Origin of the sequence: Acidovorax sp. 22279, from assembly GCF_052045435.1 — a bacterium.
GTDB classification, from domain to species: Bacteria; Pseudomonadota; Gammaproteobacteria; order Burkholderiales; family Burkholderiaceae_C; genus Acidovorax; species Acidovorax delafieldii.
Genome location: NZ_JBQEOV010000022.1, coordinates 1 through 57,671, shown reverse-complemented (window position 1 = coordinate 57,671; position 57,671 = coordinate 1). Strand labels below are relative to the sequence as shown.

The following is a 57,671-nucleotide window of genomic DNA, read 5'->3' as shown; positions in this document are numbered from 1 at the left end:
GGCGCAGTTGCCCAGGCAACGTGGCCACTGTTCGCTTGAGCGCATTGGCCATAGTAACGGCGCCATATCCTGCAAGCGGGGGACCGTTCTTTGTCCGGGGAGTCAGTCCGTAACCTGCCTCACGAGGCAGATGCACGAGCATGGTGAATCGGGTTGATCGCTCTACCAGCGTGCCAATGGCAGACCTGTCCAGGCCGATGATCAGATCGCCCTCCCAGTGACCAGGAACGGCACGGTCATCCGCCTCTGCAGGCCGGCTGGAGATCATCACGTCTTCGCTGACATGCGCCCATGCCTGGGCCTGGGCTCTGGCCCGTGGCATGCGCAGTGCACGGCCTCTGCGCAGATAGCTCACCAGCTCGCGCTTGAGGGCACCTCGGCCCTGGATGTAGAGCGCCTGGTAGATGGCTTCGTGGGAGATGCGCATGGACAGATCATCAGGGAAGTCGACTCGCAAGCGCTGAGCAATCTGCTCTGGTGACCAGCCCTGCACCCACTTGCGGTCTCCACGGTGGGGCTTGTTGCGCCCGATAAATGGTGCCTGCTGCGGACCGGCAACTTCACGACCTTGGGCGTCAAGAATCTTGCCCTCCAGGTGATCCTGGACATACTGCCGCAGCTGCGGGTTCATGACCAGCTTCACGGGCTTGGGCCTCTTGGCTACGAGCTCAGCCTTCCACTGCGCAACGGATGCCCGGTAGTCGAGCTTGCCGCCGCGCGTGGCAGCGTTGCGGGTCAGCTCCCGCGAAACGGTTGATGGGCTGCGCCCCAAGCGGCGGGCTATCTCCCGCACACCAACATCTTGTGCCCGCAGGAGGGCGATCTCTTCTCGTTCGCCAAATGACAGATATCTTGCTGACACCGGCTTCGACATGAACAATGGCATGCCGCCACGATGACGGAACCAGCGCGTACCCACTGGCTGGGAGACGCCAACGGCCTCTGCTGCCTTCTCGCTTGTTATTCCAGTGGCAATCTGCTTCCAGAACTGTCGCTCCACTTCTCGCCGAAGCGACGGCGCGCCTGGCGAACGCATCGCTCCTCGTCCTGTCAACTTCAGCATCCACCCTGCGGGTCGTCCCATAAACACCTCCATGATTAGGGTGTTGCGACGACCGGTTGAATCCACCTAGTTAACGACCATTTCGGTTAGCGGCCTCATGTATGGTGCGACCAACGCAATGCGCTTTGCGCCCATCACCTTCAACGCATCCACCAGTGCGCCAGCGCTGGTGATCACTGGCGCGGTGGCACCGTTGTCTGCAGTTCGTGATTGCAAACGGCTCTGCGAGATTCGGTGATAACCGGGTCCCATCGCCATGATGGCCACCAGGCAGGCATAGCCGAGCACGTCCACCTGCGCATCGCTCAACTCGACTGCGCAGCGGTCCGACTCTGCGTCCATGGCCGCCAGCTCCTCTTTCTTCACCGTCTTCATGCGCATCCGGCTGCTATGGAAGGTAAAGCGATCGTTGGGAAACTGCGCCTGGTGGGCCTGCAGCATCGCTGGAACCTCGGTCTCCATCGTGGTATTGGAACTCGGCACGATCTGGCCGATGCGGAAGTGACGTGTCATTGCTGGGACTCCAGTAGGTTGATTCAAATGGTCTGGTCCAACCAGTGAACGATCACATCGGCGATAGCGTCGCTGTTCAGCTCCGACATCATCATGTGTCCGTTGCCCGTGATGCCGAGCGCTGGAAGATCCAGATTTGTGAGCCGTGCGCCGCGTGAACGCAGATACTCGGCGGCTTGGAAGTTCATCTCTCGCATCCAACTCGACTCGGACGTAAGGAGCGCGATCGGCGGGGCGAAAGGATCGTGCAGGCCGGAGCAGGGGGCCGCACACAGGCCGTTGTCGAAGCGGCCGAAAGCATGTTCGAGGCCAGGCGCGCCCAACGGTTCCACTGCGACGATGCCCTTCACCTGTTGACCGCCCCAGGCGCTGAGGGCCCAGCCGCAAGGCCCCCCAGCGGAATGCGTGAGGAGCACAGTGTCGCCCACCAGATCGAACAGGGCCGAGGCGATAGCTTCAACGTGAGCTTGGCTGGCGGCCAACTGCGTGGCCATAGGGCCCTGGCTGGCCATAAATCGGTCGCTGGCACCCGGGCTTTCGCTCGGCCATTGCCGATGCAATGCAGCCTCCGGCCAGAGCATATGCAGTGCAGGCTCTACAAAGCGGGGCACTAGGGCTTCATAGCTGGCCGCAGGCACCGCCGGACCGAGTGCGGCGCCATTCCAGTGGTTGCGCCCATGGCCCGGACGATCCAGTAGATACACTGGATAGCCTGCCCTTAGAAAGGCATGCACCCAACCCGGTCGGTTGTCGGGCGTTCTGAGAAACTCAGATCCTTGGCCGCCCCCCCCGTGCACCAGCGTCAGTGACGTGCCTCTGGGCCGAACCGGCTTGAACCACTCGACGTAGGCAGACACCCCGGGCACAGTGAGTTCGCCCACCGTGCAGGAGCCGGTGCTCAGGAAGACGCCACCAAAGTCGTCCAATTCGTACGCAGCCATCGTGGCTCAGAAGACGGTGCGCATCTTTTCGGGGAACAGCATTGCCTCTCGCATCTCGTCGCGGTCGGCCGCTATGGCACGGGCCTGCGCGATCCACTCGTCGCGCTGCTGGCCGGGCAGCATGTGATAAAGCGTGCGCAAGTTGTTCGTTGCACGGGGCGACACGAGTTCAATAAATTTCTGACGGCGATCGCGGTCGTAGAACTCAAGAACATCGTCGCCCGCGCCGTCTTGGATCACCCGACCCAACGCCTCGATCAACGCGAAGCAGTCGAACATGCCACCCGTCAAGCCCAACCCGCCGGTCGGGTTCGTCACATGGCCGGCATCTCCGACGAGCGCGATGCGGCCCTGACGCATCCTGTCTGCCACTCGTTGGTGCATACGGTATGGGGCACAGGCCTCCATCTTGTACTGAACGCCCTTGGGAAGGAGCTTGGACAAAACCTCTCCCGCGCGCTGTTCCAGCCCTTCGATTGGCAGCGCGTAATCTTCCACGAAGGTGACGCGCCAGAAGTGGTCCGGATCGATTTTGCAAATAACTGAGCCATAGACAGGATCGACCTGCATGGTGGTATTGCTGTAGCCTAAGTCGGTGAGATTAATACGCAGGTTGGTCGCGACATAGCGCTCTGGCCAGGTCACACCGAAGAACGGCATCTTCAACACTTGGCGCCGCACGAAGCTGCTCGCACCGTCCGCACCAATCAGCCAGTCGCCTTCCAACTCCTCGTGCTCACCGCGCGACAGCATCTGTACTGTCACCCCGCTGCCATGGTCAGTGCACCCCGTCAGCGACGTCCCATATCGGATCTCGACCTTCGGCTGCTGTTTCAGGTGTTCAAGTACCACCCGGGCCAGTTTGTCCTGGCCTAGATTCAGGGCAAAGGGAAACTCGACAAGCCCGTCGAGGCAGCTCAGATTCCAGCGGATCATCTCGCCGGTCTCGTGAATGTGCCAAGCGTGATCCTGCCTCAGAAAACCAGCCTTCACGCAGTCGTCGAGGATGCCCAAGTCGCGCAGATGTGGCAGGACAGAGCAATGGTAAACAAGCGCTCGCGGGCTTTCGCTCGGCTTCTCTTCAGCCTCTAGCACGGTCACGCGGTTGCCTTGTCGAGCCAGGCCCAACGCGGTGAGAAGTCCGGTCGGGCCGCCGCCGGCGATGATGATATGTTTGGTCAAGTTCAGTTCCTCGGGGTCCGATCCAGAAGCGCGATGCCGCCTAGGATCCAAGTGATGGGCCTGATGCACGGAGCGTCGAGATCAGGCTGAACTGGCAATGCTAGAAATTGCCACCTCCTCAGAGGAGGTGCTTACTGGCCAAACGGCGGCGCATTCTTTGCGGCGGCCCTTACTGGCACAAAAGGCTTCGCGGTCGGCAGTCGAATCCTTTGAACCATTCCCGAGCGGCACGCTCGCGCAGCTTGCAAGGCGTCGCCCTACAACCGCCCGGGCTGCGGCAGCCTCACCGAGGATGCGAGCACTGCGTCTGCTCGCTACGTCAAATTGGCCATCTGCAACCTCTCGCGATGTAGAGCCGCTACGTAAAGTTGATTCATCAGGTCCGCTGCTTCGGACCTTCTGCATTCGAGCTGTATTTGCGGCTAGGGCTGCAAGTAGATCGTCGGCAGCTGCGGCACCCGTTTGTGAGAACGCTAGCCCGAAATCTTGCGTTTGTTATCCATTTACCGCAGAACTTTTAAGGCTCATGCTCATGTCACAACAACTATTGGCCGATCTCGGTGCCGCCTGGGACCGTCAAGATGTCGAGGGAGTTCTCGCCTGTTTTACCCAAGACGGCATCTACCATGACACAACAGGTGACCAGCCGTTGGGCACCACCTACCAAGGACACGCCGCGATCCGCGAGGCGCTTGTGGCCTTTTTCTCCGCCTTTCCCGGCGCTCGTTTGCAGTCGGTGGGCCAGCCATTGATCGGCCCTGATGGCCGTGCCGCGTCCGAGTGGGTCTTCGAGTACACCGACGTCCACGGCCAACTGGCGCATCTACACGGCTCCGACTTTTTCCTCATCGAAGGCGGCAAAGTGAAGGTGAAGAACGCGTACATGAAGTCGTACTCGGCAAGCTGACACTCGCGTGTGGCCGCGGTCTATCTGCGGCGATTTGTCGTGTCTTTATTCACCGCGATTAGGGCTGAGCTCAGTTTAGGACAACGATGGTAGACACAGTCAGCCCCCTGCTCAGTGTCCGCGGTGTGATGGTGCGCTTCGGCGGCATTGTCGCTCTCGATGGCGTGAGTTTCGATGTAGAGCGTGGTCATGTGTGTGGGCTGATCGGCCCCAACGGCGCGGGAAAGACCACTCTTTTCAACTGCCTGTCGCGGCTGTACGGCTACCAGGCCGGCGACATCCAGTTCGAGGGCCGGTCCATCACATCTACGCCCACTCACGAGATATCGCAGTTGGGCATAGGCCGCACTTTCCAGAACCTGGCGATGTTCCGTACCCTGCCGGTGCGCGACAACATCATGATCGGCGCGCACTGCCGCTCGTCGGCCGGTTTCCTGGCCAGCGCGCTCCGGCTGCCCGGTGTCAGCGCCGAGGAGCGCCGCTTGCGCGAGCGGGCCGACAAGATCATGGAATACCTCGAGCTGACCAATGTCGCCCACCGCGCCGCCGGCGACCTACCGTTCGGCACTCAGAAGCGGGTAGAGATGGGACGGGCCCTGGCGGCCGACCCCAAGCTGCTTCTGCTGGACGAACCTGCTGCGGGTTTGAACCACGAAGAGTTGGTGGACCTGGGACGGCTGATCCTGGATGTACAGAGTCGCCTGGGCGTGACCGTGCTGCTGGTGGAGCATCACATGAGTTTGGTGATGAGCGTGTCCGATCACATCGTGGCACTGAACTTCGGCAAGAAGATCGCCGAAGGCATCCCCGAGCACATCCAACAGCACCCAGACGTAATCGCCGCCTACTTGGGCTCGGACGAGCAGCAGGCCGCTCATGGCTAGCAAGCTATTCGAGGCCAAGAAGCTCTGTGCCTTCTACGGCTCCACCCAAGTGTTGTTCGACGTCGATTTTTCAATCCACACCGGCAAGATCACCACCATCCTGGGCGCCAACGGCGCAGGCAAGACCACCACACTGCGGGCCCTGTGCCAAACCGTGCGCACCACCGGCAGCATTACGCTGAACGCCGGTGCGCGAGACGTGCAACTGGTGGGCGAGAGCACCGATGCCATCGTGCGCATGGGCGTGGCCCATGTGCCAGACGGGCGGGGCACCTTCACCGCGCTGTCGGTTGAAGACAACCTGAAGCTCGGTGCCTATGTGCGCAGCGACAAGGCTGAGGTGGCGCGCGACATGGACAAGGCCTACAGCCGCTTTCCGCGCCTGGCCGAGCGTCGCCACCAGCAGGCTGGCACGCTGTCGGGTGGCGAGCAGCAGATGCTGGCCATCAGCCGGGCGCTGATGCTACGCCCCAAGCTGCTGCTGTTGGACGAGCCCAGCTTTGGATTGGCGCCGCTAATCGTCGCTGAAATCTTCCGCATCATGCGGCAGATCAACGCTGAGGACGGCGTGAGCATGCTGCTGGTCGAACAGAACGCGAGCCTCGCTCTGGGCTTGGCCCACCATGCTTATCTACTGGAGACTGGCTACGTTGCGTTGTCTGGTCCAGCAGAGCAAATCAAGAGCGACGAGTCGGTGCGCCGCGCCTACTTGGGCTATTAATTCGGCCAGGACGCACCCATGGAAACTCTGCTACTTCAAATTTCCTCCGGCTTGACCAACGGCATCATCTACGGCTCGGTCGCACTGGCTTTGGTGATGATTTACCAAGCCACGCATCACATCAATTTCGCCCAGGGGGAGATGGCTACTTTTAGCACCTTCATCGCTTGGGCGCTAATCCATGAAGCCGGCTGGCCGTACTGGTCCGCATTCTTCTTCACCGTGGCGGTGTCGTTCGCCGGCGGGCTCCTGTTGCAGCGCATCGTGCTCAAGCCGATTGAGAGGGCGCCTGTGCTCACCAACGTGATCGTGTTTATTGGCCTGCTGCTAATTTTTAATGCGCTATCGGGCATGCTTTTTGACCACACTATCAAGGCCTTCGAGAGCCCGTTCCCCAAGGATTCGGCCCTTGCCACGCGCTTTCTTTCGGCGCACCAGCTCGGCTCGGCCGGCGTGCTGCTGGTGGTGCTGTTTACGCTGTTCATATTTTTCAGATACACCTCTGTGGGTCTGGCAATGCGGGCGGCGGCGCAGAACCCCGAGTCGGCCAAGCTGGTTGGCATCCGCGTGAGCTGGATGCTGGGCTTGGGCTGGGGCTTGGCTGCCGCCGTCGGCGCGGTAGCCGGCATGATGGTCGCTCCCATCGTCTTTCTCGACCCCAACATGATGGCCGGCATTCTGCTGTACGGCTTTGCCGGCGCGCTGCTGGGCGGCATAGACAACCCGCTAGGCGCGGTGATCGGCGGCCTGTTGGTGGGCGTACTCGAGAACCTGCTGGGCGCATACGTGATCGGCACAGAGCTAAAGCTCACCGTCGCGTTGGTGCTGATCGTGGGCATCCTCACGCTACGCCCCAACGGCCTGTTCGGCAAGAAAATGGTGACCCGCGTATGAACAATGCGATCGATCGCAAGTGTGTCTGGATCGCCAGCCTGCTGCTGCTGGCCTTGCTGCTGGTGTTGCCCTTCCTAGTCAAGAACTACCGGGTTTTCCAGTTCAACCTCGTGATTGTCTATGCCATCGCCATTCTGGGACTGAACATCCTCACCGGCTTCAATGGCCAGATCTCGCTTGGCCATGGCGCGTTCTACGCCTTCGGCGCCTACACCGCCGCCATCCTGATGGACAAGGTGGGTGTGCCCTACTGGGCCACGCTGCCGGTAGCCTTCGTGTTCTGCTTCGTGTTCGGCTTCCTAGTGGGCTTTCCGGCCTTACGGCTTGCAGGGCATTACCTTGCGCTTGCCACTTTTGCGCTGGCCCTGGCGATGCCACCATTGCTGAAGTACAAGAAGGTCGAAGGGCTCACCGGCGGCGTGCAGGGCATCGTACTCAACAAGCCCGAGCCGCCGTTCAACTTCCGCTTCCTGGACCAGTCCTTCGGTGCCGACCGGTGGTTGTACTTCTTCAGTTTGGCGGTGGGAGCGCTGATGTTCCTGGTCGCCTGGAATCTGGTGCGCGGGCGTGTGGGTCGAGCCATGATCGCGGTGCGTGACCATCCCATCGCAGCCACTGCCATGGGCATCAATCTGCCGATGTTAAAGAGCATGACCTTCGGTGTATCGGCCGGCATTACCGGCGTGTCCGGGGCGCTTGGTGCCATTGTGGTTGCGTTTGTGTCGCCTGACAGTTTTACTGTCTTCCTTAGCATCTTCTTACTCGTGGGGGTGGTAGTTGCCGGGCTCGGGTCGATCCCGGGTGCCATCTTCGGCGGCATCTTCATCCAGTTCGTACCCAACATTGCCGACGAGATCTCCAAGGCCGCGCCCGCTGCGATCTATGGCCTGTTCCTAATCGCTTTTATGTACCTGATGCCAACGGGCGTGATGGGCGGCGTAAATGCTCTTTGGGAACGCCTGCGATCACGCCGAGCGGATTGATTCTCACGACGTCGCTGCGCAGCGCCGCGTCTTTTTGCAGTCTCACTGAACTACGAGGTTTCGAACCATGTACCTAAAGCGCACGTCGATCACACTTGCTGGCCTGGCCGCCTTGTGTTTCAGCCAAGCCACGCTTGCCCAGAAGAAGTACGACCCTGGGGCTGATGACAAGGAAATAAAAATCGGCAACATCGTGCCGTACTCAGGCCCCGCCTCGGCCTATGGCACTATTGGCAAGGTTATCGGTGCCTACTTCGACAAAGTCAATGCCGAAGGCGGCATCAACGGCCGCAAGATCAAGTACATCACGCTGGACGACGGCTACAACCCCGCGAAGACAGTGGAACAGGCGCGCAAGCTGGTGGAACAAGAAGAGGTGCTGCTGCTGTTCACCACGGTGGGCACGCCGCCGAACAGCGCCATCCACAAGTACATGAACCAGAAGAAGGTGCCGCAGTTGTTTGTGGCATCGGGCGCCAGCAAATGGGGCGATCCGAAAGGCTTCCCCTGGACCATGGGGTGGCAGCCTCCTTACACCGTGGAGGGTAAGACCTACGCCACCCACCTGCTGGAAACCATGCCCAAGGCCAGGGTCGCCATTCTTTACCAGAACGACGACTACGGCAAAGATTACCTGAAAGGTTTTCTAGAAGGCCTAGGTGATAGAGCGAAGGCCATCGTCGTCGCGCAGGCCAGCTACGAGGTCACGGATCCAACGGTCGATAGCCAGATCCTGACTCTGAAGGACAGCGGCGCCAACGTGTTCTTCAACATCACTACTCCCAAGTTCGCCGCACAGGCGATCAAGAAGATCGCCGAGGTGGGCTGGAAGCCCGAAGCCCACTATTTGAACACCGTGTCGTCTTCGGTAGGCTCGGTGCTCAAGCCCGCGGGCCTAGAGAACGCGGTCGGATTGATTTCGGTGCAATACCTGAAGGAGCCCTCTGACCCAGCGTGGACCAACGATCCCGACTACAAGGCGTGGCTCGCTTTCATGCATCAGTACTACCCCGCTGGGGAATTGACCAATTTGTTCAACGTGACGGGCTACACCCATGCCCAGACTCTGGTACAGGTTCTAAAGCAGGCTGGTGACAACCTAACGCGTGAAAACGTTATGAAGCAGGCGGCCAACCTGAACATGCCCAGCATGCCGATGCTGCTGCCCGGCGTGGACGTGAAGACCAGCGCCGACGACTTCTATCCAGTCGAACGCATGCAGTTGGCGAGGTTCGACGGCAAGACCTGGGTCCGTTTCGGCAAGCTCTACGGCCGCTGACGCTGCCCTAGCCCTCGCGACCCATTGACCAGTCACCCTACAGGAAGATTCCAGGGGGGCCGTACTCTGGGTTGACATTCAAATGGGCTCCCCCTCTCTCTTGCAGAGACCGCTCGGGATCCACCGGCTACTACGGCAGCGCTATCGGAAGGTGCTCGCCGACGGCTGCCCTCCATGGCAACATCCGCTCAAGAGCACTGTCCTCCCCTCATGAACCCTTCAGAGCCGCTGGCCACTCACGTACTAGACGAAGGTCGCGTCATGCCGCCGAACCAGTTAACCATGGGAGCTGTCACGCTGATCTATGCGCTGTCGGTAGTCCTGCTCGGCCTCTCGCCGATCATGGCCGGGCTCTATGCCGACGAACTGAAGCTCAGCATCAGCGAGGTCGGTTGGATCCTCTCCATTGAGCAAGCCGGCAGCGTAGTCGGTGCACTGTTCGCCTTCTGGGCAACGCCCCGTGTTCGGTGGAAGTCCCTGCTCATCGGGGCCAGCGTTGCCGCCTTGCTGGCCAACGCGCTCACTGGTTTCATGACGGGCTTCGCTTCACTCGCCGCCATGCGATTGATCTCGGGCTTCGCGTCCAACACCATCACGCTGGTTGCTTCTTGCCTGTTGGCACGCGCCAGCCAACCGGACCGTGCTTTCGGGGCCGGCCTGTTGGCGGCGTGCGTCATCACCGGCCTAGGCGTCTGGCTGCTCAACACATCCCGTGCAATCTGGGGCTACCAAATCACAATCGGGTCGGGCGCGCTCTTGTTCGTCGCATCGCTTTTGCTGACGCTAGCGTTGTCCCGACGGCTGGGCGGACCGGGCGACGCGGGGCCCGGGCTCGACGCGCAGACCGGTGTCCGGGGGGCTGCCAACGCCACATCGGCCCTTGCCGGACTGGCCGGGCTGGTGCTGTTCGGCATCAGTCTGAACATCGTCTGGGGCTTCCTCGAACGTCTGGGCTTGGAGCACGGTCTGTCCAATGACGAGGTCGCCTGGGCCTTGGGCATCGGGTTGCTAGGCAGTGGGCTGGGCGCCCTGGCGCCCGCTCTCATCGGGGATGCCGGCAACCGGGTGCGGATGCTCTCGATCACTACGCTGCTACTCTTCGTCTCCCTCGGTCTGACTTGGTGGTCGAGCGGCGTCATGATGTTCACGCTGGCTGTGTCTATCCTCGCCGGTGCCTGGAACATGGGACTGGCCTACTACATGGCTCAAACGTCGACCAACGACGTCAGCGGTCGTTACACACGGGCCATCTACATTGCCATTGCAGCTTCACAGTCGATCGGCCCGGGCCTGGCCGCAGTCATCCTCGACCATGCAAGCCTGACGAGCGTGCTAGCGGTGTCGCCGCTGCCGGCGCTGCTTGCACTGGCGCTCGTCGTCGCAGTGGGGTGGCGGCAGGGGAAAACCGGTCGCGCGTAGGCTGCGGAACGCTGCGGAAGGACCGGACGGAAGGCGTTAACGGGCGCTTACGGTTCGACCGTTTGGATGCTGCCAGACGGATCATCGTCGAACGTTCGGAAGTGCACTGCCAATGGGCCTTTCCATCGGCGCGAGAAGCGACTTGGCCGCATAGCACCTATGCGGCGGCGGACGCACTTCCTACAGTTGCGCTATGAACGCCAGAGATCCTCGCTACGACATCCTTTTCGAGCCGGTACGCATCGGCCCAGTGACCTCGAAGAACCGCTTCTATCAGACCCCTCATGCGCTGGGAATAGGGCCGCATCGGTACGAGGACATGGTGGCCTTCCGTCGCACGCGTGCCGAAGGCGGCTGGGGCGTGGTCTGCGTTGAGGAGACCATGATCCACCCCACCTCGGGCCACGACCCGTTTCCCGGGCCACACCTTTGGTCAGACGCGGACATCGCCCGTGTTGCGCCCATGGCCGACGCGGTTCACGAATTTGGCGCACTGGCCGGTGTGGAACTAGCGCATGTTGGCAGTTCCGGCCCCTGCTGGGAGCATCGTGGTTATCCCCTGTCGCCCACCGCCGGTCCGGTTCGCCTCCACCACAACCCGATCAGCACTCGGCAGATGGACAAGCGCGACATCGTGGAGTTTCGCCGTTGGTACGTCGATGCCGCGTTAAGGGCGAAGCAGGCCGACTTCGACGTCGTCTATGTCTACTGCGCGCACGACCTATCCTTGCTGCAGGACTTCCTGGTCAACCGCACGAACAAGCGCACCGACGATTACGGCGGCTCTTTCGAGAACCGGCTGCGGTTGCTGCGCGAGGTACTGTCCGACGTGAAGGACGCAGTCGGCGACCGTTGTGCGGTGGCAGTTCGCCTGGCAGTGGAAGAGCGGCGCTGGCAATCCAGCCTGAATACCCGAGAGGACGGCCGCCGAGCGATCGAGGCGCTGGCAGAGGTGCCCGACTTGTGGGACGTGAACGTCAGCGACTGGGCCTGGGACAGCGGCAGCTCGCGTTTCTTCGAGGAGGGCGGGCAGGAGCCCTTCGTGACCTTCGTCAAGCAGGTCACGAGCAAGCCGGTGGTGGGCGTGGGGCGCTTTACGTCACCTGATGCGATGGTCAGCCAGATCAAGCGCGGCATCCTCGACTTCATCGGTGCGGCGCGCCCGTCGATTGCCGATCCTTTCCTTCCCAACAAAATCGACACTGGCCAGCACGATGACATCCGAGAGTGCATTGGCTGCAACGTGTGCGCCGCCGAGGTGATGAACAAGACCACCATCCGCTGCACGCAGAACCCGACAGCCGGCGAAGAGCTCCGCATGCGATGGCATCCGGAGCGCGTGCCAGCCGCGGCGCACCCCGACCGCAACGTCCTGGTGGTGGGCGGCGGCCCGGCCGGCCTACAAGCTGCGCTCACCCTAGGCAAACGCGGCTACCAAGTTTCGATCGCCGAAGCCGGCGATAGCTGGGGCGGTCGTCTGGCACGCGAGCGCAAGCTGCCTCGCCTTGCCACCTGGGGCCGAGTCGTGGATCATCGGCTGAGCCTGCTGCAGCGCATGCCCAACGTGGAGATGTACCTCGCCAGCCGCCTGTCGGCCGACGACGTCGTGGGCATGGCGCCCGACCACGTCATTGTGGCCACTGGCTCACATTGGCGGCGCGACGGCACCGGCCGCAGTCATCACGAGCCAATCCCCGGTGCTGATGCGGCACATGTCCTGACGCCCGATGATGTCACGGCCGGTCGACCGGTGAGTGGCAAGGTTGTGGTCTACGACGACGACTACTACTACATGGCTTCGGTGCTGGCCGAGAAGCTGGCGCGCGAAGGTTGTCAGGTCACCTACGTCACCACCGCCAGCGACCCAGCGCCGTGGACGTTCAACACGCTCGAGCTTGGCCACGTGGTGCAGGCATTGCTGGCCGCGGGAGTCGAAATCGTCACCGGCACCGCCATCACTGCCGTGGAGGCTGGCCTCGTAAAGGCGCAACGGATTCTGACCAGCCAGGTGGTGACGTTGGAGGCTGACGCCGTGCTGCTCGTGACCTGCCAATCTGCGGACGAGACGCTGTACCGCGAGTTGTTGGAACGGCAGGAACGCGGCGAACTGGCGTCCTTGGATCGTAGCGGCGACTGCATCGCGCCTGCGTTCATCGCGCAGGCGGTGCGCGATGGGCACCGCGCTGCGCTGGTCTACGACTCGCTGGCGGCATGAGGCGCGGGTTACGTCAGATGACCCTCTTCAGCCAAGAAGATCGTCGAGGCGCTGGAACTGGAGCTGTCTCGAACACCCACCACATCCCATTGACCAGGCGGCTCCTCTCGCATGTCGCCTAGCCGCATAAAGTTGATTTCACCAATACCGCAGACTTCAGTTCTTCGAATCGACCAATGAACACTTCAGCTTCACTCCGCACCCTTTCGTCGAGCGCCTCCGCTGATGATGTGGCGGAATGCATTGACCGCGATGGCGGTGTAATCGTCGCCAACCTCATCGATGAGCGCGTCATGGACGAGTTCATCGCCGACCTGAGGCCGCACTTCGACCGCCAGACGTTCGGCACCGGATTCAATGGGGTTCGAACCCGTCGCTGCAACGCACTTCTCCAGCATTCGGACCGCACTGTCGACCTAATGCTCGCACCGTCCTTCCTCAATGTGGCGGAACGCCTGCTGGTGCACGACGGCGTGTGGTCCGGCTCCATGGCTGACGGCAGCACCGTCCACAAACAACGCGTTCGGCCGACAATTCAGTTGTCGGTAACTCAGGCCATCGAGCTGTGGCCTGGCCAGAAGGCACAGGAGATTCATCGAGACGACAGCATGTACTACACCCGCCACCCCGGCAGGCCGACGCTGGTACAGGCGCTGTTTGCAGGCACTCGCTACACCCGAGACAACGGCGGAACACTGGTGATCCCCGGTAGCCATCACTGGGATGATGAGCGCATTCCGAAGCTGCAGGAAACGGTGGCGGTCGAGATGCCGCGCGGCTCAGCATTGATTTACGTCGGGGGCCTGTACCACGCCGGTGGCGCCAATGTCACCGAGGACGAGCGCCGAATCGCAGTCGCCGTTTCTTACACCCTCGGCTATCTTCGGCAAGAGGAGAATCAGTACCTATCCGTCACCCCGGAGCGCGCGCTGCAACTGCCCCAACGCGTGCGCGAGTTGATGGGCTATCGCCTGTGCGCCCCATTCTGTGGCTGGGTCGATATGCGCGATCCAATGGACTGGCTCGAGGCACAGGGCAACAACGCGAACAGCTCCGCATCCTATCGACCGGTGACTGGCGGCGTCTGAGCGACCAAACTGCCGAGTCGTGCAGGTCGCGGTGCACTAACAGTCATAGGTCCCGAGCGAACGATAGGACAGGCCGCGATAGCCGGGCCTTCACAAGCAAGGCTGAGGGTGAAGATAAACCGGCTCTCGCCGAGCAGGATGCGCTGCACTTCGTTTTATCGTTGGTAATTCAGCTTCCGCTCGATCGGAACTCGGACAAAGGCAAGCGCATTTCGGACATTGAGTCCTTTATGCCTTCATGCAACCAAGGGCAACCTTTGGACGGGGCTCTTGTTGCCCGCTCTGTCAGAAGCCAACAACCTGTCTAGCGCAGCGAGCGTTGCTCGCGACAGCTCCTACCTTCCGCGCCTCCTCGGAGCACCCACGTCAACGAATCGGCAGCAGGCCACTTCCGCAAACTCGCGGTGGACGGCGGAGAGCGCTGATTGTCGCAGCATGACGGTAGGTAGTACGGAAGATGGATGGTTGACGAAGCCACTGATCGACGTCCTCAGAGCAAGGATCCGATAGATCACGAGTTCACTGAACCGCAGGCAACCGAGGGCGGCAATAGCTGATATGGCGGCGGGCCGTGGGAACTGTTTCGCCGGGGCAATCAGAAGGCTCGCCACAACGCGTCGATGCCGTCGCCAGCAGCATCGATGCTGTCTTGCCTGGTTTTCAGGTCCGTGTCAGCTGTGAGGAGATTGGGAGTCTCCTCAGGCGCGGGCCGCCGGCGGCGCGGATGGCATTGAGTAGTGATCCGATGAGCAGCGGCACCGAGTACTCGCCGGTGCCGTGCGGCGCGCCTTCGCTGCGCATGAAGTGCACCTCCACCTGCGGCATCTCACGCAACGGCAGCAATGGGTAGTCGTGGAAGTTGGATTGCACCACACGGCCTTTGGATAGCGTGATCTCGCTGTACAGCGCATCTGTCAGCGCATACGCGATGCCGCCTTCGATCTGGGCCCTTGCCGCATCTGGATTCACAACGCGGCCGCAATCCAGCACAACCGTGACGCGGTCGACGCGGAGGCTATCGCGGCCCAGGGTCACTTCGACCACGGCGGCCCCGGCGCTTGACAGGAACTCGGGCCAGTAGCTCATGTCGTGCACCGAAAGGCCCTTGCCCTGGCCCGGCTTGCGGGGCGCGGCCCAATCGGCGCGACGCGCCACTTCTTCCAGTACCGCACGCTGCTTGGTCACGCGAGCCACTTGCAACTCACGCTTTTCCATGCCGGCAGGCACATCTTCAGGACGCAGCAACTCAAGCTGAAACGCAAGTGGATCGCGCTTCGCGGCCTCTGCCAGTTCGTCGAGGAAACACTGGTTCATCCAGGTTTGCTGGGCGAAGGCGACGCCGCGCTTCCACCCAAAGGGCGGTGGTGTCTCGACGGTTCGATAGTCCGCGCGAATGGCGGGAATGTTGTGCGCAAGCCTCGAGGTGCCGTAACTCTGGTCCTGCGCACGGCCGACGATCGAGTTCGCGCTCCAGCCCACCAGCCTCCCGCGCGCATCCAGCCCGGCCTTCAGCCGCGTCAGCGTCAGCGGCGGGTAGTAGCTATGGCGCGTGGTCTCCTCTCGAGTCCACAGCAGCTTGATGGGCGTACCTCGCAGGGCCTTGGCGATTTGCACCGCCTGGCAGACGAAATCGCTGTTGCACCGGCGCCCGAAGCCGCCGCCCGAGAGCACTAGATGCAGCTTGGCCTTGCTCACCGGCACCTCGGCCCAATGCGCCGCCATGCGTAACGCCTCGTCGGCCATTTGTGAGCCGACCCAGACCTCAACGCCTCGATCATCGACCAGCGCGGTGGCGTTCAATGGTTCCATTGCCGCGTGCTCCGAGAACGGAACCCAGTAATCGGCTTGGAACAACTTTGCCGCACCTTTCAGCGCTTTCGCCACATCGCCGTCGTCACGGGATGGCTTGTGGAGCTTCGGCAGCGGTGCGTTCAGCGCGGCGAGGAAGCGCCGTTCCAGCCCGGCGCTGTCGACAGACGCAGCCGCACCGTCATTCCAAACAACTGGCAAAGCATCCAGGGCGATCTTTGCCGTCCACCAGTCATCGGCAACCACAGCCACCGCGTCGTCCATGCCGAAATCCACGCCCCAACCTGGCGTAAGGTCATTGACACCGCTCTTTCCGCCTTTGACCGCCACCACGTCAACGACGCCGGGACGACCCATGATCGCCGTCTTATCGAATGAAACCAGCTTCCCACCGAAAACCGGGCTCTGCCGTATAGCGGCGAACTTCAGACCGGGCAATTTGATGTCGATGCCGAAAACAGCCGAGCCATCGACCTTGCTCGGCAGATCGAGCCGAGGTGTGGACTGGCCGATATAGCGGAACTGCTCTGGCCGCTTGAGCACGACCGTCTCAAGATCTGGATTGGGCAGTTTGGCTGCGTCGGCGGCCACCTCTGCGTAACTAACGGAGCGTTGCGAGGCGGCATGGTGCAACCGACCTTCACGAGCATCGACCGCATTGACAGCAACACCCCAGCGCGTGGCGGCGGCTTGAGTCAAACGCATGCGGATCTGCGCCGCGGCCCGGCGGGCCGGCTCGTAGAGCGTGGACACACCCTGGCTTCCCAGCGTAGCTGTCCAGACGTAGACATTGTTATTCGCCAAGTTATAGCTTGGGTCGTAGAACTCGGGGCGGATATCGGTCCAGACCACATCGAGCTCGTCGGCCAATATCTGTGACAAACCGGTGAAGGTACCTTGACCGAGCTCAGCTTGAGGAATGCGCAGGATGACGGTGTTGTCCGAGCGCACAACAACCCAGGCCCCAGCCAACGTGTTGGTGTGCTCGCCCAGCACGGCAGGCGCCGCAGAGCCATTGACCGCCGATGAGCCCGGACCGGGGTCGCAGCCTGCGAGCGGAAAAGCCACGCCGGCCAAAGCGGCGACACCGGCGCTGAGCAGCCGGCGTCGTTCGGGAGATGCGGGTGCGAGTGGGTCGGAGCTTGGAGTTCGAGAGTGGTGGGTCATGTCGGTCAACCCTTGTCCGCGACAATGCGGATTGCTGCGCGAATGCGCGGGTAGGTGCCACACCGGCAAAGATTGGTGATGCCCGCATCGATCTCTTCGTTCGTGGGCTTCGGCGTTCGCTTCAGCAACGCCGCAGCCGCCATGATCATTCCTGATTGGCAATAGCCGCACTGTGGAACAGCCTTATCCAACCACGCCTCCTGCAGAGGGTGACTGCGATCGGACGACAAACCTTCGATCGTCACGATCACAGCGCCCGCCGCAGCAGAAACCGGTAACGAGCAGGAACGCACCGCGTCTCCATTCAGGTGGACGGTGCAGGCACCGCAAGCGCCGATACCACAACCGTACTTCGTGCCGGTGAACCCGAGGCGATCGCGCAGCACCCACAACAGAGGCATAGCGGGGTCGACCTCGATCTCGAAGGCTTTGCCGTTGACGGTGAAGGAGATACTGTTCTGCATTGCTTCGACGCTCAGAAGGTACGCGTTACGTAGAACCCGATGGTGTCTCGATCCGAGTATGGGTTGGTCGTCGTTGTGCCGCCCCAGTATTTGACGTAATTTATTCCAGCCTGCCAATTGGCTGGGTTCTGAGCGAAGGTAACCCCTATCGTGGTTGCCTTCACACCCTTCATCCAAAGCGGCGCCGTGGCGGAGGGCGTGTAGCCCGAGATCGCCTGTTGGTGGTAGATGCTGGGTGTGACTTGCCAGCCGGGAATGATGGTTCCGTCGTACGTCAAACTAAAGAACACAGCGCCGCCAAAGGAATTTGCAGTGCCCTTTGCTGCGGCGGTGGTGTAAGGAAACGCTGACTGGCTGCGGTCGTACCAGAACAGCCCGCCTGCTGCAGGCGCTTGCATGACGTCCACGCCACCGATGTTGCGCACGTACTGCTTGTTTGCGTTGACGCCAGGATAGTTAATCCACGCGGCTTCTGCCAGAAAATATCCCGAACTGGCACCAAGCCACCCAATGAAGGGCGTCGTCGTCGGCGACAGGTTGTACTGCGCGTTAACGATGAGCTGCCATTTCTTGTTGTCGCGGTAGGCGGGGCAATCCAGCGGCGGTGCAGCATTGGACACCGAGTCAAGCGGACCTCCAGGTTTAAAGCAAGTCGTGAGCCCAATAGCGTCGCGTGGCCGGTACGACAGTTCAGTCCCAATGGCCCAGTCACCGAGCGGGAAATTCGCGCTAAGGCCGAAAAGGTCGCGCTTCTTGAGATAGTTCAAGGTGGCGTCCGCGGCGCGGAAGGTAAATACTGGCGTCTTGTCGGTATAGCGCAAGTAATACAAGCCTAGGTTCACATCGATGCTGCTTGGCTTGTACGCCAAGCGAATACCATACTGATCGCCCTTCTTTTCGGGGTTCACGTCATAGACCGGGAAGCCGAAAGTGTTCGAGAATGCGGGATCGCTCGCACTGAGGTTGTTATATACCTGCTGTTGGTAGTTGCCGTAGATTGCGGGGCTGCGCGGGTTCGCGCCTTGCCCCCTAGCGATCGAGGCGGCATCGCGACCACCTACATTGAAGTTCTGCTGGTCGAAGGTGAATTGACGCAGGTTGTTGGCCTTGCCGACTACATCGGACGCCGACCAATACGATCCCACCGGCGCAAAGCTGTTCTTGTTCCACCTGAATTGGTAATAGGCCTCAGCCGACACGCCGCTTCCCAGTTCGCTCAGCACGCTGATCATTGGTGCAGGCTGAATGATCTGCTTCAACTGCTGGCCAGGGATGGAGTAGCGTTGGAAGTCAAGGGAGTTGGTCGAATTGATGCCATAGGGCAGGAAGTAACTCTCCCCCCAGTTGATCACCTGGTTGCCTACGCGGACCCGACCCGCTCTCCCAGCAACGTCGAAGCTCTTTTCCGCCCACAGGTCGAGCAACTTGATATCTCGCACGATCTGTCCTTCCGCTTGGTCAGAAAGTGGTGTGCGCCGGGTACTGGCGGCCTTGGCGTCGTAGAGTGCCGTGCCGCGCATCATCACCTTTGCGCCGACTTCGGTGAAGTTGAGAAGGAGCTCACTCGTGGCGCTGCTGTAAAGGCTGTAGAACTGCCCCTTGCGATAGTTGAGATTGCCATCGTCGCCATTGGACCAGAGCTGGGTATCGGCTGCGGCTCCGCAGCCCAGCGAGTTCGGGTCACCCGTAAGTGCGCAACTCGGATTCTTCAATCGCAACCCGCCACCAATGGTCAGGTCAGTTGTCCAGCTGCCCTTGACGGCGCCTTCGCTTAGGCTGAACTCGACGGCGTGGGCAGTTCCCCCGCACAGTGCGATGATGGCCGCCGCGACCGCACCGCGCTTGATGTTTTGATTCATAGTTGTCTCCGATAGCCGATGGCTCAGCGGTCGCTGATGCGCTGCAGGTTTTCGCTCGTATAGAAGCTATCTTTGAGTTCCGGCGCATCCGGCGCAAGGAACCATCGATGATCCTTGCCCTCGCTCGCTAGACCGTCGATGACATAGCGCCCGCTGACCAGGTCGTGTACTGTGTAGGAAGGGACCACGCAGGCACCTCCCAGTTCGTCCGCGCTGTACGGCGCCGACTCTTTCCACTTCCAGATCTGCCCCTGCGCGTCATAGTCCTCGCCTCCAACGGCGACCCAACTGTCTTCGTCCAAATACAGCGTGCGCTTCGGGTTTGCGTGGCGCAAGCCGTCCTTTACGGTGCCTTCCAACACCCACACCCGGTGCAGTTCATAGCGTTTGATTTCGGGACTAGGCGATCCGGGCTTGACAACGTCGGCCATCTTTCGGCGAACGTCGGTAACGCCGAAAGAGTTGTACGGGATGTACATCTCCTTCTTGCCTGCGATCTTCCAGTTGAATCGATCAGGGGTACCGTAGAAGAGATTGATCTGGTCAATGGCAAGCTGGTTCTCGTAGCCGATCTGCGGTGCGTCATAGTCAAACGAAGGCAGACGGCGCACTCGGCGCTGACCAGTAAAGTAGTAGTAGTTCTCGCTGGACTTGTCGAAAAAGAAACGCGATACGGAGGCTTGGCCGGAGAACGCGGCCGGCTCGATGAAAGCGTAGTACAGCCCTTGGAACAACGTGCCCGGCTCGACCTTGCGCTCACCCTTGGCACCATTCGGCCAGTACTGCATGAGCCGGTAGCGGATCTGAATGCCGCGATCGCCGCCCGGTTTGGGCGAGATGTAGCTGCTAACGTTGGGGTACTCGCTGCCGGCCCCCTGATAGCGCGCCAAGTGGTTCCAGATTGCCTCGATGCCGCTGCCCGGAATTGGAAACGGCACGCCGGGCAGCACCGCATTTGTCATCGACCAACCGTCGGCACCAATCTTCGAGTCAGTCGCATTCTTTTTCGTGTTGCTCTGCACGAACTCCGGCGCCGTGCAACTGCGCCGTGACGTGTACACCGGCATGGCATAGCCGCGGTTCTGCTTGATCATGGCAATCTGCCCCGGCGCCAGCTTATCTGCGTACTTGTCGACATTCGATCCGTCGATCACAAACAGGGTTTTGTCGTCCTTGTACTTAAAAAAGTCGCCGCGGTACTTTCCATACGACCAGCCCTTAAGCATCGAACTTTCGCCCGTCCAAGCTGGAATGGTGCCATCGCGATTGCCGGCACTTTCAGCACCTGCGGGCGTCAGCTCCTTACCAAGCCTCTCAACATCGGCCGGTGACGCGGCCAGCGACACGGAGGCGCTCATGGCCGCCAACACTGCAAGCAGGGGCAGATTTTTTCGTTTCATCGATTATTTCCTTGGGTGGGTGAATGGCTGGACCGTGTCAACGAACGCTGGCGCGATAGCGCCGGGGGGATTGGCCGGTCCAGCGCTTGAGCGCCTGCCGGAAGTTCGCCGCATCGCTGTAGCCGACTTCCTCGGCAATACGCTCGACGGACCATGACGTATCGATCAAATAGCGACGGGCCATCTCGCAGCGCACTTCAGCCATGACATCACTGAAGCGAGTGTCCAAGGCGTGCAACCTGCGTCGCAATGTCCGCGGCGACAGCAGCAGTGCGTCGGCCACCTCTGCCAGCGACGGCGGGTTGTCGGCACGTTGCAAAAGCAGCGAGCGCAGCCGCTCGATCAACGTCGCATCCGCTTGGCCCGATTCCACGCGCCATCGACGGCGCAGAGCGTCGACTGACTCAACCTGCCGCCGAGATTGGGGCGACGGTCCGAAGGCAACAGAAGCAGAAATCATACTATGGACTTGTAATTACTGGTCAATTGACTTGAACTTTACATCGTCCGAACGCAACTAAGTCATGGGGTTTCCCCTGCTACACGCCACCCACTCCTTGAAGTTTTGGAGATGCTCCGCGGAGCAGCACGGATGTCCAGGTCGAAAACTGAACACCAGCATGGTGACAATCGGTCATCCGTGCGACAAATCTCAAGCCAAAGGGGCGTATCATGGGCAGTTGGCAAGGAGCCTTGACCCGCTCGTCCGACTAGACCGCACCCAACCTGACCTGATGAAGCCTTTGACAATTGATTCGGCAACCTTGATGGGGTCGCACGAACTGGCCACACCACAGCAGCGCAAACGCGAAAGCCGACTGCAGGCCATCCTCGAGACCGCACAACTTGTGTTTCGACGCGACGGCTATGCCGCCTTCACGCTACGTCACGTGGCGGCGGAGGCGGGTGTTCAACTCGGCACGCTCCAGCACTACTTCCCTAGCCGCGAGCTCTTGCTGAGGACCATGATCGTGCAGACCATTCGGAGCTACAACGAGGACTACGACCGAATTGCGCGGTCCGAAGCGCCGGTGGAGCGACGGATGCAAGCGATCATCGAACAGGTGCTTCGCGAGGTGCAGGATGAGTCTGATAGGACCTTCCTTCTCGAGATGTCGGCCCTGGCGTGCCACGAGCATTTCGCCGCCGAAGCGCTCGTGGAAAGCCATCGCCAATACCTCGGCATGTGGGGACGGCTGATTGGCGAGATGAACCCAGGGCTCAACGCCGATGAGCGCCGGATGCGAGCGTTGCTGATCGCCGCTCAACTGGAAGGCTTGATGCCGTTCCTGCAAGTTGGTACGCCGGGCGCCGTGCCAGACTCCAAGGCGCTTGCGCACGCGGTACGCGTCGTCGCAATCTCGCTTAGCTCGGCCTAGGATATTCGCCGTTCCAAATTGGGTCCCACAGGAGATGGCGAGCGGGCGCTGCTTGAGTTCGTAAGCGAAGGCGCGCCGAACTCACGTCTGTCATGCCAGATTGCCATACCGATGTTTTGGACGGCCTAGTGGTGACCATGCCTGGGACACAAGGATAGTTGTCATGTGATTCTGCCGAGGATGGTGTCTGGCGCGAGATGCAGGGGCTCTCTACGCTGAGGCACAACACCTGCCGTATGTCTCGGTGCAGACCGCAAGCCCGAACTTGCAGCTCGCCACGCAGTCCATCCGACTCAGCAAAAGCCCTCGATCTCGTCCAAGTGATTCGCTTGTAGACAGAACAAGCATCGCTGGCTTTTGTTAGTCGTATGCGGTCAATGAACCCCGTCCTTGAGCAGCAGGCTGATACCTGACAGCCTACGTTCCCACGTAGATGAACGCGGGAACGTAAATGACAGACGATTTGGAAGATCTCAAGCGCCGGCTGGTGGTGGGGCACAAGAGCGATGGACGCAGCGTGTACGACGAAGCGGCGAAGTCCGAACTGGTGGCACTGTGTCTGCAGCCAGGCACCTCGGTGTCGCGCCTGGCGCGCGAGTGCGGCGTCAATGCCAACCAGGTGGGACGCTGGCTTCGCGAGCATGGCCACGGTGCTCGTGCGCGCAAGGCCGTTGCCAGCGTGGTGCCGGTGTCCGCGGCGTTCGTGGCGGTCTCGGTGCCGCCAGCGTCGCCGATTGCGGTCCGAAGCGGTGACGACATCGTCGCCATAGTAGATGTGCAGGCACGCTTGCCCAACGGTGTGGCGATCGACCTTCGCGGCGTCGAGCTGCGCAACGTCGGCGAAGTGCTCGAGGCGCTTGGGAGGCTGCGGTGTTCCGCTTCGACGAAGGGCTGAAGGTCTACCTGCATCGCGAGCCGGTGGACTTCCGGCTGAGCATCAACGGCCTGGCCGTGCTGGTGGAGCAGGCCCTGGGCCTGGACCCGTTCGCCTCGTGCGCGTACGTGTTCAGCAACCGCCGGCGCGACCGGGTGAAGATCCTGGGCTGGGAACGCAATGGCTTCTGGCTGTTGCTCAAGCGTCTCGAGAAGGACAGGTTCGTCTGGCCCTCGGCCGAGGCGGTTCCCACGCTGACGGCCGAACAGCTGCACTGGTTGCTCGAGGGCATCGACATCGCCGTGGTGCAACGCCACTCCCGTCTGCGCTATTCCAGCGTGGCCTGAAGGAACAATGATGGCGCATACCGATCCAAGCGGGCGTGTCGCCACCAGCCGCCCCTGCCACCATCACCGCTGAAGAACTCGCCGCGCTCATTGCCGAGCGCGATGCGCTGGCCGGCGCACTTCGGGTGGCGACCACCGAGCGGGACCTCGCACTGGAGCGGTTGAAGGCGCTGCAGCGCCAGCTCTTCGCCGCCAAGAGCGAAGCACGCGGCACGGATCAGAAGGACCTGTTCCTCAACGAGGCCGAGGCACTCGCGCCCACCGATCAGACGCCGCAGGCCGAGGTCGAAGACATCGACGAAGAGGAATCGACGCCGGTCGCCGGGCACCAGCGCAAGAAGCGTGGACGCAAGCCGCTGGACCCTGCGCTGCCGCGCGAGATCGTGCGCCACGAGCTGCCCGAGGCCGAGCGTGTGTGCGCCCATGACGGGCACGCGCTGGTGGAGATTGGCGCCGAGGTCAGCGAGCAGATGGATGTCATCCCCGAGCAGGTGCGTGTGCTGCAGCACCACCGCGTCAAGTACGCCTGTCCCTGCTGCGATCAGAGCCTGAGGATCGCACCCGCGCCGGCGCGCATCATCCCGCGCGGGCTTCTCACCGAGCAGGCCCAGGCCTGGGTTATCACCGGCAAGTACCAGTTCGGCATGCCGCTGTACCGCACGGCCGTAATGCTGCGCCGCTTCGGCGGCGACATCGCGAGCAACACGCTGGCTGCTGGCATCGTGCGCATCGGCCAGGCCGTGCAGCCGGTCATCAACCTGCTGCGCGATCACTTGCTGGACTCGGATCTGATCTACGGCGACGAGACCCACGTCCAGGTACTGAAGGAGCCTGGGCGCAAGGCACAGACGAAGAGTTTTATGTGGGCGCAAATGAACGGCACCGGCCCACCGGTACGGCTGTTCGCCTATGCGCCGGGACGTGGTGCCGTGCACGCGGAGAAGCTTTATGCCGGCATCCGCCCAGGCACCACGCTCATCACCGACGGCTACGAGGTCTACAACGGCATCGCGAAGGCCGGCGGCCTCACGCATCTCGGGTGCTGGGTTCACGCGCGTCGGCCGTTCATCAAGGCCGAGGAGGCCGTGCCGAAGGCAGCCCGCTCGTCCGATCAGCTCGCGACCCGGTTCGTGCGGCTGATTGGCAAGCTGTACCGTGCGGAGGCCTTGGCCAGGGACTGGGCGCCCGCGCGTCGGTTGCGGATGCGCTCGCGCTACAGCGCCGCCGTCGTGCGCGAGATCGAGCGACTGCTGCTGACGCACCTGCACAGTGTTGCGCCGTCGAGCCTGCTGGGCGAGGCACTGCACTACCTGCACGGGCAGTGGCCCAAGCTCGTGCGGTTCCTGGAAAACGGCGCTTGGCCGCTGGACTCCAACCCGGTGGAGAACGCGATCCGGCCCTTCGTGGTCGGAAGACGGTCATGGTTGTTCGCTGACACCGTGGGCGGCGCTAACGCCAGTGCCAATCTTTATTCGCTCATCGAGACCGCCAAGGCCAACAACGTCGAGCCCTACCGCTACCTCGTCGCGCTGTTCAAGAAGCTGCCGCTGGCGCAGACTGCCGACGACTACGAGGCGCTGCTGCCCTGGAACATCGAACTCGGCGGCGCGTAGGCTGCCCTGCGCGTATCGGTTCCAACACCACGCGCAAGGGCGTGGTTTATTGAGCGCTTACTGTTAGTCGACTGAATCAAAAGAGAGATCGGGCTCAGGGGTGGAGACTTCAGGTTTGGCCGGTTCCTTTCGGCTCGGCCGCGCAAGACACCTAACGCGTCTCACGCGCAAACAGCTCACGCACCTGCCGGCCTGCTCGCAGGCCGCTTTCGACTGCACCGTCGATGTACTCGTGCCAGCCTGCAGCCGTGGCTGCGCCGGCGAGGACCACCCGACCCTCGGGTTCGGCCAGATTCTGTGCCAGGCTGAACTGGCCAACCCGATACGATGCCCATGCCTCCATCGAGAATGGATCGCGCGCCCAGTCGTAGCTGCTGATACCGATCAACTGTGCATCGGGAATGATCTTGCGCACCTCCTTCTCTACTGTGTCAGCGTCGTTGATGTCGATCAGAGAGCGGCGGCCCACGGTGAGCGAAAGCACCGAGCCCACCTTGTCGTTGTTGGCGACTGTCTGCAGCACGGTCAACGGGTTGGGCGCGTCGCTGAAGGCAAACACGTTGCCGTGGTTCTTCTTGAGTTGCACGAAGACCTTTGCGCCTTCTGACATTTCGCCCTGATCGATGTAGGCGCGCTTGGGAGCTGACAGCTCGGGCGTGAACTTAATGCGGTTGTACGTGTTCGTCGGCACGGTGACGACCACCGAGCGAGCGGTGACACTCTGGCCTGCGTCGGTGGTCACTCGCACGTGATCCGTTGCTTGGTGAATGGCGGTCACCGGCGTGGCCAGCCGCACTTCAGCACGGCTGTGCTTTAGCATGGACTGCAGCAGTCCCAACGTACCGCCCTTGCCAATGCGGTAGCGCCGGTCCGCATCGTTGAAGGTGTAAAAGTCCCAGGACGCACAAGCGAACAGCTTGACGAAGCTGACGTAGCTGAACTCCTCGGTCGCCCCGGCGGCGTACAGCGTCATCTCGGCATTGAGAATTGCCTTGTGAAGGTCGCTCAGCGGCAGTTTGTCGATGTGTGCACGTGCCGAGATCTTCTCGAGTTGACGCACCTTCGGGTTGAAGAACGGATCGTGTGGCCTCGGGAACAGCTCGCGGGCCCCAGCGCAGAAGGCGTCCATTCCCTCTCGGTCAAGCTCCTCAAGCTTCGCGGGCGGCACCTCCTGCAACCGTCCGTCGGCCATCAGCACGCTGGCCTTGTCCAGGTGGGCGACCAGTTCCTCTTCTACGCCGTGGCCGTAGCGCTGCACCTCGGCCCAGATGTGCGGCTGCACCCAGTGCACCCAAGCGCCGCCGAACTCGACCTGCTCCCCGGCAAACTGGCCGCGGTAGGTGCGACCGCCGAGGCGTGATCGCCCCTCCAGAAGCAGCACGCGGTAACCCTCGGCGCCCAGCTCGCGCGCCGCGGTCACACCGGCGAAACCGGCGCCGACGACAACAGTGTCGTAGTCGAATTTGTGCCGACCCCGCTGGGCATCGGGCATCGCCTTCGCGGTCTGACCAGCCGCCATCGCGGCAGCCGGCACGGCGGCCGCTGCGCCGAGTAGCATGTTGCGTCGACTCAGGGCAGGCCCGGCGGCCGGTAGCGGTTGTTTGAAGTTGTTTTCACTCATTTGGTGCTTTGCAGGTAGCGGACGAGGGCGGCCCTGTCCTCTTCTTTTGAAAGGCCGGCAAAGGCCATGTTGGTCCCGGGCAACTCGGTGGCAGGGGACTTGATAAAGGCGTTCATACGCTCGGGCGTCCAGTTGCCCTTTGCATTGCGCAGCGCCGCGCTGTACGCAAAGCCCTTCGCCTTGCCGATCGGCCGACCGAGCACCCCTTTGAGGTTGGGGCCGGCCATATGCTGCCCGCTGTCGTCATTGGTGTGACAGGCGGCGCAGACCATGTACAGCTTGCGCGCTCGCGCCATGTCATCAGTAGCAGCTGATCCTGTGCTCTGCGCCAGGGCCGAGAAGCCCGAAAGCCCCGCGCAGGCAGCGAATAAGATGCGACCGATAGTCGCCTTTGATTTCCACATACGTCTACTCCTCAAAAAAGCTCGCTCCAATCCCGCCCCGGCAACGCGCGCCGGCGGGCATTCGGCCTGACAATCGTTTCTCGCGGGTAGCGGCCATCAATTGCCGAAAGCGCCGGCCTGCCACATCTCCTGCACAACACGCCAGCCTTGGGAGGTGCGCTTAAGTACAAAGAGCTGACGAATCGTCTCTTGCTTGTTGGTCTTAGGCGGGTTGGGCTTGCAACTCAGCACCGCGAACACCGAAACCATGTTGCCCGACGAAACGATCGGGTCTTGCACAGCGAAGTTGCAGCCTTTGTTGCCGCCCGGGCCGAGATAGGCGAACCATTCGTCCAGGGCGACAATGGCGCCCTTCACCCCGCGCCTGGGCATTGCTTCGCCCTCGCCCGCGATGATTGCGTCCTCGGCGTAGAAACGATTAGCCAGCTCGGTGGTTGTCATGCCATTGCGATTGGCCTGATCCTGATCGGCGAAGAACGTGCGGATTTCCTTTGCAAGGTCAGGCAACACCTTGTTGGTTTCGTTGTCGCGTGCCGCCGCACCGAAGGAAATGGCGCACGTCAACGACAGAAGAGCCAAGCGTGCTTTGAGATGAAGAGTCATGTGGTCTCACAAGTGGTGGAGGAAAATGCAGCGTCTGGGGACGCCCTGAAGCACTTGGCAAGGGGCTCAGGACTAGTTCTTTAGGATGGCCGCGAACAGAGACGGCCGGTATCTGCGAAGCCACACCGCGAACAGGACGCCAACCGTCATCGCGACTGGGATGCCGATCGGCACCCCGTTGACCACCGGGTTCTGGCTACCGCTGAGGTACTCGAAGTTATGGACGGCGACAACGAGCGCACCCACCAGCCCGACAAACGACAGCACTGGAGCAATCACGTGCTGCCACAACTTACGCTGGGGATGACGTCGAAAATAGAAAACAATGGACAGGCTTGTTAGCGCCTGCAAAAACATCACACCGACGGCGGCAAAGCCGAGAGCGATCAGCCCAAGTCCGAGCATTGGGTGCAGGCCAAGGTAAGCGGCGCCCAATACAACGATGAGTGAGATGCCCGAGACGGCGGCGCTGGCCGTAGACGGCGAACCATGGACCGGGTGTGCGCGGCCTAGTACGCGGGGCAGGCAGCCTTGCCGGCCGAGCACGAACATATAGCGAGAAGCCACGTTGTGCAGCGACAGCACGGTGGCGAACATACTGGTGACGATCGCCGCCTGGATGACGTGGGTAAAAGTACCGTTGACGAACTTGTCGCTCAGTTTGAAATAGATAAGGCCGACGTCCGCCTCGGAAATGCCCTTGATGTTGCCCGGCCCCACGGCGCCGACAGTGATCCACGATGTGACGAAATAGAAGATGCCGATGGTGAAAATTGCGAGGTAGGTGGCCCGGGCCACCGCCGTCTGCGGCGACTTCGCTTCTTCCGAATACAGCGCGGCGGACTCGATGCCGAAGTAGCAGGTGAACGCGAGCAGGATCGCGACACCCGGTGCACCCTGCGTCAGGCCGCTGAGATTCAGCGACTGCAGAGGAAAGGCAGTGCTCCCCAACTGCTTAACAATGGTCGCGTCAAAAATCAGCAGCAGGATGAATTCGACGAGGATCACGGCCAGCACCGCACGAGCACTGAAGTCAACCTTCCGCAAGCCAAGAAAGCCGATGAGCGCCCAAGCCCCCAGCGAATACACCAACCAATGCAGGTTGTACCCGAGCAGGTCATTGACCGAGGTCTGCATGACGAAACCCAGATAGCTCAGTCCGCCCGGCACGAACATGGTGTAGGACACCACGGCAACGCAGGCCGCCCCCAGACCGGTGATAGATCCAAGGCCGCGCGCTATGTATGCGTAGAACGCGCCGCCAACCACCACCTCGCGGCTGATCGCAGAATAGCCCACTGCAAACAGCGCCGTCACCACCGTAGCAACAACGAAGGCAAGCGGCAGCGCGGTGCCACTGCCGAAGACCAGCGCGACCGGTAGCACACCGATGACGGCCGCGAGCGGCGCGACGGCCGCGATGACGAACACGGCCAGGCGGAGCGTTCCAAGTGTGCGGGGGAGCGAAGCGGCTTCAACGCTACCGGGTGACGGGACAAGCGTCGCTGCATTGGGGAGGGTTGATTGAGTCATAGGGGTCTCTAGATGACGGGATTCGACGCGTCAGACGCCAGCTGCGCCGAGCACGGCCTTGGTTTCCAGAAACTCATCAAAGCCCCATTCACCCCATTCGCGGCCATTGCCGGACTGCTTGTAACCACCCCAAGGCGCGGCGATGTCGACGTTGGCGCCGTTCAGGTGGACCATCCCGGTGCGCAGCCGTCGGGCGACGACGGCTGCCTCTTCAAGCGTCCCGCCATAGACGTAACCGGAGAGACCATAGGGCGAGTCGTTGGCGATGTCGACCGCCTCGTCAACGCTGGTGTAAGGCAAGATCGTCAGCACAGGGCCGAAGATCTCCTCGCGCGCGATGGTCATTTGGTTGTGCACGCGACTGAAGACCGTTGGCTTGACGAAGTAACCGCGCTCGCAGCCGGCAGGTTTTCCCGTACCGCCTGCAACCAGGTGCGCTCCTTCCGTCACACCAGTTTCGATCATGGCCACCACGCGCAGGTACTGGCGCTCATTGGCGATCGGGCCGATGAAAGTGTCGGGCGCCCGCGGGTCGCCAACGACCAGCGATTCACAGACGCGCTTCGCAAGATCCTCCACCTCGGCCAACTGCGCTTGCGGTACGAGCATGCGCGAGGGCGCAACGCATGTCTGGCCCGTGTTACCCATCATCGCGGTCACGCCGTGGGTAACTGCCTTCTCCAGATCCGCCGTCGGCAGGATGATGTTGGCCGATTTGCCGCCGAGCTCCAGCGAAACGCGTTTGGCTGAATCGGCGGCCGCCTTGGCGATGCTGGCGCCTGCTGCATTGGAGCCGGTCAGAGACACCATGTCGATCTGCGGATGCGAGGCGAGCACCTCACCTAGTCGGGCGCCTTCCCCTTGCACCATGTTGAACACGCCCGCAGGCACGCCGGCGTCATGCAGTATCTCGGCCATTAACGCCGCCGAGTAAGGCGCGCTCTGGCTCGGTTTCAGCACGACACTGCAGCCCACGGCCAGTGCAGGTGCCAGTTTGCAAGCGATCTGATTGACGGGCCAATTCCACGGCGTGATGAGCGCGCACACGCCCACCGGCTCGCGCAGAATTCGTGTCGTGCCCTGCAGCCGGTCAAAGTTAAAGTCGCGAGCTATGGCCAGTGCTGTTTGGAAGTGCCACAACCCTATTGGCGCCTGCACCTGTCGGGACAACGTCTCCAACGGCGCGCCCATCTCGGCGGTGATCGCCTCAGCCATTTCTGCCAGTCGGCGTTGATACTCTGCGCAGATGGCCTGTAGCAACTCATTGCGCTGCGACTGCGGCCAAGCGGAATATTTGTTGAACGCTCGTGCGGCAGCCTGCACTGCTTTGTTGACGTCGGCCGTAGTGCCGAAGGCTAGGCATCCGGAGACGTCGCCGGTGGCCGGGTTGATGATCTCGCGCTGGCTGCCACCCGCTTCGGGTGCCACCCAGTGGCCGTCGATATAAAAATTCAAAAGGTGATCTGCGGGAACCATGTCATGACTTTCAAGGGGTTCGATGGATCGGGGACCAGCTTCAGCGTGTCGCCACGGCTGGCCCCCGCATAGTGAAGAACATGCCATGGCCTTTCGCCGTGGCAACGGCAGCGGTGTAGGCGGTACGGTCTGATCGTTGCTGCACTTCGAATCGCTCGCCGTTTTCGCGACCGGTCAGCAAAACGCCGTCCAGCCCCACCGCCTGCACGGTGCCGTCGGGCAACTGCACGATCCCTGTGATGGAGCTGGTCGTGCCTGTCTTCAGCGCGCGCCAGGTGCTGCCCCTGTCGCTACTGCGGTAGAGCGAGCCGCGCAATCCACCGACCAATAGGTCTCCATCCTTCAGCGCTATGCCGGTCCACAGGCTGCCGGGGTAGCCTGTCTCGATTGCCTCCCAGCTAGCGCCGTTGTCCGTCGAGCGCAGCACCGCGCCACGCTCGGCGGCGATGTACAGATGACCGGGGGCGCCGGCAAATACGCAGTACAGGTTGCGGTCGGCGCGCTTGGCGCCGGGCGGCACGGGCAGCTCAACACGCGTCCACGTCGTCCCACCGTCTTGCGTGCGCAACATCATTGACCACAGGCCCACCGTCACACCCTCAGACGCATTGCTGAAGACCACGGAGAAGAACGGCTGATCCACGCTGGGGTCACTGTGCTGCAACGTCCAGTTTTCACCGCCATCCACAGTCTTGAGAATCGTGCCCCAGTGCCCGACGGCCCAGCCGGTCTTCGAATCTACGAATTTCACGTCGGTCAGCAGCGCGGAGACGGGCACTGCCTTCGCTTGACGCCAGTGCTCGCCGTCGTCGTCCGAAAGGGCGATGGTGCCGCGCTCTCCGACAGCGACGATGCGATCACCGACACGGGCGGCGGCCATGTAGGCAGTGTCGGCAAGAGCGGCCGACGCCGACGCCGGACGCAATAGTGCTGCGGGGTCGATGTTGACTTGGCTCCAAACTACGGAGGGTGCGATGACCCCCGACGCGAGTACCACCGCCGCGATGAAAGTAAACAGCTTCATGACTTAGTCGATCAATGGGTCAGAATCGAGGGCGAGTAGGCTTTGCCCTTGCGCGGCACCAAGCGCTCCAGCACCACTGCCAGCGCTGGCAGCGCAGTGAAGGCCATTACGAGGTTGACAAGAAACATGAATGCCAGGAGCTTGCCCATGTCCGCCTGGAACTTCAGGTCGGAGAAGGCCCAGGTGCACACACCTACCGCCAGCGTCAGCGCTGTGAAGATGGTCGCAATTCCCTCGAACTCCAGCGCCCGCTGCATGGCCACATGGATGGGGTCGCCATCGGCCAGATGCATCTGCAACCGGTTGTAGATGTACAGCGCATAGTCCACGCCGATGCCCACGGCCAGCACCATGACCGGCAGGGTGGCCACGGTCAGGCCGATCTGAGCCTCCTTCATAAACCAGTAGCCGATGAAGGTGCCAACCGTCAGTGGGAAGCAGCAAGCCACCGCCGCGCGCAGATCGCGGTAGACCAGCAGGACCAGGCCGACGATGGCGGCGTAGACGTACAGAAGCATCGGCATCTCGCTGTGCTCGAGTTCGTCGTTGGTGGCGGCCAGCACACCGGCGTTGCCGGCGGCCAACAGCAGCTGCACACCCTCCGGCGGCTGGTTCTGGACGGCGAACAGCTTGATCGCGTGCACCAGACGCTCGATGGTCACCGCCTTGTGATCGCTTAGGTACAACGTGACCGAGGTCATACTGCAATCGGCGTTGTTGTAGCCGCGCACGCGGCCGATCTCGGTAGCCAGCGCGTCGTGATTCACCGAGTCAATCGGCACCACCGACATCTTGGGATAACCCTCGTTGTAGCCCTGGCTGTAGGTCTTGAGCATGCCCACAAATGAATCGGCCGCAGTCACACCGGGACTGCTGGCCATGGTGGCGACAAATCGCTCGACATAGAGGCTGACTTGGGCGTTGGCGCAGGAGTTCGGTGGCGACGCAACGACGACGGTCAGCCAATCCAGCCCCATGTCGAAATTGGAAGCAATTGCCACTGCATCGCGGTTGAAGCGCGAGTCTTCGCGCAGCTCGGGCGCACCGGGCTGAACGGTGCCGACGATGCGATCACGGCTGAACCATACGGCCGCGGCCAGCATGGCGAAGGAGAGAACAGTGATCACCACCGCATTGCGCCACTGCGCCACGCCAGCCAGCACGCGAATGACGCGCACGCGCGACTCTCGCTTGCTCATCGCTCGGCGCGCGTAGTCGTCAGAGAAATTGCAGTACGACGCGGCAACCGGCAGCATCACCAAGTTGGTGAAGACCTTATAGCCCACCCCCAACGAAGCCGTGATGGCCAGCTCACGGATCATGGGTATGGGAATAAGCAGCAGGGTAATGAACGAGATGAGCGCCGTCACTAGAGCCAGCACCCCAGGGACCAACAGGCCAGTGAAGCTGTCGCGCGACGCCTGCATGGTGGTTTTGCCATGAGCCAACCCGCGGACAATGAAGTTGATTTGCTGCACACCATGCGACACGCCAATGGCGAACACAAGGAACGGCACCAGCACTCCCAGCGGGTCGAGGCCGTAACCCATCAGCTTGAGGGTACCGAACTGCCAGATCAGCGAGGTCAGCGAGCAGATCACCGGCAGGATGGTCAGCCGCCATGAGTGGCAGTACCAATAGACTGCACCCAGTGTCAGTACCAGCGCCAAGGCGAAGAACTCGATGACGCTCTTGCCACCTTCGGCAATATCGCCGATCTGCTTGGCAAAGCCAATGATCTGGATCTCGAACCGGTCATCCTCAAATTTTTGGCGCAGCTGCTGTTCGAGCACCCTGTTGTAGGCGACGTAGTCGAGCCTGGTGCCGTCGGCGTTGGCCTCTATCAATTCGGCCACCACCATCGCCGCAGTCTGATCGCGCGAGACCAGCACGCCGACGTAGCCGCCTTGGCTGGTGGAGTTCTGAATGCCGGAGATGACCTCGGGCGTGAGCGCGTCGACCGTCACCGTGCCGGGGATCAGCGGCTCGGCACGAAAGCCCTCTTCGGTGATCTCGTTTACGAAGCTGTTGGGCGTCCACAGCGACTTGACGCTGCCGCGGTCGACGTTCGGCAGGAAGGTGACGGCCTGGGTGAGCTCGTACATCCGGGTCAGCGCCTCGCGGGTCCAAATGCTGCCCGAGCGCGCCTTGAGCACCACAGTGAGGCGATTTGTGCCCGGCAGCTGATTGCGGTACTTGTTGAGCGTTTCGACGTAGGGGTGACCGACAGGGATCTGCTTCTCGAAGCCGGCCTCCATATGCAACTGCAGGGCGAACCATGCCATCACGGCAGTGAACACGGCAAAAGCGACCAGCACCCAGGCGCGCCGGCTGAACAACCAAGCTTCTAGACGGGCGACCAGCGGTTTGAGGTTCATTGAATAAAACAAGTCAGTTGACCGATATAATTGGATCACGTCGCAGGCCTTCACAGACCTAACGTTTTCCCTGATGCAGAACACTTGTACGATCAAAGAGGTTTGGCTTTCCAGTGGAAAGTCGGACACTCGATCCGACGCAAGGCATCGGCGATGCATTTCTCTTTACACACCATCTTGAGTTCTCAAGCCAAAATACAAGTCATATGTATGACAATTATTGTCCGACTGTATTCGTAAATAGCGTTGCGTCCAGTGCGCGTAAGAACCGGGCACCCGATACCGCGCAGAAGTTGTTGAAGCATGCAGAGGCATGGGCGTGATCTCCCCATGACCCGGAACAGACGTCCGGCCCCGCGCTGGGCGTTGCCCGACGCCATCGCCGGAGCGAGGACTGCTTGTTGTCGCAGCGAAATGCAAGCTCATCGAGGCGGTATCGATGCTTGGTCCATGCGCCGACAAGACCAAACGCGCCTACGTCTCGGCAAAATGCCTCTGGCGCCTTCTATGCGGTACCCGGTGCGGTCTTCAGCTTCCGAGTCGGGAGAGGCGCGCGGTTCCCAACGCGTTCCTCGACACAGCGGGCGACGATCGGCGAAGTTGGCGCGGCACGCCGGTGCGCGACGGATAAGGTCTAGGGCAGCGTGCTGAGTGAGTGTCCGATGCATAAGCACCCGCGTGTCTTCTCCCGCGCGATGCAGGTTGGACGAGCTTGTTGCGCGACGGCTGGCACAGCGCGAGCGCGACCGAGCCTCGCAGCACAAGCACATTGGCAGGATCCACAGGGTCGAGAGAGAGCGGATTGCTATGGCACTCGACGGAGGGTTGGCAGAGAGGCTAACCGGTCGGCAGTTCGCGACGCATCGACGAATCGCCACGCCTGCGTCTCGTAGTCAAGGCGAACATCACGTCCTACATCGCCGCGGCTATCGACAATGGCCGCGGCGGTGTTGCGAGGGGGGCTGGCCGAATTTCGCTTTGAACGCGCTGGAGAAGTGCGCAGGCGACGCAAATCCGCATTGGAAGGCAACGTCGCCCACTGTGAGGCGCCGCCGTGCCGGGTCGGCCAACATTTGCTGAGCCGTTTCGAGGCGACATTGCCAGATCCATCCGGTAACGGTGCAGCCTTTGCCTGCAAACAGGCGATTCAGATGGCGCGGCGACAGGCAGACATGTCTGGCGACGGCTGCCGCATCGAGCCCGGCATCGGCAAGATGTTCTGCGATGTAGGTTTCAGCACATAGGCGCGCTACCTCTGATGAAGCGCCACTCCAGCCCACCCCAGAAGACTGTGTCAGAAGCGCCCGACATAGAACGCTGATCCTTTCGGCGGCCTTGGCAGCATCACGGGCAAGTGGCCGGTCAATGAAGTTGCGCAGGGTTCGATCCAATTCAGCGCGAAAGCTCTGGCCACCTTGCCGCGCGAAATCGAACTTGGTGGGCCCCGTCGGCAGAATGGATGCGTCTTCGTCCAGCAGCAACGGCGCCGGCAGATCAACCAAGAACTGTCGAGCCCTGCGAGAAAACCCGCACAGGTAAGGATCGGATGTCCGGTACGCAAGCACGTCACCGGCCTGCGCCGTAATGCAGCGCCCCTTCTGGTAGAAAAACGCCTCGCCCTCGACCACCATGGCAATGAAGACGGAATTCTTCGGATGGCGCCGCAACAATGCAGGGGTCCTTTCGATGACGTGCTCGTTGCCGGCCACGTCGGCCACTCGCAATGATCCCAGGTCGAAATTCCGCTCCGTGGCCTCCAGGCCCTCGCCGGCATAGCTGGTGCATCGCAATCCGATCAGCTCGGACGCATTGTGGGCCTCCCAGAAGCCGACTCGCTCATGCGGCGGCACCAAGTCGGTGGAGACTTTGCATTGGGGCACCGTGATTGGCATGGAACTCATCGCTGGGCTCGTGGTCGTCTGAATGCGCCGATGCTACGCACAGTGGGCGCGGACAGCGAGTGGGAATACACCAGAACGGATGTCCAAATGGAGAAAAGAATTCGTCCATCCAGCGATAACGGGCCTTGGCGGGCCTCTCTAGACTGCCTGCATCACATCACAAACGGAGACAACGATGCAGCATTCCCTCCCCGAGGAGTTTTGGCGGGACATCGCGCCGATCGCGAACGTTTTCAAGCCCGATGCCAAGCCTGAGGTGCATATCGCCAATGCAGCCACCGACGACGGCCGCTTCTACGTTCCAATCAGTGAGACCGTTTCATCTCGCCCTCTTTGGATTTCCCCCAGTGAGAACAAGTGGGCCGATATCTTGCGCGCCGAAGGGCCAGGGGTGATCAATCGCCACTACCATCCGCACGAGGTATTCGCCTTCACCTTGTCTGGCAAGTGGAGTTATCTGGAGCATGAGTGGACCGCCGAGGCTGGCGACTTCGTCTATGAGACGCCTGGCGAGAGTCACACGCTGGTTGCGCACCACCATCCAGCACCGATGAGGGTCTTCTTCATCGTGAAGGGCCCCCTCATCTGGCTGGACGAGGCAGGCAAATCGGTCGGGCACTTCGACGTGCACGATTACATCGAGTTGGCCCGGGCGCACTATCAGAAGGTGGGGCTTGGCGCGGCCTACGTCGATACTCTGTTCCGGTAAGGCGACGAGCCGATCCGATGGTTATGCGGCCGACCTTCTTTCGGCTACGTTCGCTCGGCGACGCAGACGGGTCTCTCGCCCGCCACGGTCGTTCTGTGCATCACCCTGAGATGCCCGTCGTAGCCGCCGCCGGCGTTGTGCAGGGTGCAGCGGTTGTCCCAGATGGTCACCATGTCCTGGCTCCACTTGTGGGCGTAGACGTACTCATCCTGCGTCGCGTGCGCATAGAGAAACGCAAGGACGTTGTCCGACTCCGCTTGGCTCAGCCCTTCGATGCCCAAGGTGTATGTCGGGCTGACGTACAGCGCCTGACGGCCCGAGACGGGATGCGTACGAACCACGGGGTGGCAGAAGGTCTTCTCGGCCTCCACCCCCGTGACGATCTTCATCGAGCGGCTCTCTGACTCGTTCGCGAAAACGCCCGCTCGCCCGTACGGTCGAGCTGCGGAATGAATGGCGGTCAGGCTGCACAACCACTTCTGCATCGTCGGCGACAACGCGTCGAACGCGCGGGCGCAGTCGGCGAACAGCGTGTCGCCGCCCACGGGCGGGGTGACCTTGGAGATGAGGATGGTCGCAGCCGGCGGCTGCTCCTGGAAGCTCCAGTCCGAATGCCAGGCGGCACCGAAGTTGACGGCCTTCTCCTCAGCCGTGCGACGCAACTCGAGCACATGCGGATGGCCTTCGAGTGGCTTGATGAACGGGTCGACACCGAACTCGCCGAACTGAAGCGTGAACGCTTCGAGCTGCTCGATGGTCAGCGGCTGGTCGGGAAAGTACAGCACGGCCTGCCGTGCGAAGGCCGCGTTCAGCTCGGCGCGTGTGGCGCCCGACATGGGCTGAGACAGATCCAGTCCGGTGACTCGGGCGCCAAAGCCCGTCGGTCTGGGGCTGACATTGATGGTGGTGTGGGAAGTGAGGCTCATTGGTTGTCTCTGATAGGCATCACGTGATGCAAGCCCATGCTAGGGACGACTGGCCGCCTTCTTTTGGCTTGATCCGCCAAACGCTTGTTTCTCCACGCCAAACCTCAAATTCCGGCGGCGTCAACGGGCGCTGGAACCGCTTGCTAGAGCATCTTTGTCGGCAGGTTGAACGCCCGCGCCCCCGGCATGTTGCCCAGCGCAAGCTCCTTGCGCAGGCTGCTCGGAGAGGTACCCCAGTGCGCGCGCACCGCGTGCGACATCGCGCTCAGGTCCGCATAGCCGAGCGCCTCCGCGATGTCGGCGAGCGATTGCGAAGGGCTGCCGAGCAGGCGAATTGCTTCTTCCATGCGCGTGGCTTCGAGCACCCGACGGTAGCTGGTGCCGCGGACCTCCAGCCGCCGTTGCAGGGTCCGCACACTCATGCAGAGCGTGTTGGCCACCACGCTGCATTCGGCGCCCGCGAGACCGTGCGACAGGATGGCCGCCTGGACATGGTCCACCAGCGACTCGGTGCGGCTTTGCGCATGAAGCAGGTCTTGCGCGCGGCTCAATGCCATCTGCAGCAGGTGAGGGTCCGCCGCGGCGAAAGGGGTGTCGAGGTCGGCGCATGAGAAGTCCATGTACGGACAACCGTCGCTCTCCCCCACATCGCAGTCCAGCAACTGCTCGTAGTCGCGGCGCACCGACGGCGTGGCGCCGGGCAATGCAAGGGCCGACGGCCGAAGCTGGAGCGTGCGGCAATGGCGCAGCAACCGCAGTGTGCCCGCGAACACACTGTCGATCTGGGCTGCGTGCATGACCACGGGGCTGGGCTTGACGTTGTAGTTCAGCCGTAGGCCGTCGTGCCGCGCGATCAGGTCGAAACGGCCCGAGTTGCTGACCAGGCTCTGATAGCGCACCGCATTGATGAGGCTGTGCCGCAGGTCGGGGCTGTGAATGGCCACCCAAGCCGACACGTTCATGGCCTGCAGCGGAAGATTGAGCCCCACGCGCAGGCCTAGCAGCGGCGAGCCGCCGACCTTCATGGCCTGATGCCACAGCCGACGGACAGCCACCATTTTCAACGGCCGCGTGGGGTTGCGCTCGGTGACCTCTTTCAACCACTGGGCATCCGCCAGCAGGCGCATGGGGATGTTCTGCGCCTCGAACTGCTCGAGCACGCTGATCAGCCAGGTTCCCAGAACGGTGTCCGTGTTGGTCATGCCAAAGAGTATGGCCGCGGCGCGGCGGCGGCAGTCGCCAACGCATCTTCATGTCGTTTCATCACAAATTTGTGGCGTACCGCTACATTCCGGCGCAGGCACGGGTCGGCAAGATTCTCCTAGCACCGGGCAGCTGCCAACAGCGAGCGTCACGGTGCAATCACAACTGATGGAGACAACGATGATTCGAATTCCTGCCCCGCCGGCCCACGGCACCGGCACGCCCGCCATGCCGCGCGGCCTGCGCTGCCTCTTGCACGTCCTTGGCGCCGTGCTGCTCGCAGGCGCGGCGATCTCGCATGCGCAAGCGCCCGCGGGCCGCATGTCCAGCATGGTGGTGGCCTATCCAGCGGGCGGGCCGGCCGACGTGACGGCCCGGCAGCTCGAGCCTGCGATGCGCAGATCTCTTGGCCAAGGCTTCATCATCGAGAACCTCCCCGGTGCCAGCGGCGCCATTGCGATCGACAAGGTGCTGAAGGCCCCGAAAGACGGGCAAATGACACTGTTCGCCGATGCGAGCAACGTGATCCTGGCGCCCATGGTGCTGGCCGCCGTTCGCCACAAGCCCGATCAGCTGCGACTTGTTGGCATGGCCAGCCGCACGCCGCTGGTGCTGGTCAGCGGCCTTCAGAACAGCGCGCGCACGCTGCCCGAGCTGATGGCATCGGCACGCAAGGCAGGCGCCCCGCCGCTGACCTATGGAAGTTTTGGCGCGGGCTCCATGCCCCACCTGGTGAGCGAAGACTTCGCTGGGCGCCAGCGCATCGAGATGACACACGTGCCCTACCGCGGCTCTGCGCCGCTCGTGCAAGACCTGATCGGCGGGCAGGTGCAATTGGCGTTCCTGCCGGTTGGCGGAAACACAGTCGACCTGATCTTGCAAAAGAAGCTCAAGGCGTACGCGGTGACGTCCGACCACCGTGTCGCGCGGTTGGCCGATGTGCCAACCGTGGCCGAGACCACAGACCTGCAGAACTTCAACTTCGAGATGTGGGGCGGCGTGTATGTGCCGCGCGAGGTGCCCATCGACGTGGCGATCCGATTGAACAAGGCCGTGGACGAAGCCTTGCAGGATCGCGACTACCAGCGCCAGACCGAGATGGCTGGCGCCACGGTCGGGGCGCGCATGAATCTGGCAGAACTCGACACCTTCTTCAAATCGGAGGTCACCAAGTTCACGCAGATCGCGCGCTCGATCAAGCTTGAGCCGCAATAGCCCAGCGTCCGTCGAGATACCACCCTTCCCTGTCCCCCCGCTCCGGCCGACTTTGCTCCGGCGCGAACTGCGCGGTGCCGCGCGCTCTTTCCCCCTCCGTTCTTTCTAACCCGGGAGCTCCCCATGATCCGTGTCACCGTGTCCTATCCGGCCACCGCAGGCCAGCGCTTCGACCACGACTGTTAGTGCCGATGCAATCTTGACCAGCTAAACCGCAAAGTGCCAATCCAATATTGACCAGGGTGTTCCACTGACCTGCTGAGAATTTCAGCAGGGATTCAAGGTGATCACCATGGACATGATTGGCAAGGTCAGGCGCATGAGGCTGCGCGACCAACTCTCTCTCAGCGAGATCGCAAAGCGCACGGGCCTGTCGCGCAACACGGTCAAGAAGTGGCTCAAGGCGCCCGGCGATGTTGTGCCGAAGTACGAGCGGGTGAAGTTCGATGGCAAGCTCACGGCATTCGAGCCGGCCCTGCATCAAGCACTCACAACCGACAGCCATCGCCCCAAGCAGGGACGGCGCAGCGGCCGTGCCTTGTTTGCTCAGATACAGGCCCAGGGCTACCGCGGCGGCTACAGCGCCGTCACCGACTACATCCGGCGCTGGCGGGTGGAGTCAGCAGCCAGTCCGGCCAAGGCGTTCGTTCCGATGAGCTTCGAGCTGGGCGAGGCCTTCCAGTTCGACTGGAGCGTCGAAGCCATGGTCGTCGGCGGCGTGTTCTACAACGTGCAAGTTGCGCACCTGAAGCTGTGCGCCAGCCGTGCTTTCTGGCTGGTGGCCTACCCCAGCCAGGGCCATGAGATGCTGTTCGACGCGCACACACGCTCGTTCCAGGCACTCGGTGGCGTCACCCGGCGCGGCATCTACGACAACATGCGCACCGCCGTGGACAAGGTGCAGCGTGGCAAGCAGCGCACCGTCAACGCGCGATTCGCGGCCATGTGCAGCCACTACCTGTTCGACGCCGACTTCTGCAACGTCGCCTCGGGCTGGGAGAAGGGGGTGGTCGAGAAGAACGTGCAGGACAGCCGCAGGCGCATCTGGATCGAAGCCGCGACCCGTCGCTTCGGCTCGTTCATCGAACTCAATGCCTGGCTGAGCGAGCGGTGTCGTTCGGTGTGGAGCGACACCACGCATCCGATCCACCGACAGTTCACCGTGGCCGAGATGTGGGAGTTGGAGAAGCCTCACCTCATGTCCATGCCGGCCCCCTTCAACGGCTACGTCGAGCGGCTGGCCCGGGTCAGCAGCACCTGCCTGGTGGCCGCCGCGCGCAACCGTTACTCCGTGCCGTGCGAGTGGGCCGGCCACATCGTCAGCACCCGCGTCTATCCCGAACGAATCGATGTGGCGGCCGCAGATGCCGTCGTAGCCAGCCATGCCCGGCTGCCGGGCAGTGGCCAGACCAGCTACGACTGGCAGCACTACATCGACCTGGTGCAGCGCAAACCGGGCGCATTGCGCAATGGCACGCCGTTCCTGGACCTTCCGGCGCCGTTGCTGCGTTTGCGCCAGTCGCTGCTCAGGCACCCTGGAGGAGACCGGGTCATGGCACAGGTGCTGGCCGTGGTGCCGCAGGCTGGGCTGGAAGCGGTGCTGGTGGCCATCGAGCTGGTACTCGAAGGCAGGGCCCCCAGTGGCAGCATTAGCGTGGAGCACGTGCGCAACGTGCTGGCCCGCTTGAACAACCCGGCCACGCCAGCGCAGGCGCAGACGTCCTTGCAACTCACCCAGGCGCCCAAGGCCGACACCGCGCGTTATGACCGGCTGCGCCCCACCCACACGGACCATGAGCAGGAGGTCGATCATGCGTGAGACCTCCATCGATGTACTGGCCCAACTGAAGGCGCTGCGGCTCAACGGCATGGCCACGGCCTGGGCCGATCTGACGGAGCAAGGTGGCGATACGACCCTGGCCGCATCACGCTGGCTGGTGGAGCACCTGCTACAGGCTGAAGATGCTGATCGGGCGATGCGCTCCATCGCCCACCAGATGAAGGCGGCGCGCTTCCCGATGCACCGCGACCTGGCTGGGTTCGACTTCACCGTCGCGCAGGTCGACCGCGCGTTGATCCAGAAACTGGCGGACCTCTCGTTCACGCAGGATGCGCAGAACGTGGTGCTGGTCGGCGGCCCAGGCACCGGCAAAACCCACCTGGCCACGGCGCTGGGAATTGCTGGGCTCACCCGGCACGCCAAGCGAGTGCGGTTCTACTCCACGGTCGATCTGGTCAATGCCCTGGAGCATGAGAAGAGCCAGGGCCGTGCCGGACGCATCGCCATGAGTCTGGTGCGCATGGATCTGGTCGTGCTCGACGAGTTGGGCTACCTGCCCTTCAGCCAGGCCGGTGGCGCCTTGTTGTTCCACCTGCTGTCCAAGCTGTACGAGCACACCAGCGTGATGATCACCACCAACCTGACGTTCGCGGAGTGGTCCACGGTGTTCGGCGATGCCAAGATGACCACTGCGTTGCTGGATCGCTTGACCCATCACTGCCACATCATCGAGACGGGCAACGAGTCCTACCGCTTCCGCCACAGCACGCACGAAGCCAAGGGGCGCATCAAGACCCGTGAGCAGACCAGGAAAGCAGCAGCGGCACAGTTAAGCGAGGGCTCGCAGGAGGGGGCCTCGCCTGACGGCTCGGGAATACCAACTACCAGTTCAAAAAAAGGAGGTGCAACCGAACCATCCAACCTATAGTTATCCACAGCTGGCTTCTAATGGAACCAGCTTCAGCCCCTGGTCAATGTTCGACTGGCACTGCTGATCACGATTGCACTGGCGCTAACAATGCTGCGAAAAATCGGCCCGGCCGGGCCGGTCAACGGATGCAGGTCCCGAAGGATTTCCATCGCTTGCCGCGGCAGCGGCACCAGGTGTGCCGGCGTGCGGCTGTCCCGCTTCTGCCATTCGCGCAGCTTCATCTTCTCGGGCGGGCAGCGCCACAGTTCATCGTCGAGATGGATGTCCTCCCATTCAGCAAGGCGCAACTGGCCTGGGCGCTGGAAGATCACCGGCGCGAGCCGCAGCGCGCAGCGTGTGATGAAGGCACCGTTGTAGTCGCGGATGTCACGCAGCAACAGCCCGAGCTGCGCGGGATCGGTGATGGCGGCGTAGTGCCGGCTGCGCGGCGCCGGCAGGCCGCCGGTGTTCTTGTTGACGAAGTTTCTGGACGGCTCCAGGGCGCCAACGTCCACCGCATGCTGGTACACGTGCTGCACCGCCTCGCGCACGCGCTGGGCCGTCTCCAGGTTGCCGCGGTCCTTGATCCGGTGCAGGCATCGCACGATCTCGGTGGGGCCGACCTTCTCGATGGGCCGGTCGCCCACCCAGGGGAAGACGTGGATCTCCAGGTGCCGGATGACTTTGCCGGCGTAGCCGCTCGACCATTGCCGGTCTTTCCTAGCATTGGCCACCCAGGCGCGTGCCAGCAGCTCGAAGGTATTCAGCGCAGCGACGCGCTCCTGCTCTTCTCGTTGCCGACGAACCTCCTTGAGGTCCTGTCCGCCCGCGCGCAGGCTGCTGGCCTCATAGGCCTTGGAGCGCGCTTGCGCCAGCGTCACCGCCGGGTACGGCCCCAGCCCGAGCTTGACGGTCTTCCCGTCCTTGTCGTATCGGTAGATCCAGGCCTTCCCACTGCTGCGCACGCGCAGGAACAGGTTGTCGCCATCGTTGAGGAAGAATTCCTTCGGCCCAGGCTTGGTCGCCTTGATTTGCGTCTCGCTCAGCAGTCCCATTTCGTACCCCGTACCCCCGAGGGGCGTTTTTCATGGGATCACTCTAGGGTACGGCCCGGGGTACGGGCAAACGCGGGATGTAACGGAACGACTTGGGACGTTGTGAGCGACATTTCGGAGCTAAGTCCTTGTCGCACAAATGAAAACGCCTAGTCTGGAGGGACTAGGCGTAGAGTGATTGGTGGCCTGGGGCGGAATCGAACCACCGACACAAGGATTTTCAATCGAAAACTTTGTGTGCAGCGCGTTCGGAACCAAACGCAATTCCTAACAAAATCAAGCACTTGGACAGCATTCAAAAACAGTAGCTCACTGTCAAACGCAGTCGTCCGCACCTGTTCCACCCTCCACATTGCCAATTTTGTGACAGTGTTTTGGGCTCGGTAGATTGTACCCGTACGGCCCCCCACCCGCTCCCTGTCCGCGCTCTTCAGACTTCCCAGGGCAATGACCGGTATAGCACCTGCACGGCCGTCATTGCTTCGTCAAACGGCGGCAGGTCTCCGTCGATGTCGTCGACCAGGCTCTCGTACCCTTTTCGGGCCAAGAGGATGACCTGTTCATCGTCCAGGGAATCTTTCGTGGGCTCGATTTGCTTGGAGCGACACGACTGCAAGAGTACGTCGTGGATGTTCTGAAGGTCCTGCCCCGACAGTGCCATGGAGGACTGCAACAGCAAATGGATGTCATAAACGTCTTGTCTGCGATTGCGCCGACGGATGGGCTGCTGCAGCAAGGAACGCAGTTTCTCCGCCACCACGTTATGCAGGCTATATGACTGGATGGTCACCCCGCCATCGAGCTCCAGCACCTCGACGTCCACCACAGCCTCGTTGTAGCTGTAATCAATCTCCACGATAAGGGGCGACTGCCCTGCTTCCAGGCGCTGCATGGCCGCTGGTTTGGTCGCATCTGCATAGCCGACCTTGAGCTTGAGACTCTGGTGGGTCCTGTTTTCTCCCTTGGGCTGCACCTGATGAGATTGCAGTTTGCAGGCAGTGGCATAGGGCAAGCGGTCGGCAGCCAGCACCAGCTGCCGCTCAAATTCCTGCACAAGCTCCTCAGCCTGCGCTTCCCGATAGACGTCCGCCGTCGAAAAGTCGATGTCCCGGGTGAATCGGGTGCTTGCATAGCGAATGGCCATGAGCAGGCCACCTTTCATCACCATCTTGGTCTGAAGGCTGCGCGACTGACCAATGGCATCCAGAATGGTATGCACGGCCTCCCGAAATCGTCGCTGGGGCGCATCTGCCTGCTCCACCCACGCGGACACATCCACTTCGTTCACATCAGTCTCCTGTTTCTTCTTGGTTTTGCAGGGACGGAACGTTCACGGACAGCATCCATTTTTGCGAGAAGCTGGCTGCGTATTCGCCCTGGGGGTCCAGCATGCGCGAGCCGCCCCGTTGCACCGCCTTCAGCCAACCTTCCAGCATGGGATGCTCCAGTTTGCAGACTTCATCGAGCAGGAATCCAGCACGCACCTTGTCGATGGACTGGCCATGGCGGTCCACTTCCTCGACTATCAAGGAGAGGTAACGGGCTGCATACTCGCGGTAGGTGTCAATCACATGCTGGATGCCACCGCAGTTGTCGGGTTCTCGCAGCATGTCCAGGAAAGTCCGTCCCAGGGTCGCTACCCGGAGGGGGGGTGATTTGATGATTTTGAAAGCCCCGCGCTTGGACCGCCGCAACAGGTGAACGCGCACGCCCTCCACGGAGGAAAACGGCAAGAACCGCAGAACGGGGAGCTTGGCGGCCAGATAGTCATCGTGGCGGGAGCCCAGGTCCTTGCGCATTTTTTCTGCTGCAAGGGTTTTCCACTCGGCTGCGGGAGGTGTGCAAAGGAACAGCGTCTTCGGAAACCGGTCCGTGAGGCCATGAAACTCCATGGCACTCAGATGTGAGACATATGCAAAGGGGTCCACGGAGCATGCCACCTCTGCTGGCGGCGATTTGTGGCGCCCGAACAGATGAAAAACGGTGGCGCTCTTGAATTCCTTGCTGGGACTCAGCAATTTGTAGGAGCTCAACCTGCCCACCACCGCGTCATACAACGCCGGCGTCGTTGTGGAGTCCTGCTCACCGCCCAGCTCAAAGAGCAGCGTACCCAGCTCGTAGTCCGTCAGGACAGGCCTTGGCCATGCCGAAATGCGGTCGGCGATAGCTCCGGCCACCGCATCTACCTGAGCAAGAATTTTCGAATGGTCGGCTGGCACTGGTACAATCTCCGTCCTAAGGACGGAGATTGTACCAGTGCCATGACGAAAATGCAGCACACTGCAAATTTGTGGCTTTTTTGCGACAGTTGCGTACAGTTACAATACGTCCTGAGGACGTATTGTAACTGTACGCGCATCGCTAACATCTGTGTCCAATTCACTGGGCACCACAAGCTGCGCCTTCAGGCTTTTGTGTCGCCTAAACACCGCTTCCAGGTCGCTCGCTACGGTTCTTCATGTGTCGGCGCTTGAGCCCGCGCTGGTTGATGCAGGGACGCTCGCTCGTACAAAAAATCTTCACTGACGCATAAGCCACCGACGAAAAGTCGTGCCAAGAATTCCGTAGAGGCGCGACGACGAGTTCGCCGCCCCGGTGACGCGTATCTCAACTTGATGGCCCCCTCTGACAGGCTCACCTCCGCAGGGATGGATACGGCCTGGAAGTTGTTGTGGTCAAAAACGGCTCCGATAGCCACAAATATCTCCCTTGTGTCGCACAGTTCCGTGCAAGTCAGCAGAACTTTTATGTTCGCACATTGGTGCGTCGGCTAGCCCCTCATGGTCCGGTAACCCTGGTCAACAGCGGCCAGTGCCGCTGGAATCCACGCGGATAAGTCCTCGGCATCTTGGCGCGACTGAAAGAGTACGAGTAAATACGCGTCGAGAGGACGGACGTACAACGGCGGGGTTTGCAGGGGACAGTTGACGCGCTGAAACCAGTCGTCCCCCATCACGCAAGGCATCCAAAAATGGGGCCAGACGTCTGAGTGACGCAAATCACCGGCTTGCCCCTGGAATTCGAATGTCTTGTCTTCAAGACACACCACCAAAACTTTCATATGGGCCCCTCCCATCAGATTGGGCTGTCGCTTTCCGCCCCAGCGCGCCACTCATGCTGATGTTCGACTGGGCGCCAAGGTACTTCTACATTCCTGGCTTGCGCCTACGTGGTCAAACAACGTTGAGAGTCACCACCAACCTGCGGGCTCAGGCACAGCAATTGTCGCGAGAAGAAAACCCCAATAAATACAACCACTTCGACCATAAAATAACGCCAGGTACTTTTAATTACCCAATGTAAACGGGTGCTCAATCAAATTACCGTCAGACGGGCCCCCTTCTCAATCTGAGCAACCACCGTGTCAGTTGCGACCAACCCGCGCCACTCCGCTGGTTCGTACAAAGAAAAGTTCAGTGGGCGCATCAGTTTTACTTCGACACTTTGCAGCGCCGCAGATAACTCGATGAACGGCGCACTGCCGATGACGATAAGGTCAATATCGCTCATAGCGTTATCGGTGTCGTCACGGCGCAGCGGTTGGAAAATCGTGTGTGTCTGCATTTCGTCATGTCCTCAGGACGTGATGCCGAACTTGGCGGAAAGCTTAGCAATCCGCTGTTCACGCTTCACCTCGGCCGCGTGTGATTCATCGGTTGCCAGATCGGGGCGCACCGCAACCGATGTGCAATAGCGCTCGCTCATGCGGACCAGGCCCACCAGCTCGCTCAGTTCCTTGCGCATGTTCTCGAAAACCATAGAGCCCCATATTCCGTTTCAATCTTCGCCTGGGTCAGATCCAACGTAGTCGGATCAATGACCAGGGCAGCACTCGCTTCTATGTGCTTGACCACATCAGCCTCGCTCAGACCCTATACATCCAGTACGCGAGTTGCCAACTGGTGCTCAAGGCCACCTACTGAGCGCTGCTGAGAGCTTGCACCCTAGAGGCTCATGAATGCCCGCGAGGGGAAGGCAATGGCAGGGAGTACCTTGCTTACCCATTGCGGGGCGGGAAAGCGCCCCATCGAGACCCGTCACATCGACGCCCGCGCGATCCGCAATGGCGTCAAGACCAGGAATGGGGATTCCCTTAGGGTACGGACAGGTAGCCAGTACCGCGCCGTTTCGGTACCAGCACATGAACGTTGCTCGCCGCCTACGACTAGAGCAGCACGAGATGACTGCTTTGCAAGGCCTGGCTCACGGCTACTCAGTCTTTGGGAACCAGTTTCTGATGTCGTCGTAGTCCTGGTGAGCCCCAAGGGTGACAACCGAATCGACGTGGTGTTCCTGAGTGTTCAGGTAGGGGACATTGATGGTGCCGCCCTCCACGAGCTGGCACAGCAACGCGTCCTCGTCCATGTTCAGGAGAAGCCTGCACTGAAGGGGTCGGCTTGAGTAGATGCCGCATCCATTATCCTTCAGGAAGGTACAGGGCTTGCCAAACGCTTCCTGCGTTGCCGCCTTGTAGCTCTCGCTGTCCTCATCCACGTTGGCCATTGTGTACTTCCCTGCCAACAGGTTCATCGGCGCCCCGGTTTCCTTGGCGATGACCAGGGCCTCGGCTCTGGAGATCATCACGGCGATATGGCAGCAATGTGAGCACCCCTTGCGGCATGCCGCCAACGGCGCAGCACTGCCCGTGACGCTATCAGCCGCCTTGCGCAGCCATGTCACCCGCTTGGCCACGGTGCCGGCCTTGGCAGCTTGGTCGAGGAGCCGGGATTCCTGCCTGCGATCCACACCTTTGAGCGTCTGCAGCTTGGCCTCCACGCGTTCGTGCAGGCCCTCCCAACGGCGCTCGATGCGCTCCATGACCTCGGGGGTTGGGGGTTGAACCTGCCCACCGGGCACCAGGAATTCACTGTCGGCCGTCATGGCTTTGCCCCTTCTCCAATAGGTTCGAGGCCTTCAGTCTGTACTCATCCACAAGGCCTTTGAGCTTCGCAATCGCTACAAGCCCCAAGGCATTAGCCAGCACCTCGGCGCGGGTCGCCAGGGCCTCAACCCTCTCCACCTTGTTGCCCAGCGCGATTGCTTTCTCCTTCGGGTTGATCTCTTTAAGGCTGTCCTCCAAAGTCTGCTTTCGCAGAAGCTCCTCATCGGTGATGTTGGCCAGGCCATCCAGCACTTCGAGCTCATATGGCACGTAAGCAAAGTCGTCCTCGCTGTCCAGGCAGGCACGCGCACAGCGAGTGTCAAATATCGACAGTGCCGACAGCTCCTTGGATGACTCTCTACCTTGCTGCCATACAAATTCATCAATCTGGCTATTCACACATACTGTGAAAGTTGTCTGAGCGTTACCCATTTTTGCTCCAGCCACGTTGGCGTTGGGGAGGATGTCGTGACTGATCGCGAGCCCTGCACGTTTGAACACCCGTGAGTACCCAGACTTTCCGCTTCCGTCGGCGCCATAGATGACCGTCAAGCCCTTGGCTTCAGCTTCCAATTGTTGGTTTTCAGCGATGGCGTTTACGTTGCGCATATTCTTGATGACCAGCCACTTGGTCTCTGTCTCAGCCTGGATCTGCGTCGGTATCTGGCCTTCTGCAAGCGGCAATGGATCCCTTGTCTCTAAATCAGGTAGGCCATGTGCTCACCTTGAGCAGCTCGTAAAGGTCATCTTGATCGGCGGGGACAAGCTCTTTCTTGGCCAGCAAGCGCGCCACAGCGTCACTCTGCCAGGCCTGGAGCCCTTTTGTCCAAGCCAATAGTTCCTGCATCAGCGCCATGCGCGCCCGTCTTGTTGGTCCTGCGATTCAGTTTACCTACTGAGACTGGATCTATTGGGAGTTCAGTAGCCTTCTTGAGCGTGAGAGACTGACCTCAGGGGTGGACATGGAGAAAACTGGCACGCTGGGCGGAAAAAGCATCTTCGCTCGGCCCGCCTGAATGGAGTTGCCGCTTCCGCCGCCCCTCCACTATCTGCTGAAGCTCGCCACCGGGGTCAGGCTCTAAGAAACCGCAATGCCTTGATTTGGTCAATGGCGTTGGTGATATAGCACTCCGCGGGGCCTCAACCCATTGCATTCACCAAAATGATGAGCTGCTTGAGGCCCCTAGCCTTTCAGTCAGTCTTGATGGCATGCACTGCCCGTTGAGGCCCAACGCATTGCTACGCATGCTCTTACCCACCTTGTGTCGATGCAATTTGGTTCCTCGGCCAGTTCAATGAGCAGGATGACCTGAGTTACAGACGATCGTGGAAGTATCTGGCGCCGGGGCTTTACCGCAATGACGCTTCGCCTTTGATCCACCGCAAGCTCTCCATCTCGACGGCACCTGCACAACATTTCATAAAAGCCAGTGTTGCGCCAAACAGAGCAACCCCAACCACAACGCCCAAGAACTTTCAGCGCTGAAAGTTCACCCTTCGCCCTTGCACCCAGCAAATCCCTAAAAACAAAATTAAAATATATACATGACCATATAAATTCCAAAAAAAGAAATTAATTCGCCGACCGACCCTTCGCACACACCGGCGACGTCACGTCATGCCTTATCTTTCGGCGCCCAAAACCCACAACCAACACACCATCACCACACAACTGCACCGCTCGCCAGTTAGCACAAAGAAAATCCCGATCAGCAACCACCCTTACGTCAGCTTTCAGCGCTGAAAGTCAGACCACAAGTACAACTCCGTCGCTACAGAAGTTACGCCACCGATAGCATGTTTTTGATAAGAATTAATGGAGATTAGTTATGAATTTGTGGTGATTTTCATCTGCGAATAGTACAATCCCATTCGCAAAGAATTCGGCGAGACTTTCAGCGCTGAAAGTCAGCCAACCTATCAGGAGTAGGCAATGACAGCAAAAGTGGTCACCGTGTTTAACCAAAAGGGCGGCTGTGGCAAAACAACCATTGCGATGAGCCTCGCCGGATCATTCGGGCTTCGCGGATATTCGTCACTTGTCGTAGACATGGACCCGCAGGGGACTGCCAGCCGCTGGGCAACTGCCGCCCCTGAAGAGCGGCCATTTCCAGCTTCTGTGATCAGTCTTGCTCCGATGGAGGGAAAGATGCACAGAGAAGTAAAAAATCACATCGATAAATTTGACGTGATTTTCGTAGATTGCCCGCCGGCAATGAATTCTGCAGCTCCCACTTCGGCCATGTTGATCTCTGACTTGGCTCTCATACCGTTGGTCCCAAGCCCGGCGGATATCTGGGCGGCGGAGTCTGCTAAGAAATTGGCTGAGGCAGCGCAGGCCAACAACGAAGAGCTTGTCGCACGGGTCGTTGCTAACATGGTCCAGCGCTCTACTTCGTTAGCCAAAGAGCTGCTTGAATTATTGGACGAAGATAAAGACTTTCCTCTTCTAAAAGCGTCCCTGGGTTCGCGTGCGGCATTTAGAGAAGCCCAGATTCTTGGGTCAACCGTTCATCAAGTTCCACGCGCCACCGTTGCAGTGGAAGAGGTGGAGTTGATGGCAGAGGAAGTGCTTCACCTTTTGAATCTTCCCTCGCGCAAAAAATAAGGACAGAAGATGATTTCCAAAGTCGACCGAAAAGCCGCCATGCGAGCGTCCCTCTCAGCAGAGAAGCGGGATGTAAATGCGCGGTTTGCCGCAGCAGATGCCGTGCTTTCCGAGCGTCCAGGTGGTCTTGGAGGTGTAGCCCCCCCCTCTGTCGCCTTCGATGACGCACCGGCTGGTCGGACTTTCAGCGCTGAAAGTCTCCTCCCAGCGCAGCAGCGAATTGTGGCCGCCCCTATCGATAGAGTGCACGAAAACCCGCTGAATGCCCGTCACATCTATGATCCTGACATCGTCAAGGAGCTGGCGGCGTCAATTGCAACTCGTGGCCAACTCGTTCCAGCGTCCGCAATCGCGCATCCTTCTATTCCAGGTGACTACCTGCTAATCGATGGCCACTACCGGAAGAAGGCGCTGGCTGCAGCTGGTCAACACAGCATCAACCTGGTGATCCGCCCACACGAGGGTGATCTCGAACTCTATCGCGTGAGTTGGGTGCTCAATGAGGAGCGTAGCGCGCAAAGTCCCTTGGACAATGCATTCGCGTGGAGAAAGTTGCTTGATAAGGGCCTGGTCCAAACTGAGTTGCAGATCGCTGAGCTCTTGGGCGTGTCGCTATCGACGGTGAACAAGACCATAGCGTTGCTAAACCTTCCGACTGCTGTGCTCGACCGAATGCGCGATCGGCCAGAGAAGTTCGGCGTATTCGTTGGCTATGAGATCACGCTTGCCGCCAAGAAGGTGAGCGAGACCGAAGTGCTTGCATTGGTAAATCGCATCATAGAAGAAGATCTGTCGTCGCGGGAGGTTGGTGCGATACGCGCAAAACTCGATACTGGCGATAAGCGCAAGCCCAAAGAAACATCGCGCCAATACAAGATCCAACACACTGGCCAACAGATCGGATTCCTAAAGGAATGGGACTCAGGAAAGGTCTCACTTGAGGTCGTGCTTGCCGACCCAAAGGAGAGGGCGGCACTCGTTGCCGAACTAAGAACCCGATTTGGCCTGGCTGACTGATCGAGAACTCAGTCAAAGGTGAGCCTCTACAGGGAGAGAAAAACGCTCCCTAAGAGGATAAAGGGCCCATAGGGCGGTCTGAATACTCCGTAAAGACGCGAAAAGGGGGTGACTGTCCTTCCCACCTCAAACCGAGGCCTTTGATAGCCCGTATCGACCCCTTCTGCTCTGTAAGGTGAGTCTTTACGGGGAGTGTCGATCCACCATTGTTTCAGCAGTTGGCCTACACATCCGTCACCACCGCCGGAGTGCAGTGCCAGAGATGACCGGTATACGTCAAACATCAAAAGGTGAGCCTTTTCAGGGACCAGTCGCAGCCGTCAGCGCGCAGGACTAGGGGAGGGCATTCGGACACCCTGATATGGATTAAGGTGAGCTTTTACGGGGGGCCAAAGCCAAGTCTGGAGACCGGAGCGGAGTGCTTGCAGTCTGCATTCGGCGGAACATCACGCTGAAGCAGGCAAAAGCGCGATATGGACGCCTACTTCATTGAGTCAAAGTGCATGTAACGGTCAAAGGTGAGACTCAACAGGGACTCGAAGAGGCAATCTCATGAGATTTCAGAGAATAGAAGTGCGTACTCACACTCTCGGAATAGCCCATAAAACTCTATCTTGCTGAAAAGGTGAGCCTCATCAGGGACCATCGCGGATGATGGTTCTAATAAGCGTAGATCGCACAGCTATCTTGTACAGATAGGGTATAGGTGAGCCTTTACGGGGAGTAGTGGGCCTGATGAAATCTAGGTGGTCCATCTTGTAACCGGTGAGCGAAGCAAGAGTTGTCTTCGGTTGGATCTCGTCTGGTGAGCTCTTACAGGGACCAAGGAAGAAATGCTCTACCAAAGGGCAATAGCGCACGGCTGTACTCCTTCTTCACTCTGGTGAACTGGATGTCCTGCATTGGAATTCACTTGCTAGGCATGCACGCTATTGAGAGTTCTTTGTATTGAACATCCTTGGAAACCTTAAATACAATTTAAACATCGCGAAACCTAAGCCCCATGCGCTTTTCCGGCTGATGAGGGGAGTGGATTCGGGGACTAAGGTGAGCCAATACGGGGAGAGAGGTGAGTGTCCCCGGGGACACGTAACATCTATGGTGAGAACCTACAGGGACTGTAGGTGAGTGGATTCAGGGGCAAAGTGGCCAAAGGTGAGCTTCTACGGGGTGTGGGCTACACGGTAGCTCCTTGGAGCGCGCCTAGAGCTGATGAACTTTTTCTTGGCGAGCTAGCATCCATCTGATGATCACGTTGGCCGGATGAGCGGTCTGCAGCTCAGCGCTGCTCAATCATTGGTTTGCCTCATCACCTACGGAAAGGTGAATCTGCCACAAACCGATACAAAGGTGAATCCTCGACGCTTCCATCGAAAGGTGAGAGAATCTGGCGAAAATTTCACCGATAGATCCGGTTGCATGGCAGCGCGCACCAAGCACTGGTCAGGAAAGGTCGATGCCGATGGCGAGGAAGAGCAAGGCGAAACCTGGGGAGGTCATCACGATCGACGCCAGCGATGTGAGAGAGTTTCGCAAGACCAATGAAGCCATTGGTTTGCGCGTCGTAGAAGGCAATCTCTCGCTGCTCTCTCGGAAGGTATTCAATGTGATGATGTACCACGCTCAGGAGATGAAGGTTCCTGGGCTCAATGCACCGATCAACACAGCTGCAGCCAAGAAATACTTCTGGATTCCGCTTTCTGACCTTGCCAGGGACGCGGCCTATGACAGCAAGGACGTGCAGTACCTGAAGAAGCAGCTTGAGGAAATGCAGAACATCAAGCTGCTCATGGAGAACGAGCGACAGTGGACAAGCGAGCGACTGGTCTCTTCGGTCACTTTGGTCAACCCAGCTGGTTTGAACAAGCATGCAGGCCAGGTGTGGTTTGGATTCGCTTTTCCTCCTGAGGTGCACGAGCAGGTGATGGCGCCGAGCACCTACACCCGGCTCTCGATCGTGTACCAAAGCTCGCTCAAATCAGGGTCTGCCCTTGCCCTGTATGAGATTTGCCGCCGCTATGCGACCAATCCATCCAAGGTGACGTTCGTTCAGACTTACGAGCACTGGTACGGTGTGATCACCGGCAATCCTATTTCTGACTCGACACCGCCCGTCTACAAGTATTTCAAGCGTGACACGCTGAGGCCCGCCATCGCTGAAATCAACGCGCTCACTGACATCAACATCGAACTGATTGAGCACAAGAACGGCCGGCGCGTCGAGAAACTGCAGTTCAAAGTCGAGCAGACAAAGCAGGCCCAGCTTGAATTCCCGGCGCCGCCCATCATCGACACGGAACTCATGACGAGGGTGATGAAATTCGGTTTCAGCCAAGCGGATGCTAGCGACTTGGTCGCGCAGCACAGTGATGACCTCCTGCGCACTGCCATTTCTCGGGTAGAGGCACGCGCAGAGTCGAAGGGAATGACCCCGCTAGAGACCCCCGCAGGCTACTTCCGCTGGACGCTCCAGGACTTGGTGCGTAACCCGACTCCTGTACCTGCACTGGCATCACCCAAGACGGCCTCGTCATCGAGCAAGGCGAGCGGTCGCAGTGTGATGGAGCGGTTTCTTGCCGCCAGGGCTGTTGAGGCCCTTGGGGTCTACAAGGAACTTGACGATGGCGAGCGCAAGGCTCTATTCGAGGCGTTCAAGGCACAGAACACCAACAAGACGTTAAAGCTGGACAAAGGGCTTGATAGCGCGGCAGTCCGTGGCATCTTTGCGCCTTGGTACGCCAAACAGTTGTGGGGAGAGCCGACTGCCCAAGCGCTGGCTCAGTTTATCGAGGAGTACGGAGCTGCGTCCAGTTAGCCAGCGATGGCTGGAGACGTACCAATTTCTGCCGCTTCAGCTCAGTACCCGGGCTGGAAGATGATTGCATTCGTATGATGTTCAGATATTATTAATGTTCACGTAACGTGGACATTGAAAAAAAATGGACGACCAAGGCATCATCGAGAGTGCTTTAGAGGCAATAGCGCCTGTGCTGCAGTTCGAGGCTCTGCCAAACCTATCCTCGAGCGCGACCCGTCTCAAGGCGTACATACAAGATGGGGAAGAGTACCTCTTTGAAGCGCAAGTACGCTCAATTGATCGCATACAAGCGCTCCGCATCTTCAAAGCCAACGAGCCAAAAAGCCTAACTGCACAGAAGTGGAACGGAAAGCAGTTGCTTATAGCGCCCTACATCTCCCCGACCATGGCAGATGAATGTCGGCGGCTCCATCTCAACTTCATTGATGTTTCGGGCAACGCCTTCATACGAGTGCCAGGTTGCCATGTGTTCATCACGGGAATCCCCCGCCGCAGCGAAGCCCAGGCCAAGACTACGATCGGTATGTGGACCAGGCCGAGTGCCTTGCGTGTCATCTTCAATTTGTTGACGCAGCCGAGGCTGGTCAACGGCACTCAACGAGAGATCGCAGAGGCGGCTGGTGTATCGCTAGGTTCTGTGGGACCAGCCATCAAGGATCTCGAAAACCTTGGAGTTTTGAGCCGCGGTATCGATAGTCCACGCCGATTGCTCAGTGCAGACACTTTGGAAACGGAGTGGGCCACACACTACCCGGTGGCCTTGCGCGACAAACTCAATGGGAGGCGGTACAAGCCGCTCACGGATTCCTGGTGGAAAGACGCACAGTTGGACGGAGAGAAGGCTCAATGGGGTGGCGAAGTAGCTGCGTTTCATCTGACAAGCTTCATCAAGCCAGTAGCAGCAACGATCTACAGCAAGATCCCCCGTGCAGACCTTATGGTTCTCTATCGCCTGAAGCCTGATCCCCAAGGCTCAGTCGAAGTGCTCGATGCCTTTTGGCCACTCAGCAAGAGTGCTGAACATCCAACGGTGCCTCCACTGCTGGTCTACGCGGACCTTTTGAGTAGCCGAGATGATAGAAGTTTTGAGGCAGCCCGACTGGTCCAGCAAAGGCTCCGAGATGCTTGAGGTCGCGCGCGAGAGGCCTCTCGATTCATTCTTGCTGGAGATACTCCAGCAAGCGCACCACGCCGCCACCGAGCAAGGCATCGAGTACTTCGTTGGTGGCGCACTCGCTCGCGACATTCTTTTGCACCACGTCTTCGGAGGAGGGATAGATCGGGCCACGTTGGATGTGGACATCGGTGTGTACTTGCGCGATTGGGACGAGTTTCACAAATTGCGGACTCGACTGATTGAGACCGGGCGATTCTTCGCCGTTGACGGAGGTCCGCATCGCCTGCACTTCGCCAGGCAGGGAGGCGTGCCGCTTGATCTCATACCGTTTGGAGAAATCGAGGACGACGACCAGCAAATCGCTTGGCCGCCAAACAACGACGTAGTACTCAACGTTGCTGGCTTCGAAGACGCGCAACGGTTCGCTGTGCCTGTCTACTTCGGTGGCGGAATGCACACGCGAGTCTGTTCGCTACCCTCATTGTCTGAACCGCCCCGGGATTTGAGGAGGCTCCAACTCTTGAGAAGATGGAGCCATGAACAAGTCACCGAAGTTCTCCCCAGAAGTCCGCGAGCGCGCCGTGCGCATGGTGCAGGAGCACCGAGCCGACTACCCGTCGCTGTGGGCAGCCATTGAATCGATTGCGCCCAAGATTGGCTGCGTGCCTCAGACCTTGAACGACTGGGTCAAGAAGGCAGAGGTTGATAGCGGCCAGCGCCCCGGCACCACCACGTCAGAAGCCCAGCGCATCAAGGAGCTGGAGCGTGAGGTCAAAGAGCTGCGCCGGGCCAATGACATCCTCAAGACGGCCAGCGCGTTTTTCGCGCAGGCGGAGCTCGACCGCCGATTGAAGTCTTGAAGAACTACATCGACCGCCACCGTCACGACTACGGGGTCGAGCCCATCTGCCGGGTGTTGCAGATGGCCCCGTCGTGTTACTGGCGCCATGCCGCTCGCCAGCGCAATCCACAGTTGCGCAGTACACGCGCCCAGCGTGACGAGGGTTTGAAGTCCGACATCCAGCGCGTGTGGCATGCCAACTGGCAGGTCTACGGAGCCGACAAGGTCTGGCTGCAGATGAACCGCGAGGGCATCCGGGTGGCGCGCTGCACGGTCGAGCGGTTGATGCGTGCCATGGGCTTGCAAGGAGCACGCCGTGGCAAGACGGTGCGCACCACCACGCCAGACACCTCGGCGCCGTGTCCGCTGGACCATGTCAACCGACACTTCAAGGCCAGCCGTCCCAACGAGCTGTGGGTGTCGGACTTCACCTACGTCTCCACCTGGCAAGGCTGGCTGTACGTGGCCTTCGTGGTGGACGTATACGCCCGGCGCATCGTGGGCTGGCGGGTCAGTCGAAGCATGCAAACGGACTTCGTGCTGGATGCGCTGGAACAAGCCCTGTTCGAACGTCAGCCTGCGGCCAATGCCCTGACGCACCATTCCGATAGGGGCAGTCAAGGCGGATTCAACCGGTCGTCGCAACACC

48 protein-coding genes, 2 pseudogenes and 1 other annotated feature (1 of these 51 running past the window's edge) are annotated in these 57,671 nt (G+C 60.6%); of the genes and pseudogenes, 22 read left to right on the top strand and 28 right to left on the bottom strand.

Going from position 1 to position 57,671, the window contains the following annotated elements:
- The 4 genes and pseudogenes from ACTJKQ_RS22595 to ACTJKQ_RS22580 all read right to left on the bottom strand — a co-directional run.
- On the bottom strand, positions 1-1,063 hold the 5' portion of the coding sequence (locus ACTJKQ_RS22595; protein WP_082493288.1) for an IS30 family transposase. Its footprint begins 314 nt before the window's first position; 1,063 of the gene's 1,377 nt are visible here — the first part of the coding sequence; the start codon lies at positions 1,061-1,063; its stop codon lies beyond the left edge, outside the window.
- A gap of 69 nt (positions 1,064-1,132) precedes the next feature.
- Positions 1,133-1,576, bottom strand: a pseudogene (locus tag ACTJKQ_RS22590) (maleate cis-trans isomerase family protein); the annotation flags it as partial.
- Between the two features lie 23 nt (positions 1,577-1,599).
- Entirely contained in the window at positions 1,600-2,070 is a 471-nt protein-coding gene (locus ACTJKQ_RS22585; protein ID WP_440598142.1) for a hypothetical protein, read from the bottom strand.
- 453 nt (positions 2,071-2,523) lie between these two features.
- Positions 2,524-3,699 carry an FAD-dependent oxidoreductase gene (locus ACTJKQ_RS22580; protein WP_440598141.1) on the bottom strand — a complete coding sequence of 392 codons (1,176 nt, stop codon included), beginning with the start codon at positions 3,697-3,699 and terminating at the stop codon, positions 2,524-2,526.
- Between the two features lie 532 nt (positions 3,700-4,231).
- Here ACTJKQ_RS22580 and ACTJKQ_RS22575 point away from each other — a divergent pair.
- The 9 genes from ACTJKQ_RS22575 to ACTJKQ_RS22535 all read left to right on the top strand — a co-directional run bounded on the left by ACTJKQ_RS22575 (position 4,232) and on the right by ACTJKQ_RS22535 (position 14,089).
- Positions 4,232-4,606: a nuclear transport factor 2 family protein gene (locus ACTJKQ_RS22575; protein WP_440598140.1), complete on the top strand. Its 375-nt coding sequence runs from the start codon at positions 4,232-4,234 to the stop codon at positions 4,604-4,606.
- An 86-nt stretch (positions 4,607-4,692) separates the two neighbouring features.
- A complete protein-coding gene (locus ACTJKQ_RS22570) occupies positions 4,693-5,490 on the top strand; it encodes an ABC transporter ATP-binding protein (protein WP_440598139.1) in 798 nt (265 codons plus the stop codon).
- Entirely contained in the window at positions 5,483-6,211 is a 729-nt protein-coding gene (locus ACTJKQ_RS22565) for an ABC transporter ATP-binding protein (protein ID WP_440598138.1), read from the top strand. The genes ACTJKQ_RS22570 and ACTJKQ_RS22565 overlap by 8 nt, the downstream gene beginning before the upstream one ends.
- 18 nt (positions 6,212-6,229) lie before the next feature.
- The gene (locus ACTJKQ_RS22560) at positions 6,230-7,105 is read left to right on the top strand and encodes a branched-chain amino acid ABC transporter permease (protein ID WP_440598137.1); all 876 of its coding nucleotides are present in this window, start codon (positions 6,230-6,232) and stop codon (positions 7,103-7,105) included.
- Entirely contained in the window at positions 7,102-8,088 is a 987-nt protein-coding gene (locus tag ACTJKQ_RS22555) for a branched-chain amino acid ABC transporter permease (protein ID WP_440598136.1), read from the top strand. Before ACTJKQ_RS22560 ends, ACTJKQ_RS22555 begins: the two co-directional genes overlap by 4 nt.
- 67 nt (positions 8,089-8,155) lie before the next feature.
- Entirely contained in the window at positions 8,156-9,367 is a 1,212-nt protein-coding gene (locus tag ACTJKQ_RS22550; protein ID WP_440598135.1) for an ABC transporter substrate-binding protein, read from the top strand.
- A 210-nt stretch (positions 9,368-9,577) separates the two neighbouring features.
- Positions 9,578-10,786 (top strand): hypothetical protein, encoded by a 1,209-nt coding sequence (locus ACTJKQ_RS22545; RefSeq protein ID WP_440598134.1) that lies wholly within the window; start codon positions 9,578-9,580, stop codon positions 10,784-10,786.
- 193 nt (positions 10,787-10,979) lie between these two features.
- On the top strand, positions 10,980-13,001 hold the full coding sequence (locus ACTJKQ_RS22540) for an oxidoreductase (RefSeq protein ID WP_440598133.1): 2,022 nt from the start codon (positions 10,980-10,982) through the stop codon (positions 12,999-13,001).
- Positions 13,002-13,177: 176 nt separating this feature from the next.
- Positions 13,178-14,089: a phytanoyl-CoA dioxygenase family protein gene (locus ACTJKQ_RS22535; protein WP_440598132.1), complete on the top strand. Its 912-nt coding sequence runs from the start codon at positions 13,178-13,180 to the stop codon at positions 14,087-14,089.
- A gap of 660 nt (positions 14,090-14,749) precedes the next feature.
- Here the strand turns inward: ACTJKQ_RS22535 and ACTJKQ_RS22530 are convergent.
- From ACTJKQ_RS22530 to ACTJKQ_RS22510, 5 genes are read right to left on the bottom strand one after another with little or no spacing between them, the layout of a single operon-like run.
- Positions 14,750-17,065 (bottom strand): molybdopterin cofactor-binding domain-containing protein, encoded by a 2,316-nt coding sequence (locus tag ACTJKQ_RS22530; protein WP_440598131.1) that lies wholly within the window; start codon positions 17,063-17,065, stop codon positions 14,750-14,752.
- A gap of 5 nt (positions 17,066-17,070) precedes the next feature.
- Entirely contained in the window at positions 17,071-17,517 is a 447-nt protein-coding gene (locus ACTJKQ_RS22525; RefSeq protein WP_440598168.1) for a (2Fe-2S)-binding protein, read from the bottom strand.
- 23 nt (positions 17,518-17,540) lie between these two features.
- A complete protein-coding gene (locus ACTJKQ_RS22520) occupies positions 17,541-19,388 on the bottom strand; it encodes a DUF1302 domain-containing protein (RefSeq protein WP_440598130.1) in 1,848 nt (615 codons plus the stop codon).
- Between the two features lie 23 nt (positions 19,389-19,411).
- Positions 19,412-20,788 (bottom strand): DUF1329 domain-containing protein, encoded by a 1,377-nt coding sequence (locus ACTJKQ_RS22515; RefSeq protein WP_440598129.1) that lies wholly within the window; start codon positions 20,786-20,788, stop codon positions 19,412-19,414.
- Positions 20,789-20,825: 37 nt separating this feature from the next.
- The gene (locus ACTJKQ_RS22510; protein WP_440598128.1) at positions 20,826-21,248 is read right to left on the bottom strand and encodes a helix-turn-helix domain-containing protein; all 423 of its coding nucleotides are present in this window, start codon (positions 21,246-21,248) and stop codon (positions 20,826-20,828) included.
- A 274-nt stretch (positions 21,249-21,522) separates the two neighbouring features.
- On the opposite strand from ACTJKQ_RS22510, the gene ACTJKQ_RS22505 reads away from it, so the two are divergent.
- The 4 genes from ACTJKQ_RS22505 to tnpC all read left to right on the top strand — a co-directional run bounded on the left by ACTJKQ_RS22505 (position 21,523) and on the right by tnpC (position 25,001).
- Entirely contained in the window at positions 21,523-22,167 is a 645-nt protein-coding gene (locus tag ACTJKQ_RS22505; protein ID WP_440598127.1) for a TetR/AcrR family transcriptional regulator, read from the top strand.
- 451 nt (positions 22,168-22,618) lie between these two features.
- Positions 22,619-23,062, top strand: a complete 444-nt coding sequence (locus ACTJKQ_RS22500; protein ID WP_440598126.1) for a transposase — start codon at positions 22,619-22,621, stop codon at positions 23,060-23,062.
- On the top strand, positions 23,038-23,388 hold the full coding sequence (gene tnpB, locus ACTJKQ_RS22495) for an IS66 family insertion sequence element accessory protein TnpB (RefSeq protein ID WP_440598125.1): 351 nt from the start codon (positions 23,038-23,040) through the stop codon (positions 23,386-23,388). The genes ACTJKQ_RS22500 and tnpB overlap by 25 nt, the downstream gene beginning before the upstream one ends.
- Before the next feature lie 17 nt (positions 23,389-23,405).
- Complete coding sequence (gene tnpC / locus ACTJKQ_RS22490; RefSeq protein WP_440598167.1) at positions 23,406-25,001, top strand: IS66 family transposase; 1,596 nt, start codon at positions 23,406-23,408, stop codon at positions 24,999-25,001.
- A 151-nt stretch (positions 25,002-25,152) separates the two neighbouring features.
- Here the strand turns inward: tnpC and ACTJKQ_RS22485 are convergent, their stop codons facing one another.
- The 8 genes from ACTJKQ_RS22485 to ACTJKQ_RS22450 form a co-directional block, all read right to left on the bottom strand.
- Entirely contained in the window at positions 25,153-26,622 is a 1,470-nt protein-coding gene (locus ACTJKQ_RS22485) for a flavin monoamine oxidase family protein (RefSeq protein ID WP_440598124.1), read from the bottom strand.
- Complete coding sequence (locus ACTJKQ_RS22480; RefSeq protein ID WP_440598123.1) at positions 26,619-27,026, bottom strand: c-type cytochrome; 408 nt, start codon at positions 27,024-27,026, stop codon at positions 26,619-26,621. Before ACTJKQ_RS22480 ends, ACTJKQ_RS22485 begins: the two co-directional genes overlap by 4 nt.
- Before the next feature lie 96 nt (positions 27,027-27,122).
- The gene (locus tag ACTJKQ_RS22475; RefSeq protein WP_440598122.1) at positions 27,123-27,629 is read right to left on the bottom strand and encodes a hypothetical protein; all 507 of its coding nucleotides are present in this window, start codon (positions 27,627-27,629) and stop codon (positions 27,123-27,125) included.
- A gap of 72 nt (positions 27,630-27,701) precedes the next feature.
- Positions 27,702-29,162 carry an APC family permease gene (locus ACTJKQ_RS22470; protein ID WP_440598121.1) on the bottom strand — a complete coding sequence of 487 codons (1,461 nt, stop codon included), beginning with the start codon at positions 29,160-29,162 and terminating at the stop codon, positions 27,702-27,704.
- A gap of 30 nt (positions 29,163-29,192) precedes the next feature.
- Positions 29,193-30,638 (bottom strand): aldehyde dehydrogenase family protein, encoded by a 1,446-nt coding sequence (locus ACTJKQ_RS22465; protein ID WP_440598120.1) that lies wholly within the window; start codon positions 30,636-30,638, stop codon positions 29,193-29,195.
- Positions 30,639-30,678: 40 nt separating this feature from the next.
- Positions 30,679-31,662 carry a WD40/YVTN/BNR-like repeat-containing protein gene (locus ACTJKQ_RS22460; RefSeq protein ID WP_440598119.1) on the bottom strand — a complete coding sequence of 328 codons (984 nt, stop codon included), beginning with the start codon at positions 31,660-31,662 and terminating at the stop codon, positions 30,679-30,681.
- Positions 31,663-31,673: 11 nt separating this feature from the next.
- The gene (locus ACTJKQ_RS22455; protein WP_440598118.1) at positions 31,674-34,040 is read right to left on the bottom strand and encodes an efflux RND transporter permease subunit; all 2,367 of its coding nucleotides are present in this window, start codon (positions 34,038-34,040) and stop codon (positions 31,674-31,676) included.
- Positions 34,041-34,966: 926 nt separating this feature from the next.
- Positions 34,967-35,941, bottom strand: a complete 975-nt coding sequence (locus ACTJKQ_RS22450; protein WP_440598117.1) for an AraC family transcriptional regulator — start codon at positions 35,939-35,941, stop codon at positions 34,967-34,969.
- Positions 35,942-36,116: 175 nt separating this feature from the next.
- Here ACTJKQ_RS22450 and ACTJKQ_RS22445 point away from each other — a divergent pair, with 175 nt between their 5' ends.
- Positions 36,117-36,650 carry a 2,4'-dihydroxyacetophenone dioxygenase family protein gene (locus ACTJKQ_RS22445; protein WP_440598116.1) on the top strand — a complete coding sequence of 178 codons (534 nt, stop codon included), beginning with the start codon at positions 36,117-36,119 and terminating at the stop codon, positions 36,648-36,650.
- A 44-nt stretch (positions 36,651-36,694) separates the two neighbouring features.
- On the opposite strand, the gene ACTJKQ_RS22440 is transcribed toward ACTJKQ_RS22445, so the two are convergent.
- Together ACTJKQ_RS22440 and ACTJKQ_RS22435 are read right to left on the bottom strand one after the other, a co-directional pair.
- The gene (locus ACTJKQ_RS22440) at positions 36,695-37,576 is read right to left on the bottom strand and encodes a TauD/TfdA dioxygenase family protein (protein ID WP_440598115.1); all 882 of its coding nucleotides are present in this window, start codon (positions 37,574-37,576) and stop codon (positions 36,695-36,697) included.
- Between the two features lie 143 nt (positions 37,577-37,719).
- Positions 37,720-38,778, bottom strand: coding sequence for an AraC family transcriptional regulator ligand-binding domain-containing protein (locus ACTJKQ_RS22435; RefSeq protein ID WP_440598114.1), 1,059 nt, complete (start codon positions 38,776-38,778; stop codon positions 37,720-37,722).
- Positions 38,779-38,959: 181 nt separating this feature from the next.
- On the opposite strand from ACTJKQ_RS22435, the gene ACTJKQ_RS22430 reads away from it, so the two are divergent.
- The 3 genes from ACTJKQ_RS22430 (at position 38,960) to istB (ending at position 42,702) form a co-directional block, all read left to right on the top strand.
- Positions 38,960-39,994, top strand: coding sequence for a Bug family tripartite tricarboxylate transporter substrate binding protein (locus tag ACTJKQ_RS22430; RefSeq protein WP_440598113.1), 1,035 nt, complete (start codon positions 38,960-38,962; stop codon positions 39,992-39,994).
- Between the two features lie 292 nt (positions 39,995-40,286).
- Positions 40,287-41,813, top strand: a complete 1,527-nt coding sequence (gene istA / locus ACTJKQ_RS22425) for an IS21 family transposase (protein WP_440598112.1) — start codon at positions 40,287-40,289, stop codon at positions 41,811-41,813.
- Positions 41,806-42,702 carry an IS21-like element helper ATPase IstB gene (gene istB / locus ACTJKQ_RS22420; protein ID WP_440598111.1) on the top strand — a complete coding sequence of 299 codons (897 nt, stop codon included), beginning with the start codon at positions 41,806-41,808 and terminating at the stop codon, positions 42,700-42,702. Before istA ends, istB begins: the two co-directional genes overlap by 8 nt.
- A gap of 32 nt (positions 42,703-42,734) precedes the next feature.
- Here the strand turns inward: istB and ACTJKQ_RS22415 are convergent, their stop codons facing one another.
- From ACTJKQ_RS22415 to ACTJKQ_RS22380, 8 genes are all read right to left on the bottom strand, one after another.
- On the bottom strand, positions 42,735-43,739 hold the full coding sequence (locus ACTJKQ_RS22415) for a tyrosine-type recombinase/integrase (RefSeq protein WP_440598110.1): 1,005 nt from the start codon (positions 43,737-43,739) through the stop codon (positions 42,735-42,737).
- Positions 43,740-44,169: 430 nt separating this feature from the next.
- Positions 44,170-45,027 (bottom strand): nucleotidyl transferase AbiEii/AbiGii toxin family protein, encoded by an 858-nt coding sequence (locus ACTJKQ_RS22410; protein ID WP_440598109.1) that lies wholly within the window; start codon positions 45,025-45,027, stop codon positions 44,170-44,172.
- Between the two features lies 1 nt (position 45,028).
- The gene (locus ACTJKQ_RS22405) at positions 45,029-45,958 is read right to left on the bottom strand and encodes a type IV toxin-antitoxin system AbiEi family antitoxin domain-containing protein (RefSeq protein WP_440598108.1); all 930 of its coding nucleotides are present in this window, start codon (positions 45,956-45,958) and stop codon (positions 45,029-45,031) included.
- A 1,096-nt stretch (positions 45,959-47,054) separates the two neighbouring features.
- Positions 47,055-47,303 (bottom strand): hypothetical protein, encoded by a 249-nt coding sequence (locus tag ACTJKQ_RS22400; RefSeq protein ID WP_440598107.1) that lies wholly within the window; start codon positions 47,301-47,303, stop codon positions 47,055-47,057.
- 12 nt (positions 47,304-47,315) lie between these two features.
- Entirely contained in the window at positions 47,316-47,498 is a 183-nt protein-coding gene (locus ACTJKQ_RS22395; protein ID WP_440598106.1) for a hypothetical protein, read from the bottom strand.
- A 450-nt stretch (positions 47,499-47,948) separates the two neighbouring features.
- Positions 47,949-48,620: a YkgJ family cysteine cluster protein gene (locus ACTJKQ_RS22390; RefSeq protein ID WP_440598105.1), complete on the bottom strand. Its 672-nt coding sequence runs from the start codon at positions 48,618-48,620 to the stop codon at positions 47,949-47,951.
- Positions 48,604-49,305, bottom strand: a complete 702-nt coding sequence (locus ACTJKQ_RS22385; RefSeq protein WP_440598104.1) for a hypothetical protein — start codon at positions 49,303-49,305, stop codon at positions 48,604-48,606. Before ACTJKQ_RS22385 ends, ACTJKQ_RS22390 begins: the two co-directional genes overlap by 17 nt.
- Positions 49,306-49,324: 19 nt before the next feature.
- Entirely contained in the window at positions 49,325-49,477 is a 153-nt protein-coding gene (locus ACTJKQ_RS22380; protein WP_440598103.1) for a hypothetical protein, read from the bottom strand.
- A 1,077-nt stretch (positions 49,478-50,554) separates the two neighbouring features.
- Here ACTJKQ_RS22380 and parA point away from each other — a divergent pair.
- The 4 genes from parA to ACTJKQ_RS22360 all read left to right on the top strand — a co-directional run bounded on the left by parA (position 50,555) and on the right by ACTJKQ_RS22360 (position 56,193).
- On the top strand, positions 50,555-51,229 hold the full coding sequence (gene parA, locus ACTJKQ_RS22375; protein WP_440598102.1) for a ParA family partition ATPase: 675 nt from the start codon (positions 50,555-50,557) through the stop codon (positions 51,227-51,229).
- Positions 51,230-51,238: 9 nt separating this feature from the next.
- Positions 51,239-52,246, top strand: coding sequence for a ParB/RepB/Spo0J family partition protein (locus tag ACTJKQ_RS22370; RefSeq protein WP_440598101.1), 1,008 nt, complete (start codon positions 51,239-51,241; stop codon positions 52,244-52,246).
- Positions 52,247-53,702: 1,456 nt separating this feature from the next.
- On the top strand, positions 53,703-55,061 hold the full coding sequence (locus tag ACTJKQ_RS22365) for a RepB family plasmid replication initiator protein (RefSeq protein WP_440598100.1): 1,359 nt from the start codon (positions 53,703-53,705) through the stop codon (positions 55,059-55,061).
- 124 nt (positions 55,062-55,185) lie between these two features.
- Complete coding sequence (locus tag ACTJKQ_RS22360) at positions 55,186-56,193, top strand: type IV toxin-antitoxin system AbiEi family antitoxin (RefSeq protein ID WP_440598099.1); 1,008 nt, start codon at positions 55,186-55,188, stop codon at positions 56,191-56,193.
- Between the two features lie 25 nt (positions 56,194-56,218).
- Here ACTJKQ_RS22360 and ACTJKQ_RS22355 read toward each other — a convergent pair whose 3' ends face one another.
- Entirely contained in the window at positions 56,219-56,638 is a 420-nt protein-coding gene (locus ACTJKQ_RS22355) for a hypothetical protein (RefSeq protein ID WP_440598098.1), read from the bottom strand.
- Positions 56,639-56,717: 79 nt separating this feature from the next.
- On the opposite strand from ACTJKQ_RS22355, the pseudogene ACTJKQ_RS22350 reads away from it, so the two are divergent.
- Positions 56,718-57,671: pseudogene (locus ACTJKQ_RS22350) on the top strand (IS3 family transposase); the annotation flags it as partial.
- Positions 56,996-57,112, top strand: a sequence feature (AL1L pseudoknot). Its footprint overlaps the pseudogene before it by 117 nt.

Bases quoted from the DNA above. Each gene is read 5' to 3' on its own strand.
- ACTJKQ_RS22585 (WP_440598142.1), bottom strand. From the start codon at position 2,070: ATGGCCACGCAGTTGGCCGCCAGCCAAGCTCACGTTGAAGCTATCGCC.
- ACTJKQ_RS22575 (WP_440598140.1), top strand. From the start codon at position 4,232: ATGTCACAACAACTATTGGCCGATCTCGGTGCCGCCTGGGACCGTCAA.
- ACTJKQ_RS22570 (WP_440598139.1), top strand. From the start codon at position 4,693: ATGGTAGACACAGTCAGCCCCCTGCTCAGTGTCCGCGGTGTGATGGTG.
- ACTJKQ_RS22565 (WP_440598138.1), top strand. From the start codon at position 5,483: ATGGCTAGCAAGCTATTCGAGGCCAAGAAGCTCTGTGCCTTCTACGGC.
- ACTJKQ_RS22560 (WP_440598137.1), top strand. From the start codon at position 6,230: ATGGAAACTCTGCTACTTCAAATTTCCTCCGGCTTGACCAACGGCATC.
- ACTJKQ_RS22555 (WP_440598136.1), top strand. From the start codon at position 7,102: ATGAACAATGCGATCGATCGCAAGTGTGTCTGGATCGCCAGCCTGCTG.
- ACTJKQ_RS22550 (WP_440598135.1), top strand. From the start codon at position 8,156: ATGTACCTAAAGCGCACGTCGATCACACTTGCTGGCCTGGCCGCCTTG.
- ACTJKQ_RS22545 (WP_440598134.1), top strand. From the start codon at position 9,578: ATGAACCCTTCAGAGCCGCTGGCCACTCACGTACTAGACGAAGGTCGC.
- ACTJKQ_RS22540 (WP_440598133.1), top strand. From the start codon at position 10,980: ATGAACGCCAGAGATCCTCGCTACGACATCCTTTTCGAGCCGGTACGC.
- ACTJKQ_RS22535 (WP_440598132.1), top strand. From the start codon at position 13,178: ATGAACACTTCAGCTTCACTCCGCACCCTTTCGTCGAGCGCCTCCGCT.
- ACTJKQ_RS22530 (WP_440598131.1), bottom strand. From the start codon at position 17,065: ATGACCCACCACTCTCGAACTCCAAGCTCCGACCCACTCGCACCCGCA.
- ACTJKQ_RS22520 (WP_440598130.1), bottom strand. From the start codon at position 19,388: ATGAATCAAAACATCAAGCGCGGTGCGGTCGCGGCGGCCATCATCGCA.
- ACTJKQ_RS22515 (WP_440598129.1), bottom strand. From the start codon at position 20,788: ATGAAACGAAAAAATCTGCCCCTGCTTGCAGTGTTGGCGGCCATGAGC.
- ACTJKQ_RS22510 (WP_440598128.1), bottom strand. From the start codon at position 21,248: ATGATTTCTGCTTCTGTTGCCTTCGGACCGTCGCCCCAATCTCGGCGG.
- ACTJKQ_RS22505 (WP_440598127.1), top strand. From the start codon at position 21,523: ATGAAGCCTTTGACAATTGATTCGGCAACCTTGATGGGGTCGCACGAA.
- ACTJKQ_RS22500 (WP_440598126.1), top strand. From the start codon at position 22,619: ATGACAGACGATTTGGAAGATCTCAAGCGCCGGCTGGTGGTGGGGCAC.
- ACTJKQ_RS22485 (WP_440598124.1), bottom strand. From the start codon at position 26,622: ATGAGTGAAAACAACTTCAAACAACCGCTACCGGCCGCCGGGCCTGCC.
- ACTJKQ_RS22480 (WP_440598123.1), bottom strand. From the start codon at position 27,026: ATGTGGAAATCAAAGGCGACTATCGGTCGCATCTTATTCGCTGCCTGC.
- ACTJKQ_RS22475 (WP_440598122.1), bottom strand. From the start codon at position 27,629: ATGACTCTTCATCTCAAAGCACGCTTGGCTCTTCTGTCGTTGACGTGC.
- ACTJKQ_RS22470 (WP_440598121.1), bottom strand. From the start codon at position 29,162: ATGACTCAATCAACCCTCCCCAATGCAGCGACGCTTGTCCCGTCACCC.
- ACTJKQ_RS22465 (WP_440598120.1), bottom strand. From the start codon at position 30,638: ATGGTTCCCGCAGATCACCTTTTGAATTTTTATATCGACGGCCACTGG.
- ACTJKQ_RS22460 (WP_440598119.1), bottom strand. From the start codon at position 31,662: ATGAAGCTGTTTACTTTCATCGCGGCGGTGGTACTCGCGTCGGGGGTC.
- ACTJKQ_RS22455 (WP_440598118.1), bottom strand. From the start codon at position 34,040: ATGAACCTCAAACCGCTGGTCGCCCGTCTAGAAGCTTGGTTGTTCAGC.
- ACTJKQ_RS22450 (WP_440598117.1), bottom strand. From the start codon at position 35,941: ATGAGTTCCATGCCAATCACGGTGCCCCAATGCAAAGTCTCCACCGAC.
- ACTJKQ_RS22445 (WP_440598116.1), top strand. From the start codon at position 36,117: ATGCAGCATTCCCTCCCCGAGGAGTTTTGGCGGGACATCGCGCCGATC.
- ACTJKQ_RS22440 (WP_440598115.1), bottom strand. From the start codon at position 37,576: ATGAGCCTCACTTCCCACACCACCATCAATGTCAGCCCCAGACCGACG.
- ACTJKQ_RS22435 (WP_440598114.1), bottom strand. From the start codon at position 38,778: ATGACCAACACGGACACCGTTCTGGGAACCTGGCTGATCAGCGTGCTC.
- ACTJKQ_RS22430 (WP_440598113.1), top strand. From the start codon at position 38,960: ATGATTCGAATTCCTGCCCCGCCGGCCCACGGCACCGGCACGCCCGCC.
- istA (WP_440598112.1), top strand. From the start codon at position 40,287: ATGGACATGATTGGCAAGGTCAGGCGCATGAGGCTGCGCGACCAACTC.
- istB (WP_440598111.1), top strand. From the start codon at position 41,806: ATGCGTGAGACCTCCATCGATGTACTGGCCCAACTGAAGGCGCTGCGG.
- ACTJKQ_RS22415 (WP_440598110.1), bottom strand. From the start codon at position 43,739: ATGGGACTGCTGAGCGAGACGCAAATCAAGGCGACCAAGCCTGGGCCG.
- ACTJKQ_RS22400 (WP_440598107.1), bottom strand. From the start codon at position 47,303: ATGCAGACACACACGATTTTCCAACCGCTGCGCCGTGACGACACCGAT.
- ACTJKQ_RS22395 (WP_440598106.1), bottom strand. From the start codon at position 47,498: ATGGTTTTCGAGAACATGCGCAAGGAACTGAGCGAGCTGGTGGGCCTG.
- ACTJKQ_RS22390 (WP_440598105.1), bottom strand. From the start codon at position 48,620: ATGACGGCCGACAGTGAATTCCTGGTGCCCGGTGGGCAGGTTCAACCC.
- ACTJKQ_RS22380 (WP_440598103.1), bottom strand. From the start codon at position 49,477: ATGGCGCTGATGCAGGAACTATTGGCTTGGACAAAAGGGCTCCAGGCC.
- parA (WP_440598102.1), top strand. From the start codon at position 50,555: ATGACAGCAAAAGTGGTCACCGTGTTTAACCAAAAGGGCGGCTGTGGC.
- ACTJKQ_RS22370 (WP_440598101.1), top strand. From the start codon at position 51,239: ATGATTTCCAAAGTCGACCGAAAAGCCGCCATGCGAGCGTCCCTCTCA.
- ACTJKQ_RS22365 (WP_440598100.1), top strand. From the start codon at position 53,703: ATGCCGATGGCGAGGAAGAGCAAGGCGAAACCTGGGGAGGTCATCACG.
- ACTJKQ_RS22360 (WP_440598099.1), top strand. From the start codon at position 55,186: ATGGACGACCAAGGCATCATCGAGAGTGCTTTAGAGGCAATAGCGCCT.